General features: G+C 45.2%; 50 protein-coding genes, 1 tRNA gene and 2 pseudogenes (2 of these 53 running past the window's edge). 22 read left to right on the forward strand and 31 right to left on the reverse strand.

Features of this window, described 5'->3' with window-relative positions; genetic code table 11:
- Both HMPREF1139_RS07880 and HMPREF1139_RS07885 read right to left on the reverse strand, forming a co-directional pair.
- On the reverse strand, positions 1 to 705 hold the 5' portion of the coding sequence (locus tag HMPREF1139_RS07880) for a TorD/DmsD family molecular chaperone (RefSeq protein ID WP_009650919.1). 12 nt of this gene lie to the left of the window's left edge; the window shows 705 of its 717 coding nt (coding positions 1-705); the start codon lies at positions 703 to 705; its stop codon lies off the left edge, out of view.
- Positions 698 to 2,374, reverse strand: a complete 1,677-nt coding sequence (locus HMPREF1139_RS07885) for a 4Fe-4S dicluster domain-containing protein (protein WP_034966362.1) — start codon at positions 2,372 to 2,374, stop codon at positions 698 to 700. The genes HMPREF1139_RS07880 and HMPREF1139_RS07885 overlap by 8 nt, the downstream gene beginning before the upstream one ends.
- Positions 2,375 to 2,513: 139 nt before the next feature.
- On the opposite strand from HMPREF1139_RS07885, the gene selA reads away from it, so the two are divergent.
- The 3 genes from selA (at position 2,514) to HMPREF1139_RS07900 (ending at position 6,434) form a co-directional block, all read left to right on the forward strand.
- Positions 2,514 to 3,839, forward strand: coding sequence for an L-seryl-tRNA(Sec) selenium transferase (selA, locus tag HMPREF1139_RS07890; protein WP_009650925.1), 1,326 nt, complete (start codon positions 2,514 to 2,516; stop codon positions 3,837 to 3,839).
- Positions 3,836 to 5,653, forward strand: a complete 1,818-nt coding sequence (gene selB, locus HMPREF1139_RS07895; RefSeq protein ID WP_009650787.1) for a selenocysteine-specific translation elongation factor — start codon at positions 3,836 to 3,838, stop codon at positions 5,651 to 5,653. Before selA ends, selB begins: the two co-directional genes overlap by 4 nt.
- 61 nt (positions 5,654 to 5,714) lie before the next feature.
- Entirely contained in the window at positions 5,715 to 6,434 is a 720-nt protein-coding gene (locus HMPREF1139_RS07900) for a histidine kinase (protein ID WP_009650933.1), read from the forward strand.
- A 21-nt stretch (positions 6,435 to 6,455) separates the two neighbouring features.
- Here the strand turns inward: HMPREF1139_RS07900 and HMPREF1139_RS07905 are convergent, their stop codons facing one another.
- The 5 genes from HMPREF1139_RS07905 to gltX all read right to left on the reverse strand — a co-directional run bounded on the left by HMPREF1139_RS07905 (position 6,456) and on the right by gltX (position 11,638).
- On the reverse strand, positions 6,456 to 7,154 hold the full coding sequence (locus HMPREF1139_RS07905; RefSeq protein ID WP_009650865.1) for an MqnA/MqnD/SBP family protein: 699 nt from the start codon (positions 7,152 to 7,154) through the stop codon (positions 6,456 to 6,458).
- A gap of 15 nt (positions 7,155 to 7,169) precedes the next feature.
- Positions 7,170 to 7,721, reverse strand: a complete 552-nt coding sequence (locus HMPREF1139_RS07910; RefSeq protein ID WP_009650956.1) for an NAD(P)H-dependent oxidoreductase — start codon at positions 7,719 to 7,721, stop codon at positions 7,170 to 7,172.
- A gap of 660 nt (positions 7,722 to 8,381) precedes the next feature.
- Entirely contained in the window at positions 8,382 to 9,008 is a 627-nt protein-coding gene (gene upp / locus HMPREF1139_RS07915; protein WP_009650918.1) for a uracil phosphoribosyltransferase, read from the reverse strand.
- Positions 9,009 to 10,262: a malic enzyme-like NAD(P)-binding protein gene (locus HMPREF1139_RS07920; RefSeq protein ID WP_009650785.1), complete on the reverse strand. Its 1,254-nt coding sequence runs from the start codon at positions 10,260 to 10,262 to the stop codon at positions 9,009 to 9,011.
- Entirely contained in the window at positions 10,259 to 11,638 is a 1,380-nt protein-coding gene (gltX, locus tag HMPREF1139_RS07925; protein WP_009650855.1) for a glutamate--tRNA ligase, read from the reverse strand. The genes HMPREF1139_RS07920 and gltX overlap by 4 nt, the downstream gene beginning before the upstream one ends.
- 69 nt (positions 11,639 to 11,707) lie before the next feature.
- On the opposite strand from gltX, the gene HMPREF1139_RS07930 reads away from it, so the two are divergent.
- Positions 11,708 to 12,538, forward strand: a complete 831-nt coding sequence (locus tag HMPREF1139_RS07930; protein WP_009650961.1) for a peptidyl-prolyl cis-trans isomerase — start codon at positions 11,708 to 11,710, stop codon at positions 12,536 to 12,538.
- Positions 12,539 to 12,605: 67 nt separating this feature from the next.
- Here the strand turns inward: HMPREF1139_RS07930 and HMPREF1139_RS07935 are convergent, their stop codons facing one another.
- From HMPREF1139_RS07935 to HMPREF1139_RS11890, 7 genes and pseudogenes are all read right to left on the reverse strand, one after another.
- On the reverse strand, positions 12,606 to 13,937 hold the full coding sequence (locus tag HMPREF1139_RS07935; RefSeq protein WP_009650871.1) for an acetyl-CoA carboxylase biotin carboxylase subunit: 1,332 nt from the start codon (positions 13,935 to 13,937) through the stop codon (positions 12,606 to 12,608).
- Positions 13,937 to 14,395 (reverse strand): acetyl-CoA carboxylase biotin carboxyl carrier protein, encoded by a 459-nt coding sequence (accB, locus tag HMPREF1139_RS07940; protein ID WP_009650900.1) that lies wholly within the window; start codon positions 14,393 to 14,395, stop codon positions 13,937 to 13,939. Before accB ends, HMPREF1139_RS07935 begins: the two co-directional genes overlap by 1 nt.
- A gap of 64 nt (positions 14,396 to 14,459) precedes the next feature.
- Entirely contained in the window at positions 14,460 to 15,125 is a 666-nt protein-coding gene (locus HMPREF1139_RS07945; protein ID WP_034966386.1) for a molybdate ABC transporter permease subunit, read from the reverse strand.
- A gap of 40 nt (positions 15,126 to 15,165) precedes the next feature.
- On the reverse strand, positions 15,166 to 15,867 hold the full coding sequence (gene modA / locus HMPREF1139_RS07950) for a molybdate ABC transporter substrate-binding protein (RefSeq protein ID WP_009650806.1): 702 nt from the start codon (positions 15,865 to 15,867) through the stop codon (positions 15,166 to 15,168).
- A gap of 138 nt (positions 15,868 to 16,005) precedes the next feature.
- Positions 16,006 to 18,015 (reverse strand): autotransporter domain-containing protein, encoded by a 2,010-nt coding sequence (locus HMPREF1139_RS07955; RefSeq protein ID WP_332247896.1) that lies wholly within the window; start codon positions 18,013 to 18,015, stop codon positions 16,006 to 16,008.
- Positions 18,001 to 18,402: pseudogene (locus tag HMPREF1139_RS11990) on the reverse strand (S8 family serine peptidase); the annotation flags it as partial. The gene HMPREF1139_RS07955 and the pseudogene HMPREF1139_RS11990, both read right to left, overlap by 15 nt.
- 12 nt (positions 18,403 to 18,414) lie before the next feature.
- Positions 18,415 to 19,332 (reverse strand): S8 family serine peptidase, encoded by a 918-nt coding sequence (locus HMPREF1139_RS11890; protein ID WP_232209614.1) that lies wholly within the window; start codon positions 19,330 to 19,332, stop codon positions 18,415 to 18,417.
- A 233-nt stretch (positions 19,333 to 19,565) separates the two neighbouring features.
- On the opposite strand from HMPREF1139_RS11890, the gene dcd reads away from it, so the two are divergent.
- The 8 genes from dcd to HMPREF1139_RS07995 all read left to right on the forward strand — a co-directional run bounded on the left by dcd (position 19,566) and on the right by HMPREF1139_RS07995 (position 27,611).
- Positions 19,566 to 20,126, forward strand: coding sequence for a dCTP deaminase (gene dcd, locus HMPREF1139_RS07960; RefSeq protein WP_009650856.1), 561 nt, complete (start codon positions 19,566 to 19,568; stop codon positions 20,124 to 20,126).
- 281 nt (positions 20,127 to 20,407) lie between these two features.
- On the forward strand, positions 20,408 to 21,394 hold the full coding sequence (gene pseB, locus HMPREF1139_RS07965) for a UDP-N-acetylglucosamine 4,6-dehydratase (inverting) (protein WP_009650907.1): 987 nt from the start codon (positions 20,408 to 20,410) through the stop codon (positions 21,392 to 21,394).
- The gene (pseC, locus tag HMPREF1139_RS07970) at positions 21,391 to 22,515 is read left to right on the forward strand and encodes a UDP-4-amino-4,6-dideoxy-N-acetyl-beta-L-altrosamine transaminase (RefSeq protein WP_009650964.1); all 1,125 of its coding nucleotides are present in this window, start codon (positions 21,391 to 21,393) and stop codon (positions 22,513 to 22,515) included. The genes pseB and pseC overlap by 4 nt, the downstream gene beginning before the upstream one ends.
- 52 nt (positions 22,516 to 22,567) lie before the next feature.
- Positions 22,568 to 23,248 carry a pseudaminic acid cytidylyltransferase gene (pseF, locus tag HMPREF1139_RS07975; protein ID WP_009650819.1) on the forward strand — a complete coding sequence of 227 codons (681 nt, stop codon included), beginning with the start codon at positions 22,568 to 22,570 and terminating at the stop codon, positions 23,246 to 23,248.
- The gene (pseG, locus tag HMPREF1139_RS07980; RefSeq protein ID WP_009650875.1) at positions 23,238 to 24,113 is read left to right on the forward strand and encodes a UDP-2,4-diacetamido-2,4,6-trideoxy-beta-L-altropyranose hydrolase; all 876 of its coding nucleotides are present in this window, start codon (positions 23,238 to 23,240) and stop codon (positions 24,111 to 24,113) included. Before pseF ends, pseG begins: the two co-directional genes overlap by 11 nt.
- Complete coding sequence (pseH, locus tag HMPREF1139_RS07985; RefSeq protein WP_009650842.1) at positions 24,098 to 24,574, forward strand: UDP-4-amino-4,6-dideoxy-N-acetyl-beta-L-altrosamine N-acetyltransferase; 477 nt, start codon at positions 24,098 to 24,100, stop codon at positions 24,572 to 24,574. Before pseG ends, pseH begins: the two co-directional genes overlap by 16 nt.
- Positions 24,571 to 25,599, forward strand: a complete 1,029-nt coding sequence (gene pseI, locus HMPREF1139_RS07990; protein ID WP_009650921.1) for a pseudaminic acid synthase — start codon at positions 24,571 to 24,573, stop codon at positions 25,597 to 25,599. Before pseH ends, pseI begins: the two co-directional genes overlap by 4 nt.
- Before the next feature lie 11 nt (positions 25,600 to 25,610).
- Positions 25,611 to 27,611: a motility associated factor glycosyltransferase family protein gene (locus HMPREF1139_RS07995; protein ID WP_009650885.1), complete on the forward strand. Its 2,001-nt coding sequence runs from the start codon at positions 25,611 to 25,613 to the stop codon at positions 27,609 to 27,611.
- A 41-nt stretch (positions 27,612 to 27,652) separates the two neighbouring features.
- Here HMPREF1139_RS07995 and HMPREF1139_RS08000 read toward each other — a convergent pair whose 3' ends face one another.
- From HMPREF1139_RS08000 to HMPREF1139_RS08015, 4 genes are all read right to left on the reverse strand, one after another.
- On the reverse strand, positions 27,653 to 28,765 hold the full coding sequence (locus HMPREF1139_RS08000) for a Fic family protein (protein ID WP_009650822.1): 1,113 nt from the start codon (positions 28,763 to 28,765) through the stop codon (positions 27,653 to 27,655).
- A 224-nt stretch (positions 28,766 to 28,989) separates the two neighbouring features.
- The gene (locus HMPREF1139_RS08005; protein WP_009650899.1) at positions 28,990 to 30,480 is read right to left on the reverse strand and encodes a flagellin B; all 1,491 of its coding nucleotides are present in this window, start codon (positions 30,478 to 30,480) and stop codon (positions 28,990 to 28,992) included.
- Positions 30,481 to 30,574: 94 nt separating this feature from the next.
- Positions 30,575 to 30,859, reverse strand: a complete 285-nt coding sequence (locus HMPREF1139_RS08010) for a type II toxin-antitoxin system RelE/ParE family toxin (RefSeq protein WP_169767368.1) — start codon at positions 30,857 to 30,859, stop codon at positions 30,575 to 30,577.
- Complete coding sequence (locus tag HMPREF1139_RS08015; RefSeq protein WP_009650837.1) at positions 30,846 to 31,094, reverse strand: hypothetical protein; 249 nt, start codon at positions 31,092 to 31,094, stop codon at positions 30,846 to 30,848. The genes HMPREF1139_RS08010 and HMPREF1139_RS08015 overlap by 14 nt, the downstream gene beginning before the upstream one ends.
- A gap of 108 nt (positions 31,095 to 31,202) precedes the next feature.
- Here HMPREF1139_RS08015 and topA point away from each other — a divergent pair, with 108 nt between their 5' ends.
- The 6 genes and pseudogenes from topA to HMPREF1139_RS08045 all read left to right on the forward strand — a co-directional run bounded on the left by topA (position 31,203) and on the right by HMPREF1139_RS08045 (position 38,534).
- Positions 31,203 to 33,314, forward strand: coding sequence for a type I DNA topoisomerase (gene topA, locus HMPREF1139_RS08020; RefSeq protein ID WP_009650966.1), 2,112 nt, complete (start codon positions 31,203 to 31,205; stop codon positions 33,312 to 33,314).
- On the forward strand, positions 33,315 to 33,839 hold the full coding sequence (locus HMPREF1139_RS08025) for a YfcE family phosphodiesterase (protein WP_009650778.1): 525 nt from the start codon (positions 33,315 to 33,317) through the stop codon (positions 33,837 to 33,839).
- Between the two features lie 286 nt (positions 33,840 to 34,125).
- Positions 34,126 to 34,974 (forward strand): annotated as a pseudogene (locus HMPREF1139_RS08030) (biotin synthase); the annotation flags it as partial.
- 282 nt (positions 34,975 to 35,256) lie between these two features.
- On the forward strand, positions 35,257 to 36,426 hold the full coding sequence (locus tag HMPREF1139_RS08035) for a cation:proton antiporter (protein ID WP_009650930.1): 1,170 nt from the start codon (positions 35,257 to 35,259) through the stop codon (positions 36,424 to 36,426).
- 3 nt (positions 36,427 to 36,429) lie between these two features.
- Positions 36,430 to 37,707, forward strand: a complete 1,278-nt coding sequence (locus HMPREF1139_RS08040; RefSeq protein ID WP_009650825.1) for a citrate synthase — start codon at positions 36,430 to 36,432, stop codon at positions 37,705 to 37,707.
- Between the two features lie 14 nt (positions 37,708 to 37,721).
- Positions 37,722 to 38,534 carry a 3'(2'),5'-bisphosphate nucleotidase CysQ family protein gene (locus tag HMPREF1139_RS08045; RefSeq protein ID WP_009650889.1) on the forward strand — a complete coding sequence of 271 codons (813 nt, stop codon included), beginning with the start codon at positions 37,722 to 37,724 and terminating at the stop codon, positions 38,532 to 38,534.
- A gap of 26 nt (positions 38,535 to 38,560) precedes the next feature.
- Here HMPREF1139_RS08045 and HMPREF1139_RS08050 read toward each other — a convergent pair whose 3' ends face one another.
- The 8 genes from HMPREF1139_RS08050 to HMPREF1139_RS08085 all read right to left on the reverse strand — a co-directional run bounded on the left by HMPREF1139_RS08050 (position 38,561) and on the right by HMPREF1139_RS08085 (position 46,488).
- Positions 38,561 to 40,138: a Na+/H+ antiporter gene (locus HMPREF1139_RS08050; RefSeq protein WP_009650962.1), complete on the reverse strand. Its 1,578-nt coding sequence runs from the start codon at positions 40,136 to 40,138 to the stop codon at positions 38,561 to 38,563.
- 457 nt (positions 40,139 to 40,595) lie between these two features.
- Positions 40,596 to 42,167 (reverse strand): class I SAM-dependent methyltransferase, encoded by a 1,572-nt coding sequence (locus HMPREF1139_RS08055; protein WP_009650848.1) that lies wholly within the window; start codon positions 42,165 to 42,167, stop codon positions 40,596 to 40,598.
- 38 nt (positions 42,168 to 42,205) lie between these two features.
- Positions 42,206 to 42,703, reverse strand: coding sequence for a redoxin domain-containing protein (locus HMPREF1139_RS08060; RefSeq protein ID WP_009650898.1), 498 nt, complete (start codon positions 42,701 to 42,703; stop codon positions 42,206 to 42,208).
- A 264-nt stretch (positions 42,704 to 42,967) separates the two neighbouring features.
- Positions 42,968 to 43,633 (reverse strand): molybdate ABC transporter permease subunit, encoded by a 666-nt coding sequence (modB, locus tag HMPREF1139_RS08065; protein WP_009650869.1) that lies wholly within the window; start codon positions 43,631 to 43,633, stop codon positions 42,968 to 42,970.
- Between the two features lie 50 nt (positions 43,634 to 43,683).
- Positions 43,684 to 44,559 (reverse strand): sulfate/molybdate ABC transporter ATP-binding protein, encoded by an 876-nt coding sequence (locus HMPREF1139_RS08070; RefSeq protein WP_009650811.1) that lies wholly within the window; start codon positions 44,557 to 44,559, stop codon positions 43,684 to 43,686.
- Complete coding sequence (locus HMPREF1139_RS08075) at positions 44,552 to 44,950, reverse strand: TOBE domain-containing protein (protein WP_009650821.1); 399 nt, start codon at positions 44,948 to 44,950, stop codon at positions 44,552 to 44,554. Before HMPREF1139_RS08075 ends, HMPREF1139_RS08070 begins: the two co-directional genes overlap by 8 nt.
- Positions 44,947 to 45,702: a molybdate ABC transporter substrate-binding protein gene (modA, locus tag HMPREF1139_RS08080; protein WP_009650879.1), complete on the reverse strand. Its 756-nt coding sequence runs from the start codon at positions 45,700 to 45,702 to the stop codon at positions 44,947 to 44,949. Before modA (HMPREF1139_RS08080) ends, HMPREF1139_RS08075 begins: the two co-directional genes overlap by 4 nt.
- Positions 45,703 to 46,488, reverse strand: coding sequence for a TOBE domain-containing protein (locus tag HMPREF1139_RS08085; RefSeq protein ID WP_009650850.1), 786 nt, complete (start codon positions 46,486 to 46,488; stop codon positions 45,703 to 45,705).
- 159 nt (positions 46,489 to 46,647) lie between these two features.
- Between HMPREF1139_RS08085 and HMPREF1139_RS08090 the strand changes: the two genes are divergently transcribed.
- Genes HMPREF1139_RS08090 through HMPREF1139_RS08100 form a run of 3 tightly spaced genes read left to right on the forward strand, consistent with a single transcriptional unit; the run spans position 46,648 to position 50,399 of the window.
- A complete protein-coding gene (locus tag HMPREF1139_RS08090) occupies positions 46,648 to 47,349 on the forward strand; it encodes an MlaA family lipoprotein (protein WP_009650790.1) in 702 nt (233 codons plus the stop codon).
- Positions 47,350 to 47,351: 2 nt separating this feature from the next.
- Positions 47,352 to 47,948, forward strand: coding sequence for a Tgt2/MlaC family protein (locus HMPREF1139_RS08095; RefSeq protein WP_009650928.1), 597 nt, complete (start codon positions 47,352 to 47,354; stop codon positions 47,946 to 47,948).
- A gap of 6 nt (positions 47,949 to 47,954) precedes the next feature.
- Positions 47,955 to 50,399: an efflux RND transporter permease subunit gene (locus HMPREF1139_RS08100; protein WP_034966368.1), complete on the forward strand. Its 2,445-nt coding sequence runs from the start codon at positions 47,955 to 47,957 to the stop codon at positions 50,397 to 50,399.
- A 206-nt stretch (positions 50,400 to 50,605) separates the two neighbouring features.
- On the opposite strand, the gene HMPREF1139_RS08105 is transcribed toward HMPREF1139_RS08100, so the two are convergent.
- Positions 50,606 to 51,157, reverse strand: a complete 552-nt coding sequence (locus HMPREF1139_RS08105) for a BON domain-containing protein (protein WP_009650804.1) — start codon at positions 51,155 to 51,157, stop codon at positions 50,606 to 50,608.
- 166 nt (positions 51,158 to 51,323) lie between these two features.
- Between HMPREF1139_RS08105 and HMPREF1139_RS11570 the strand changes: the two genes are divergently transcribed.
- Positions 51,324 to 51,421 (forward strand) — tRNA-Sec (locus HMPREF1139_RS11570).
- A 61-nt stretch (positions 51,422 to 51,482) separates the two neighbouring features.
- Here the strand turns inward: HMPREF1139_RS11570 and HMPREF1139_RS08110 are convergent.
- From HMPREF1139_RS08110 to HMPREF1139_RS08125, 4 genes are all read right to left on the reverse strand, one after another.
- Positions 51,483 to 54,491 (reverse strand): TonB-dependent hemoglobin/transferrin/lactoferrin family receptor, encoded by a 3,009-nt coding sequence (locus HMPREF1139_RS08110; protein ID WP_009650936.1) that lies wholly within the window; start codon positions 54,489 to 54,491, stop codon positions 51,483 to 51,485.
- 184 nt (positions 54,492 to 54,675) lie between these two features.
- Positions 54,676 to 55,683, reverse strand: a complete 1,008-nt coding sequence (tsaD, locus tag HMPREF1139_RS08115) for a tRNA (adenosine(37)-N6)-threonylcarbamoyltransferase complex transferase subunit TsaD (protein ID WP_009650861.1) — start codon at positions 55,681 to 55,683, stop codon at positions 54,676 to 54,678.
- The gene (locus HMPREF1139_RS08120) at positions 55,680 to 56,993 is read right to left on the reverse strand and encodes a M99 family carboxypeptidase catalytic domain-containing protein (RefSeq protein WP_009650852.1); all 1,314 of its coding nucleotides are present in this window, start codon (positions 56,991 to 56,993) and stop codon (positions 55,680 to 55,682) included. Before HMPREF1139_RS08120 ends, tsaD begins: the two co-directional genes overlap by 4 nt.
- Before the next feature lie 6 nt (positions 56,994 to 56,999).
- Positions 57,000 to 57,671, reverse strand: partial view of a uracil-xanthine permease family protein gene (locus tag HMPREF1139_RS08125; RefSeq protein WP_009650931.1) — the 3' portion only. Its footprint extends 567 nt past the window's final position; the window shows 672 of its 1,239 coding nt (coding positions 568-1,239); its start codon lies beyond the right edge, outside the window; it ends in the stop codon at positions 57,000 to 57,002.

The following is a 57,671-nucleotide window of genomic DNA, read 5'->3' on the forward strand; positions in this document are numbered from 1 at the left end:
AAATTCGTCCCAGTGTATTTTAGATTTTGCAGTCGGCATTTTCGTTTGATATGGCTTGCGGTTAAGAGCCGCCTCGGCCGGACTTTGCACGCTTTTATCTCTTTGCGGGGCTTCGATAGCTAAAAGCGAGCGCTCAAGCGCAAAAAAGCTTTTCATCACCAAGGCTAGCGACCTGAAAAATTCCGCCCTCTCATGATCATAAAGCATATCGATAAACTCGTCTATAAAGCCGTTTATCAAGCTCTCAAAAAGCTCAGTACTAAAGCTTTGCTCATTTATCTCCTCTTTTGCTTCATCTCTTAAAAACGTAACCATCAAAAGAAACACAAATCCTACGAAATCCTCGCTACTTGTGCATTTTATCACGTCTCGACGGTAGCCGCTCTTCTTTAAAATTTCGATAGCACGCAGCCTAGCCGCGCCCTCGTCTCGCCCCTCTTCATAAAAGCTGATACCAAGAGGCACATTTATGTAGCTTAGGTCAAATAGCACTGAATTTTGCTCGGCTTTAAACGCCTTAAAGTCAAATTTTTTAAGCTCTGCAAAGGCGTTTGCACTCTCTTCGTTTAGCGGATTTGTCGCTAGCTCGTCAAGCTGAGCGCGCCAAAGGTTAAATTTATCCGCCGTCTCGTAGAAAAAAAAAGGCATAGCTAAAAATTCGTAATAATAAGACCTCGCCTTTAAAATTTCGACATTTTTACTCATAAATTTCTCCCCTTTGGGCGGCTGCGAGCTGAGCCCTTACCATTATCTTGGCTTTGCAGTCGGCACAGCAATAAAGCGTCTTTATCTTATCTGGCTGTGAGGCGAAGCGCGGCGCCATGATCGTGGCTATCTTTTCGACCGCTTTTTTGGTCGCAAACTCTTTACCGCACTCTATACATTTAAATAGCTCGTCTTTGGCAAGCTCATTGTAAGTGAAAAATTTTGGCTCCAGCTCGACCTTACCGACGTTTAGCTTGATCGTATCTTTTTCAGCGCAGCTAAGCTCGCAATATCCGCACGCCGTGCATACGCTAGGGTTGAATTTGATAGAATTTTCATTTTTATCGGCTATCAAGGCATTTACGTTACAAGCGCCCACACAGCTGACACAAAGCGTGCAGGTGTCTTGATTTATCGTGACGTAGCCATATCTTATCGGCTCGTCCGTATAAATCGCGCCTAAATTTTCATTACCGACTAAAAGCTCCAACCTCTTAGCAAAAATTTCACGCTTAGCAAGGGCGTATTCGCTGATGTGGTGCTCGCTGCCTTCGATAAATTCCACCTTCAAAAGCGCCTCTTTTAGCTCTCTTTCGTTTTTGGCGACGAAAACGGCGGTCTTTTTAAATTTCAGCTCGTAAATTTGATTTACGATATCAATCGCCATACTCGTGCCTTTTAGCCTGGCATTTGAGTAGAGGATAACGTTTGCACCGCTTTCTTGAAGCAGGGTCAAAAGATGCGTTTGGCTCAAAAATTTCTCGCCCTCTATCGCAAACGGCACTACATTGGCGGGTAAATTTACGTTTAAATTTTCAAGATCGCTTGCGCGCGGCACTATAAGCGCGATCTTGCCCTTATACATCCTGGCTACCTCGATAAACGCCGCTCTAGGCATGAGCGAATAATCGATCGAGCCGCTAGGACAAACGCTCACGCACTCGCCGCAGTTCACGCAGTCGATGTGCGAAAACACAAGATGCTTGGTCTCGTCCTCTTTTAGTATCGCTACGCTAGGGCAGACCTCGACGCATCTGCCGCAGATCTCCTCTCTGCGCTCATGATACTGGCAAATACTCGAATCATAAGTAATGAAGCTTTTGTAAGGATAGCTTGGCGAGTGAGCGTTCAAAAATTCTAAAATTTCATCATCGCTCATGTGTGCTATCTCGATACAACCGCTTTGTTTTAGCATGTATTCGCGGGCGTTTTGAGCGAGTAAAAAGTCACAGTCGATCTCAAATTCGCCCTCTTCGCGAGTGACGATGACGCTAAGCTCTCCGACCGCGCCGTAGACGAATTTCACTTCGATATGAGAGAGCTCGATCACTTTGTAGCCGTTATCTTTTAAAATTTGAGCTAAATTTTCGCGTCCGCCGTTACTTACTACGACTACGTTTTTACCGACCTTTTTCTCGTAGTCGATGTCTTTTGCCAGGTCAAAACAGGTCGCGCGCGCTTCATAGAGCATGAGAGTGGTTTTTGCCTTTTCAAGGACGCCGTCACTTGAATTTTTAAGATAAAAATCGATCTCAGGCGCGACAATATCCGCGCTCAATCTTGGCGAATTCGACACTAAAAAATGAGCGTTTTCATCGGTGGTCACTTCGATCTGCTCGTTTAGCATCACGGCCTCGCCGCTAGGGTTGTAAAAGCCAAATTCCTTCATCTTTGCAGCCTTGATTTTTAAAATTTTCACATACTACTATTAATGAGTTTAAAGCTCAGTTAAGTTAAAATTTTAAATTTTAAAAGTAAGTAAAAATGTGATACAATTGCGCCAGTAACAAAAATTACTTGGAGAAAACATGAGCTTTCAAAACCTCCCGCAAATAGATAAAATTTTAAACCTTGAGCGTTTCAAAGACGCCATAAAACCAGTGCTTGGCGAAATTTCACGAGATATTTTAAAAGAGCAAAGAGAGCTTTTAAAGCTCGGGCAAAATTCGCTAAGCAAAGAGTCGATAATAGAAAAGATCGCGCAAAAATACGAGCAGTATAAGGCCGGCGAGCTAGCACCGCTGATAAACGCGACTGGTGTGAGCATCCATACAAATCTTGGCAGGAGCGTGATAGACGAGCGAATTTATGAGCGGGCAAAAGAGATAATATGCTCATATTCAAACCTCGAATACAATCTGCTTTCAGGCTCTCGCGGCAACCGCTACGACTACTCGGCCGGGCTGCTTTCCACGCTTTTTGGCAGCGAAGACGCCCTCATAGTAAATAACAACGCAAGCGCCGTATTTTTGGTCCTAAATACCTTTGCGCGAGGAGGCGAGACGATAGTCAGCCGCGGCGAGCTGGTCGAGATCGGCGGTAGCTTTCGCGTTCCGGAGGTCATGAGCGCATCAGGAACCAGCCTAAAAGAGATCGGCACGACGAACAAAACGCGCCTTAGCGACTACGAAAGCGCGATAAACGAAAATACAAAAATGCTTTTAAAGGTGCATCGCTCGAATTTTGACATCGTGGGCTTTAGCGAGGATGTGGGTATCGGCGAAATTTCAAATTTAGCCAAAAGCAAAGGCTTACTTGATTACTACGACCTTGGTAGCGGTCACATCGGCGATCTACCATATAATCTAGACAAAGACGAGCCTAGCGTGAGTAAAATTTTACAAAGCGGCTCAAGCCTCATTAGCTTTAGCGGCGATAAGCTCTTTGGCTCGGTGCAATGCGGCATAATCCTTGGCAAAAAGGAGCTCATAGCAAAGCTTCGCAAAAATCAGCTTTTAAGGATGCTGCGTGTCGATAAAGTCATCATCTCGCTACTTTGCGAGAGCATAAAGGCCTACATAAACAAAGAATTTTCTCTCATCACGACGCTAAATCAGCTGCATAAAAGCGTAGATGAGCTTAAAATTTTAGCCAGCGAGATAAATCAAAATTTAGCCCGCCCGCTTGAAATTTTAGACACGCAGACCTTCGTAGGCGGCGGAACGATGCCAAACAAGCGCATACCAAGCATCGCACTGGCATTAAAAGGCGACGCGCAGACAAACGAGCGAAATTTCAGAGCCAAAAAGGTCATCGGCCGCATAGAAAATGATAAATTTTTACTAGATCTTCGCTGCGTGCTACAAAAAGACGTAGCCAAACTCACAAAGGTCATAAACGAGGTGACGAAATGAGCGTGATAATCGGCACCGCCGGGCATATAGACCACGGCAAAACAGCTTTGATCAAGGCGTTAAACGGCTTTGAGGGCGACGTGATGGCGCAAGAAAAAGAGCGTGGCATCACGATAGATCTTAGCTTCTCAAACCTAAAAAGAGGTGATGAAAATATCGCTTTCATCGATGTACCGGGGCACGAAAGCCTCGTTAAAACGATGATCAGCGGCGCATTTGGCTTTGACGCGTGCCTTTTGGTGGTCGCGGCAAACGAAGGCATAATGCCTCAAACCAAAGAACACATCAATATCCTAAGCCTACTTGGCGTAAATTCCATTATAGTAGCCATAACAAAAAGCGATCTGGTAGGCGCGCAGGAGCTAGCCCAAAGAGAGCGCGAGATCAGAGACTACATCGCAAAATTTCCAAATTTACAGATCCTAAACGTCTTTGCGACCAGCATAAAAGACGAGCAAAGCATCGCGGAGCTAAAAAACTATCTTTTTAACATAAAGCCTAAGAAGCGCGATATAGACGGCGTTTTTCGCTATTACATAGACCGAGTTTTTAGCCTAAAGGGCATAGGCTCGGTGGTGACTGGTAGCGTGATAGAGGGCAGCGTGCGTAAAAACGAAAAGCTCTTTGACTGCGACCTTGGCAAAGAAGTGAGCGTGCGAAGTGTGCAGATGCACGACAGCTTCGTAGAAAGCGCCAGTGCCAGTAACCGCGTGGCGCTAAATTTAACAGGCGTGGAGCTAAGCGAACTAAAAAAAGGTCAGCTACTTAGCAAAAAGGGCTTTTTCAGGGGTTTTAACGAAGCCGATGCGGTCGTTTTTGCAGACCTCATGCACAACCAAAACGTGACATTTTGCGTAGGAAGCAAGCAGTGTGCGGCAAAAACGCTAGTTTTAAGCAAAGAAAGCGATAGCCTTTTTGTTACGTTCAAATTTGAAAAAGAGATGTTTTTAAAATTTAACGAGCCTTTCGTGCTCATCTCAAATGGTCGCGTCATAGGCGGCGGACGCGTGCTAAATCCAATAATTGAGCCGATGAAAAAGCAGATCAAAATAGCATTTTTAAACGCTCTTAACAAAAGCGACTTTAAAAGCGCCTTTACGATGCTAAAGGATATCCATAAAAACGGCTTTGGCATCATAGGCTCGTATCAGCGCTTCGGCCTTACGCATGAAGAGGCGCTTGGCGTAGCAAAGAGCCTAAACAACGTCTTTGTCGATAAAAAAGCACTAAATATCTACGACATAAACGCTATCTCTCGTATAAAAAGCTTTGTGAAATTCATACTCGAGAAAAACAAATTCGCCATATTTTCAGCCTCCTCGGTCGCATTAAAACTTGGCTGGGCGAGTGAAAATTTAGCCCAAAAGGCTATAGACGAGCTGCAAGATGAAGGTGCCATCGTCAAAAACGAGGGCGTTTATACCAAAAGCGGAGTAAATTTCAACGAGCTGAAGATACGCTTGGAGGATGAAATTTATAAAATTTTAGACGCCGCAAAGCTTGCTCCGGAAGCTCCTTACAACATCTATGACCAGCTCGAGATAGACCGCATCAGCGGCGATAATGCGCTAAAAAAGCTTACCGCCGCCGGTCGCGTCGTAAGGCTGGCGCACAATCTCTTCATCACGGCAAAATCGCTTGAAGATGCGATGAATAGGCTGCGAGAGCTGATCAAAAAAGATGGTTTCGCAAACGTGCAAAACGCCAAAGACGCTCTAAATTTAAGCCGAAAATACGTCATAGCCTATCTTGAGAACCTCGACCGCGCAAGCGACATAGCAAAAGACGGGCAAAACCGAATTTTTAAGGGCTGATTTAACTGTCATTTTATATTTTTTATATATAATCGCAAAAAATTTTTAAAAAGGTAAATCAATGAAAAAAATCGTATTAACGAGTATGATCGCGGCTAGCGCACTATTTGCCGCAACAGATGCGCAAATTTTAGGCTTTTACAAGCAGATCGTCCCCCAAGGCGTAAATGTCGAAATTTCATCTCGCCACAAACTAAGCGACCACCAAGAATACGAAGCCGTAGTCTTGACGCTAAATAACGGTAGCATTAGTCAAGACGAGATAATCTTCACGAAAGGCGATTTGCTCTTACCTGACATCCTCGATCTTAAAACCGGCAAAAGCTATAAAGGTGAGCTTCAAGAACAAATGATGATCACCAAGCTATCAGCCATCTATAAAAACGAGGATGCGGCCAATATCATAAGGCTTGGCAACGATAGCAAAAAGGCCACGAGAGTGATGTTTAGCGATCCGGAGTGCCCTTACTGCCGTGAGGAGCTAAAAAATATCGAAAAAACGCTACAAAATGAGAATCTAAAGATCATCTTGACACCTGTGCACGACAAAAGCGCACTTGAAAAGAGCTACCTCATCTACAAAGACCTAAAATCGGTCAAGTCAGACAGCGACAAGGTCAAAGTACTAAGGAAATATTTCGCAGAGAATTTTAAAGTACCAGAGCATAGCGTCACTGACGAGCAAGTCGCTCAAATGGACAACCTAAGACGCAAATACCTCTTAGCCGGCCTTAGAAGCGTTCCTTTCTTCGTCGACGAAACGATACTTACTAAAAAATAACCCCAAAAGGCGAGCTTAAATCTAAATTTTGCTCGCCTCTTTAAATTCGGGCTTAAATTTCAGCCTTCTGGCACGATTTAAAAATACAAAAAGCGCCTTTTTCTCCTTGGCAGTGAGCTTATAGCTGATAAATTTCAGATACCATTTGATCTCTTGCGGGCGGATCTGGCGCGATCTTGAGTAGCTTTGCAGGATATAGCCCGGGATCTTTACGTTTTGACGTAAGAAATTTCGGGCCAATCTTTTATAAATTTCGCCGTTTTTTCGGTAGCAAAACCTGGCAAAAACAAATGGTAGATTCGTTTTTGCATGCCAGATTTCACCCATATCGTGAAATCTATCCGCGCCTTCGTTTATATAAGCCTTTAACGCCCTGTCGCCTATGACGACCTCGCCTTTTAGCCCTAAAACTCGGCTTAGCATATTTGAGCTGGCACTTGCGCTATCAAGCTTTGGCACGCTATTTTTACGCACCAGCACGCTTTTTACCTGTCGTTTGGCGACGATGCCAAGATCAAGCTTCTTATAGATGCCTCGCCTGCTCTCGACGCTGGATATCACCGCAGCGTCGATGCGCCCCTTTCTTAGGTCGCGATTTAGCTTGCTTGGCACTCCTTTTTTAAACTCGATCGCCTTTTTGACATAGCTAGTAAGCGCAGAGCGCTTTAAAAATATATGGAAAGGGAGCAAATTTAGATAGTCTATCTTACCAAATATCATATCTCGCTCACTCGCTTAAATTTGATATTCATCCTCTTCCAGCTCGTTTCTAAGCAGCTTCACATATCTTTGTACGTGGGCCTTGATATCAGCCTCCGTAGCGCCTAAAGCACCGCCGGCTGCGAAGATGCGGTTGAAAGTCATGCCGCAGTAATACGCTCCAAGCTGCAAAGGAAGCAAAATTTCACCCAGCGTGAATTTGACCGAGCCTTTTTTGGAGTATTCGGACTCTTGAGCGCCGATGCTTATGGCTATTTGAAGCTCTTTGCCATCAAGCTTGCTGTTGCCGTTATCGTTTATGAACTTGCCCCTTAAAACCTCGTCCATATAGGCCTTTAGCATAGGCGGGACGGAAAACCAAAACATCGGGAACTGAAACACTATCCTGTCTGCACCGATCAGTAGATCTTGCTCGGCTTTTACGTCAAATGCGCGCGTATCACTGCCATAAATCGCCTCCAAATGGCGCACGCTCACATCAGGCACACCCTTTGCCGCCTCGAACAAAGCGCGATTGACACGCGAATCCTCGAAATACGGGTGCGACATTATCAAGGTAGTCTTCATACCTGCTCCTTTGATTGTAGATTTTAAAAATTTCTCTCAAAATTATACTCAAACTTGCTTAAAATTTTAATGCTTCTTAAGCGATCTTTAGCCTATTTCATCGCTATATAGCCAAAATTAAATTTTGATAAAATAGTACAGGATGAGACCCTGATATACGAGCTTTTAAAGCATAGAGGCAAGGATATGGCGCATAAAATTTTGCTAAGCGAGAATGAAGCCAAAAAGCAAGCTGATAAGATAATGTCCAGGGTGCAGGCATTGATGAGCCAAAGTGCGGTGTAAGGATTTGGCTCTGTTATAATAAATCATTGACACTTGCTTCGCAAACCCTGTTCGCTCCGCAAGGCGCCGAACATATAGCACGATTTACGCGGTCAGCTGTCGCTTCCGTGTAAATCGGCGGCGATAGCGTCGCTTCACAAGATTTGACTTCGCTTTAAAATCTAAAAATCAATGAGATATTGTAACAGAGCCAAAGATTTATTTGAAATTCAAGCGTGACAAATAACAGTAGCGATCTTGGGCGATGGCTACTGTTTACTTCAATCCTATCTCGTGGACGTTTACAGCTTTTAAAGAAGCAGTTGTTAAGCGTATAAGCTCGAAGTCACAGCAAAAATGGTGTCGTTTCGTGAGATCTGCTTTGGTTTTGTAAATTTACAGCGTATTAAACACCCTATCGCCTGCGTCGCCAAGTCCCGGCACGATATAGTTTTTCTCGTTTAGTCGCTCGTCGATCGCAGCGGTATAGACCTCGACGTCAGGGTAAATTTCGCTAAAACGCCTAAGCCCCTCGGGAGCGGCGATGATGGAGATAAATTTGATCTGCTTAACGCCGTTTTCGCGTAGAAATTTGACCGCATCTATCGCCGTGCCGCCGGTAGCAAACATCGGATCGATGATGATGGCAAGGCGGCTTTTAGCGTCCTTTGGCAGCTTCGCGTAGAAAAACTCCGCCTGCGCGGTTTTTTCATTTCGCTGAAAGCCAAGAAACCCCACGCTCGCATCAGGAATGATCGTAAAAACGCTATCGAGCATCCCAAGCGCGGCGCGCAGGATCGGGCAGATCATGACCTTGGTCGAGAGCTTTCGCGCCTTCGTCGTAGCCACGGGGGTCTGCACGCTGATCTCGCGCAGATCTAGATCCCGTGTGGCCTCGAAGATCATCAGGTGGCTTATCTCATCAACGAGCATGCGAAACTGAAACGGCTGCGTGTTTTTATCCCTTAAAATGGCGAGTTTGTGTTCGATCAAGGGGTGCGAGATGAGCCTGACGTTTTTCATTTAAAATCCTTTTGCGAGTTTTGCCGTGTAAGCCGCGATGTCAAAGTCCTTTACGCGCGCGACGCCGTCCTCGATCGCAGCCTTTGCGACTGCCGGGGCGACTGCGGTTAGCACGCGCTTGTCAAAGGGCTTAGGGATTATGTAGTCTTTGCCAAATTTTAGCTCGCTCACGCCAGAAGCCTTTAAAACCTCCTCCGGCACGCTCTCTTTGGCTAAATTTGCCAGCGCGCGCGCCGCCGCCATTTTCATATTTTCGGTGATCTTTTTTGCGCGCACATCAAGCGCCCCACGGAATATAAACGGAAAACCAAGCACGTTATTTACTTGATTTGGATAGTCGCTCCTGCCAGTGCCCATCATCACGTCGCTTCGCACGGCGACCACGTCTTCGGGGAAGATCTCAGGCACAGGGTTGGCAAGCGCGAAAATAATAGGCTCAGGATTCATCGTTAGCACCATTTCTTTTGTTAGCACGCCCGGTTTTGACAAGCCTAAAAACATATCCGCCCCTTTCATTGCGTCTGCCAACGTCCTGTCGGCGGTTTTGACGGCGAATTCGACCTTTTCGGGCGTTAGGTCGGTGCGCCCGTCATGGATGACGCCTTTGCTATCGATCATCACGATATTTTTTGCGCCAAGCGCCTTATACATCTTCGCACACGCGATGCCGGCAGCCCCCGAGCCGCTTACGACGATTTTTATTTTAGCGATGTCCTTGCCTGAAATTTCAAGCGCATTGATGAGCCCCGCACTCGTTATCATCGCCGTTCCGTGCTGATCGTCGTGCATGACGGGGATATCGACCGCATCTTGTAGCTTTTTTTCGATCTCAAAGCACTTTGGAGCGCGGATATCCTCTAAATTTATGCCGCCAAAGGTTGGCGCAAGGGCTTTGCAAATTTCAACGATCTTGTCCGCGTCGTGCTCGTCTAGCTCGATGTCAAAGGCATCGACGTTTGCAAATTTTTTAAACAGCACCGCCTTGCCCTCCATTACGGGCTTGCCCGCTACCGCGCCGATGTCGCCAAGCCCCAGCACAGCCGTGCCGTCAGTGATAACGGCGACTAAATTCGCCTTGTTCGTGTATTTGTAGGCTAGCTCGGTGTCTTTGTTTATCTCTCTACAAGGCTCAGCCACGCCCGGTGTGTAGGCCATGGATAGGTCTTTTGCACTCTCGCACGGGGTCTTGACCTTTATCTCGATCTTGCCGCCGATGTGGTAGTTTAGCGCCTCTTCTTTTGTCACGTGTGTCATTTTCTCTCCTTTAAAATATTTTGAATTCTTTGTTTGATCTCTTTGCTACCAAGTACTTCAAGCACTTCAAATATGCTCGGGCTCACGCTGCTGCCGGTCAGTGCCACGCGCAAAGCCTGCGCTAAGTCTTTTAGTTTTAGTCCGTTTTGCTCTAAAAATTCGTTCGTGATCTTTTCATAGCCCGCCGCGTCTAAATTTAGCGTCAAAATTTCAGCAAATTTAGCCAAAATTTCAAGGCTAGCCGGCGTGATAAATTTAGCATACGCTTTCTCGTCGTATGCGGCAGGTGCGTCGATGATCGCCTTTGCACTTTGGCTCATCTCGACTAAGGTTTTGGAACGCTCGCGAAGCGAATTTAGCAGTAGCTCACCCTTAGGCAACGCTCTAAAATCCACGCCAAATTCCTTCATCTCATCAGCCAGCCTCTCATACGGCAAGGTCTTGATGTAGTGAGCGTTGAGCCAGTCGAGCTTTTGGGCGCTGTAGGTGCTTGATGATTTGTTTATGTCGTGCGGATCGAAGTATTTTAGCATATCCTCTATGCTAAAAATCTCATCGTCGCCGTGACTCCAACCAAGCCGCACGAGGAAATTTAAAAGCGCCTCGGGCAAATAGCCCATGCGTTTATACTCCATCACGTCAGTCGCGCCGTGGCGTTTGCTAAGTTTCTTGCCGTCCTCGCCGTTTATCATCGCGACGTGGAAAAATTCCGGCTGCTTAAAGCCAAGCGCGTCATAAAGCACGATCTGCTTTGGCGTGTTTGAGAGGTGATCGTCGCCGCGGATCACGTGCGTGACACCCATGAGCGCATCATCGACCACGACCGTGAAGTTATACGTCGGTGTGCCGTCGCTGCGAGCGATGATGAAATCATCAAGTATGTCCTCGACCTTAAATTTGACCTCGCCTTTGATACCGTCACGTATCAAAATTTCGCCGCTTAGCGGGGCTTTTATGCGGATCACGGGGTCTATGCCCTCTGGCGGCGTACCGGTGAAGTCACGATAGCGGTTGTCGTATTTTGGTCGCTCTTTGCGCGCTTCTTGCTCTTTGCGTAGCTCGTCAAGCTCTTCTTTACTCATATAGCATTTGTAGGCTTTGCCCTCGGCTAGTAGCTTTGCGACGTATTCTTTATAAATTTCAAAGCGGCGCGACTGGTACGTGACCTCGCCGTCATGATCAAGCTTACACCACGCAAAGGCTTCTTTTATCGCTTGCGTGGCTTCTTCTGAGTTTCGTTTCAGGTCGGTGTCCTCGATACGAAGCAGGAATTTTCCGCCGTTTGCTCTGGCGTAGAGATAGTTGTAAAGTGCTGTTCTAAGACCGCCGATATGTAAATACCCCGTAGGAGATGGGGCGAATCTGGTGACTAACATTTCGTGCCTTGATTTTATGTTATAATGGCTCAAATTATATTTACAAATTACTTAAATAAAGGTTTTATTATGACAAAAAAGCTCTTTTTCGCCGCTAGTGTGTGCGCCGCTTTAAATTTATTTTCAGCCCAAATGGTAAACGGGATCGCCGCTATCGTCGAAAACGAACCGATCACACTTTATGAAGTCTATCAGCTAAAAGAACAGCTAAAAACAGATGAGTCGCAGGCGCTGAATTTACTGATCAGAGACCGTCTGGAGCAAGCTCAGATCAAAAATTTAGGCATAAGCGTGACGCCATTTGAAGTAAATGAGCGCATAGACGCGATAGCAAAGCAAAACGGCATGACGAGCACTCAGTTTAGAAGCTCCGTAGAGTCGCAGGGAACGAGCTTTACGGACTTTAAAAACGAAGTCGAAAAAAAGATGCTTCAAGAAAAGCTATATAGAAATATCGCATCAGAAGCCGGTAAAAACGTGACTGACGAGCGTGCAAAGGCGTATTACGAGGCGAACAAAGAGCAGTTTAATATCTTTAACAGTGCCGAGATCGTGCTGTTTAGAGCCGCCAGCATGCAAGAGCTAGAAAATCAAAAAGGCAAACTAAGCCCGTTAAAAGGCGTCCAGGCGCAAAATTTAACACTCGAGTATCAAAGCGCGAACCCGCAGCTAGCCTCGATCATAGCAAACACCGCGATCGGAGACTTCACGCAAATTTTCAAGACACAAGAGGGCTTTGACATGTTTTATGTCAAAAACAAGATCGGCTCATATACGCCAAGCTTTGATCAGATTAAAGACGAGATAATAAACAGCCTTTATCAAAACGAGCAGCAAAAAACCATGCAAGATTATTTCGATAAGCTACGCGCAAAAGCGAAAGTGCAAATTTTAAGATAAATCGTAGCTAACGTAAATTTCGCCCGCTTTGGCTAAATTTCAGCCAGAGCGGGTCTAAATGTAAATTCTAGTGCCTTGATAGGTAGTTCGTATCGTAGTTATTGTTTATGAAGTCGGGATTTTCCATCATCGCGATGTGAAAATCACGCGTGGTTTTGATGCCTTGGATGATGAGCTGATCTAATGCGACTTTCATTTTGTGGATCGCTCTGTTTCTATCCTCGTCCCAGACGACTAGCTTTCCTATCATGCTGTCATAAAACGGCGGTATAGAGTAGTCTTGATAGATATGGCTGTCCATTCGCACGTTGCGGCCGCCAGGACAGACGTATTTTGTGATCTTGCCGGGGCTTGGCACGAAGGTATTTGGATCCTCTGCAGTGATGCGGCACTCTATCGAGTGTCCTTTTAGCTTTATGCTGCTTTGAGCTGGTAGCTTCTCACCTTGCGCGACTCTTATCATCCACTCGATGATGTCAAGTCCGCTCACCATCTCACTCACGCAGTGTTCGACTTGTAAGCGAGTGTTCATCTCGATGAAGTAAAAGTCTAAATTTTTATCGACTAAAAACTCAAACGTCCCCGCTCCCTCATAGCCGATCGCTTTTGCCGCCTTTATGGCCGTTTCATGAAGCCTTTTTCGCGTCTTTTCATCAAGCAATATCGCAGGGCTCTCTTCTATGAGCTTTTGATGCCTGCGCTGCATCGAGCAGTCGCGCTCGCCGATGTGAAGGACGTTTCCGTGGCTGTCGCCTATGATCTGCACCTCGATGTGACGCGGGTTTAGGATGTATTTTTCCATATACATCGTGCCGTCGCCAAATGCGCTCATCGCCTCGCTCTCGGCCGACCAAAAAGCCTTTTCAAGATCGACTTCTTTCTCGACTACGCGCATGCCTCGACCGCCACCGCCTGCAGCTGCTTTTAAAATGACCGGATAGCCGATCTTTTTAGCTAAATCCTTGGCGACTTTGATGTCTGCTATCGCACCGTCAGAGCCCGGGATCACCGGCACACCGGCACGCTGCATCATTTGCTTGGCCTTGCTTTTATCGCTCATCAAAGCCATAGCCTCTACGCTTGGCCCTATAAATTTCAGCTTGTGATGAGAGCAAATTTCGACGAAATTTTGATTTTCACTCAAAAAGCCGTATCCCGGAAATATCGCGTCCGCTTCGCTTATCTCGGCTGCACTGATGATGGCCGGGATATTTAGATAGCTGTCGCTTGAGCGGGGATTGCCTATGCAGATCGAAGCGTCGGCATATCTAACGTAAAGTGCGTCGGCATCGGCTGTCGAATGCACCACGATGGCTTCTTTGCCCATCTCCTTTATCGTTCGCAAAGCTCGAAGAGCGATCTCTCCGCGGTTTGCGATTAAAATTCGCTTTAGCTCCATTAAATTTTCTCCACACCAAATAGCGGCAATCCAAATTCCACCGGCTGTCCGTCGGCCACGAGGGCCTCGGTGATCTGACAGTCGAATTCAGCCTCTATCTCATTCATTATTTTCATAGCTTCGATTATACCAATAACATCGCCCTTCCTGACTCTTTGTCCTACTTTAACAAACGGTGCTGCACCAGGGCTTGGAGCCATGTAAAATGTGCCTACCATAGGCGATTTGATGCTATCTTTTGGAGATTGGCTCGGTTTTGATTCGGTGCTTAAGACGACATTTACCGGAGTCGGAGCGGCGGGCGTAGGGGCTTGCACTACTGGCGCAGGAGCGGGCAGCTCGCAGCAGTCGGCGAATTTCTCAAGCTCTATTTCAAAATCGCCCTCTTTGATGCGAATTTTATTCATCGTCATGCTATCAAAGATCTGCATCAGCTCCTTAATATCTTCTTTTTTCATTTAGTTCTCCTAAAATTTTATAAGTAGTTTGGCGTATTGTAGCAAAATTTAGTGAAATTAAAACTTACTTCGCCGCTTTAGCCCCGTCTAAAAAGTTTATAAATCCAAACATAACAACGCTCAAAACGACCAAAATCAGGCTCAAGATCAAGGCTCTTTCATTTTGTCCGTCATAAACGGCGTTGAATATCGCAAGCGAAACGGTGTCTGTTTTGCCAACGATGTTGCCGCCTAGCATGAGTGTGATGCCGACCTCACCAAGCGCCCTTGCGACGGACAATATAAGAGCCGAAAGCACGCTTTTAAAGATTAGCGGCAGCATTATGAAAATGGCTATTTCAAAGCGGCTCTTGCCAAGGCTAAGACCAGCCTCGATGAGACTTTTTGGGAAGCTTTCGAGCACGCTTTGAACGGGCTTTACCAAAAGCGGCAAGCCCGCTAAAAACGCCGCTATGACAAGAGCATTGAAGCTAAATACGATATTTAGCCCAAGAGCCTTTCCTATAAAGCTGTTTCGCCCCAAAAGATAAAGTAGCAAAAAACCCGTCGCAATGGGCGGAAATACGAGCGGGAACATTACAATGGCCTCTAAAATCGCCTTAAATTTCCCTTTATAAAACGCGAGGAAATAAGCTATCGGCAAGCCGATGAAGATAAAAAGCAAAAACGCCACAAATAGCGTCTTTGCACTAAGAAAAAGAGGATGTATCAGCCAGTTTAGATCAACGATCTGCAAAATTTCCCTTTCAAATGCTAGGCGCACTTTTGATCTATTTTAGCCCGAATTTAGCAAAGATCTCTTTTGAACGAGGTGTTTTTAGCTCGTCCAAAAATTTAGCGCAATTAGCATTTTTATCGCAGCTAGCAAGCTTTGCCGCGCTGATGAAAACGGGGCTATAAAGGCTCTCGTCGATGTAGATGACCGAGCCAAATTCGCCCTTTCTAGCCTCCGCCTCGGTCGAGTTGATAAAGCCAGCATCAACTTCGCCGTTTAGCACGTATGTAACGACTTGCGGCACGCCGGCGACGGCTAAAATTTTAGGCGCGAGCTCACTTTCAAGCTTTGCGTTTTTCAAAAATTCCACCGTGCGGATGCCGTAAATCGCCTTTTTAGCGTCAGGCATCGCGATCTTGGCTAAATTTTTAAGCTCACTCGCGTCCTTTATCTGCTTGCCCTTTGGCGTGACGAGCACGAGACCTGCCTTGCCGATGCGCTCGTAGCCTTTGATGTCAAGGTCGGTTTTCTTTAAAAACGCCTCGTCGCCCACGATGAGCGCCATGTCGCTTTGCTTTGCCTGAGCCGTGATCTGGGCTAAATTTGCAAACGCGCCCTCGACATTCACGCCATCTTTTTTGAGATTTTCGATGACCGCGGTCACAGGCTTTTTAAAACCGCCACCAGCGCCGATTAGAAGGCTATCCGCACCAAAAACAAATACCGCTGCCAGCGATAAAAACAATAACTTTTTCATTGTCCCTCCTAAATAGAATTTGGCTTTAATGGTATAAAATATATTATTATATATTGATAAATTTAGGGATAAAATGCGCTGCTAGCAACATAAAAACAAAATTTCCAAAGCTCAAACGAGCCTTGGAAATTTTAAAATTTAAAACGACCAGCTAAATTTAGCGTTGATGCCGTTTGACTTGACGTCGCTTCCGAATGCTCCGACGTAAGATAGCCTTAAATAGGCATTTTTAAATATATTTGCCTCTACGCCAGCATCTACCGTCGTTAGATCTTTTAGTTCCTCGCCTTCTAGATCTATGCTGCCGTTGCTGCCTAGGCTGACAGTCGTGCTGGGAGCTTTTTGACCAAATAGCCTATTATAGGCTATATTTGCATTTGCATTAAATATGCCAAACGCATAGCTCGGGTTTATGCCGATAGTCGCTATGCCGATGTCTCTGCTGTCTTTGCTCGTGCTCATCGTATAAACGCCGATTTGTTGCTGGCTTGATTTTGTTTTTGCATTTATATAGCTAGCTCCTAAATACGGCGTGAGGCTGAAATCCCCGACGCTTATGCCGTTATAGCCGATGTCAGCGTATAGCGTAGCGAGGATCTCTTTATTTTTGACATTGCCGTTTGAGACGTATTGGACGATGCTCGAAGTGCTCTCTTTGTGGCGGTTGCCCTTTGTGTATGTAGCACCGGCGTTTATCCTAAAATCGCCCAGATCAGTTTGGCTATAAACGCCAAAGCTTGAATTTAGCGTTTTATAATCTTTTTGTCCGTCTGATTTGGTGGTCGTTCTGGTAAGCGCTAACACACCGCCAAGCCTCGTGCGATCGCTCAGTGCTCCGTCAGCTCCAAACACCTGAGCGAAAGTTCGAGACTTGATGTCGGTGCTGTCGTATTTGAAGTTATGAGCCATCGTAGCAGTCCAGAAATTTAGCCCGCTCTCTTTTTGATCGACGTTCGTAGCGGCCAAATTCGCTTTGTGATTAGAGATGATGTTTCTTAGCAAGATGGCGTTTAGCACGGATGTGTTTTGTGCGGCGAAATTCGCATCGTTTGCAAGCGTTTTAAAGGTATCTCTGGCTTGTTGCGGAGTAGCGATGAGTAAATTTCTATATAAATCGCTCGTTTTAAGCCTGCTAGTGGCTGCGGATCTAAAGCCAGCACCGGCATTTGAAGCGGGCAACACAGCCGAATCCCCTATAAATTTAGCTATCCTGTTTTGATTTGCCGAGCTTACAAAGTCGATCATCGTTTTATCATTTTTCTTGACGGATATCTTTAGCTTGCTGGCGCTAAATTCCTCCTTCGTAAGATCAAAAAATGCATACTCTTGGGCGAAATTTGCATTTTCATATCCGTTAAAGACACCCTGAGCGCTATAGCCTTTTTTAACCAACGAAGAGTTCATCATCTCTACCAGATCGTCGGCACTTGGACTGATGCCTACTAGCGAGCCTTTGTTAAAGGTGATATCTACGTTCGAGCTGCCCGGCCTTGAAAGTAAAAACGCACCGCCGCTGTTTATAGTGGCTTTTACAACATCGGTCGTGCTGTCTTTTGTATTTTCGTACCAGCCGTTGCTTGAAGGAGTGTAGTAGGTCCTGCTTTTTAAAATTTCAAGTGCGCCGCCATTTTCTACGATAATTTTACTATTTTTCAAGGATTGATTCAGGGCTGAAATTTTACCGCCATATATCGTGGTCGTTCCCGTAAATGAGTTGTCTCCGACCAAAGTCAGCGTGTCCAGTCCTCTTTTTACCAGTGAGCCCTCGTATCCCTCAGCCGCTCTTAAAGCTCTTGCTTTCTCTCTGGCTGCTTCCATGGTTAGCTCCGCTTTTTCTTCGGCGCTTAAATTTGCCTTTGATTCAAGCACGGCTTTTCTAGCTGCCCAAGTAGCCGCGTCGTTATCATCTTCTGTCTTTCTAAATTTTATCGCAGTATCGGAGATGTTATTTGACCAGATATCATCAATGTTCATCGTTACGTCGAATTTTCCTAGGAATTGCCCCGGACCAAACATAGCCTTGCCAAGATCAAGTATGCCCCAGCCCCAAACCTCACTAGGCACGCCAGCTCCTTGGCTGCCCCAGCGTTCAAGAGGTTTGCCTTCAAGTCCTGGTCTAAGAGTGTATTGTCTAGCTGTGGTTAGCATAACATCACGTGCTTGGGATACGCTAAGATATGGATAACGCTGGAAGATAATACCTAATGCGCCTGAGACGTGTGGGGCGGCTGAGCTTGTTCCACCGCCACTTTCGTAGATCGAATTGCCGTAGTTATCAGGATGGACGACATCGACGTTTGCCGCGTATATCGACTCAGATGGAGCTGCGATAGTCCACCACTTTGAGTGCCCTGCTTGGTTAAATTCTTGAATGTCCGCGAATGGCTTATCATCATTTATGTATTGATTTTTGTCGTTTGGATAGCCCACATCGCCCGTTTGTCCTGTCACGTTTATCCAGTATTTCTCAGCGTCTGGGCGGGAATACGGCAACATCGCACGCGTGAAGCTTTCTTGCATCAAGCTTCTGTTTCCAGCCGTGAAAACCTAAATAATCTGCCTTTTCGTCGCTACTTCGTAAGCCGCGTCTAAAAAGGTCTTTTGCCCGCCGCTAACAAACTGATAATACGCCTGCTTAGCTGTGTCTAAATTTTTAAGATAGATGTGATCGCCCGGCTCATTCGTCTCCACCGCACCATTTACTTCGTTGTAATAGACATCATACTCAGGCACATATCGCCAGTCCCAGTTAGGCGAGTATCCGCGCGCGCCTTTGTAGGACGAATTTACGCGTCTATTCGAGCCCCAGCTATTGTTTATGACCTTCAAGCCTTTATCGGCCATAGCGGTGTAGGCAGCTAGGAAGTAGTTGTAGTCTTGACTTGGTCCGTAAGTCATGTTGTCGTTGCCACCGGTATTTGCGGAGTATAAATTTGACCCAAATGCTATGCCGTGCGTACCGATGCCGTTTCTGCTTGAAGCCATTATCGCGCCTACATGCGTGCCGTGAGAGTCGTTTTGGATCCTGATGTACTCGCCACCGATGTCAAATTTTTCGCCTTTTTTAAATTTACCATTGTCTGTTTTATCAAAATTTTGATATGGCGTCGCATAGCTCGTGCAAGGATAGAGTATCGTGGTCGGCTTATTTTTATCGATTGGCCCATTGCCGTAGGCTGCGTCAGGGTAGCGCATGCCGTCTGCGTAGTAAGTGCCGCTAGTCCTCACGCCCTTTATCCTGCCGTCATTTAGGTCTGGGTGGCTAAGTAGCATACCTGAGTCCATGACGCCTATGTTTATGCCCTTGCCGTCAAAGCCCATGGCGTAGGCGGTCGAGGTGTTCATCGAGGTTAAGCCCCAGTCCTTTTTATACTCCGCGCTCTCCCAGCTGCTGGTGTTGCCCGCGACGCCTGCTTCTGTGTAGGCGTTTGCACTCATAGCTGAAAGCAAAATACAGGTCAGCACCGATATTGTCGGTAAATTCGAATGCTTTTTGACACACGAATTTACAATTTTAGATTATATGTGGTTATGCATCCATTGTCCTTTCGTTACAAAAATTTTAGAATTGCATTATTTTATAATACTTAAAGTTAAAAATTAATTATAAAAAATAAGGAAATCTGGTAGACATATCAAGAATTTATGCTTAAATTTAAATTATGCTATAATCGCTTAAATTTAATTAAGGATAAAAAATGGGATTAAAAAGCGACAGGTGGATACGCGAAAAGAGTTTGAACGAGCAGATGATCGTGCCCTTTTGCGAGGAGCAAGTCGGGCGCGGGGTCGTGAGCTACGGCGTGAGCAGCTACGGATACGACATCCGCGTGGGAAACGAGTTTAAAATTTTCACAAACGTTGGCGGGACGGTCGTCGATCCAAAGAATTTCGACGAGAGAAATGTAGTCGATTTCGTCGGAGACGTGTGCATCGTGCCGCCAAATTCCTTCGCTCTCGCACGCACGGTGGAGTATTTTAATATGCCTGATAATGTGCTCGCCATCTGCCTTGGCAAAAGCACTTACGCGCGCTGCGGTATCATCGTAAATGTAACGCCGTTTGAGCCCGGATTTAAGGGGCATATCACGATCGAGATCTCAAATACGACGCCGCTACCGGCTAAAATTTATGCAAACGAGGGTATCGCGCAGGTGCTATTTATCGAGGGTGACGAGCCTTGCGAGGTGACGTATGCCGACAAAAAAGGCAAATATCAAGCACAAGAGGGAATAACACTACCGAGGATATTAAAGTAAAATTTTAAAATTAAAAGGTTCCGTTAAAATTATAGTATTGATGCGCTTGGTGAAGCTAACTCGCAAAGCATAGTCATAAATTTATAATTTTAAAATTTGGCATTAAATTTGCATTGTGAAATTTTAATAAGATAAATTTAAAGTAAGGCGAAGTATTTCGAGATGGATTTAAATGTTGCGATGAAATTTTCGAGGGAGATAAGACACGCAGTCTATCGACCAAGAAAATTTCAAGCTCATTTAAAGACGCTCGAAAGACAAGCCGTTTCAAAGGACAAAAGATGTTTGATGGTAAAAATATTTTAATTACCGGCGGCACCGGCAGTTTTGGCAAAAAATACACCGAAATTTTGCTCTCCAAATTTAAGCCAAACAGGCTCATCATCTACTCTCGCGACGAGCTCAAACAATACGAAATGGCGCAGGTTTTTAATGACAAAGCGATGCGTTATTTCATTGGCGACGTGCGCGACGCAGATCGCTTGAAAACGGCAATGAACGGCGTTGATTACGTTATTCACGCAGCAGCGATGAAGCATGTGCCTATCGCCGAATACAACCCGATGGAGTGCATAAAAACCAATATAAATGGTGCGCAAAATGTCATCGACGCGGCTTTGGCGTGCGGCGTGAGCAAGGTCATCGCACTTTCAACTGACAAAGCGTGCAATCCGGTAAATTTATACGGCGCGACGAAGCTTGCCAGCGATAAGCTCTTCGTCGCGGCAAACAACATCACGGGCAGCAAGAAAACACGTTTTAGCGTCGTTCGCTACGGCAACGTCGTGGGCTCGCGAGGCTCAGTCGTGCCGCTGTTTAAAAAGCTCATAGCCCAGGGCGCGCAGGAGCTGCCGATCACGCACGAAAAGATGACGCGATTTTGGATCACGTTAGAGCAAGGCGTAAATTTCGTGCTGAAAAACTTCGAGCGTATGCGCGGAGGCGAAATTTTCATCCCTAAAATTCCATCGATGACGATGCTTGATCTCGCCCGTGCGCTCGCGCCAAATTTAGGCGTGAAGATCATCGGTATCCGTCCGGGAGAGAAGATGCACGAGGTGATGGTCGGCAAGGACGACGCGCACCTCACATATGAATTCGCCGATCACTACGTCATCAGCCCCTCTATCCAGTTTCAGACCGCACAGGACTTCTCGCAAAATATGCTCGGTGAAAAGGGCACGCTCGTGGCGGACGACTTCGAGTACAGCTCAAATACAAATAAAATTTGGCTTGACCGCGAGGGGCTTTTGGAGATGATAAAATGATACCTTACAGCAGACAAAGTATCAACGAGAGCGACATCGTAGCGGTCGTTTCCGCGCTAAAAGACGACATTTTAACGGGTGGGGAGAAGGTAGGCGAATTTGAACGAGCGATCGCTGAATACGTCGGGGTAAAGCACGTTGTAGCGATGAATTCGGCGACCTCGGCACTGCACGCGGCGTATCTGGCTCTTGGCGTGCGTGAGGGTGATGAAGTCATCACCACACCGATCACGTTTGCAGCGACGGCAAATGCGGCTTTGATGGCGGGAGCGGAGGTTAAATTTTGCGACGTCAAAGCGGACGGCAACATCGACGAGAGCAAGATCCCCGCACTCATCACGCCGCGCACAAAGGTCATCACGGCAGTCGATTTTGGTGGCAATCCAGCAAACATAGAGCAAATTTTAAAGCTCGCCAGAGAGAGAAATTTAAAGGTCATTGACGACGCCTCACATGCGCTTGGCAGCTCTCTTAACGGTGCGAAAGTGGGCGCGCAGGCTGACATTAGCATTTTTAGCTTTCACCCCGTTAAGCCTCTTACAACGCTTGAAGGCGGCGCAGTTGCGACAAACGACGATGAGCTGGCGAATTTAGCCCGCCTTTACCGCAGCCACGGCATCACGAAAAAACGCCTCTGGAACAGCGATATGAGCGTGCTAGGATACAACTATCGCCTAAGCGACGTCGCCTGCGCGCTGGGGCTAAATCAGCTAAAACGCCTAGACGCGATGATAGCTCGCCGGGGCGAAATAGCCGCGTTTTACGACGAAAAATTTGCCAAAAACCCGTATTTTAGCACCATCAAAATTCCAAACGATATGGTAAGCTCGCGCCACCTTTACGCGATTTTGCTCTTCTCGCAGCTTTGGTGCGCCAAAGAGGACATTTTCGCCGCACTGCACGAGCGAGGCATCGGCGTGCAGGTGCATTACAAGCCAACTTACAAATTTAGCTTTTACCGCGACCGCTACGGCGAGACCCTGCTACCAGGCGCGGAGGAGTTTTACAATGCCGAGCTTAGCATCCCGTGCCATCAGGGCATGAGTGATGCGGACGCGAAATTTGTCGCCGAAAATTTGCTGGAAATTTTGGCTAAATTTGACACTGGTTGCAGAGTATGAGGATACGAAATTTAGCGACTAGCGCGGCTTTGGGGCGCAAAAAGGACGATCGATGAAGCTTTGCGTCATCCCGGCTCGCGGCGGTAGCAAGCGTATCCCGCACAAAAATATCAAGGACTTTTGCGGCAAACCGCTGATCGCTTACAGTATCGAAGCGGCGGTAAATTCAGGCGTATTTGACGAAGTGATCGTCAGTACAGATGATGAAAATATTGCCAAATTAGCGCGGGAATTTGGCGCGAAAACGCCCTTTATGCGCGAGGCGAATTTAAGCGACGACTTCGCCACGACAAGCGACGTGATGAAAGACGCCGCACTCAAAACGAGCGAAAATTTTCAGACGATATGCTGCCTTTACGCGACCGCACCGCTTTTGACGAGTGAAATTTTACGTGAGGCGAGCGAGAAATTTGAGACCGAGCAGTGTGAGTTTTTATTTGCCGCGACGCAGTTTGATTTCCCTATTCAGCGCGCAGTGAAGCTTGACGCAAACGGCGCGGTGAGTATGTTTTACCCGCAGTTTGAGAGGACGCGCTCGCAGGACTTAGAGCGTGCGTATCACGACGCGGGGCAGTTTTACTTTGGCAAGCGTGCGGCGTGGCTGGCGAGCAAGGCAATATTTGCGCCGCATTCCAGGGCGTTTTTGCTGCCGCGAAATTTAGTCTGCGACATTGACACGATGGACGATTTTGAATTCGCCCAAAAACTTTACAAGATAAATCATGAAATTTGAAGAGCTCGTAAATCTAAAAATCCTCATCAGAGCCGACAGCTCCGCAGAGATCGGGCATGGACACATCAGACGCGATCTGGTGCTAGCCAAAAAATTTAAAGACGTAAGCTTTGCTTGTTTGCCGCTGGCGGGCGACCTCATAGGCGAGATACCCTACCCCGTTTTTACGCTGCAAAACGGTAGCATAGACAAGCTGATCGCGATCATAAACGAGCAAAATTTCGAGCTTGTTTTCATCGATCACTATGGCTTCACGCCAAAAGACGAAAAAGCGATAAAAGAGCGCACGAGCGCGAAGATCTGCTGCTTTGACGATACGTATGAGCCGCATTTTTGCGACTTCGTGCTAAATGTAAATTTATACGCCGACGCGAAAAAATATCAAAATTTGCTCCCCGCGCAGTGCGAAGTTTTTTGCGGAGAAAATTTTATACTCGTGAGGGATGAGTTTTACGCCGAGCGGGAGAAAAAGCGGGAGAAAATTTATGACTTTTGCATCGCATTTGGCGGCACGGATACGCTAAATTTAAGCCAAAAGGTAGTACTCGCGCTACTTCACAAAAATGCAAAATTTAAGCTCGCCATCATCACGACAAATGCAAATGAAAATCTAAAAGATCTGAAAATACTAGCCAAAATTTATCCGAATTTATCGCTTTTCATTGACTCAAACGAGGTCGCAAAGCTGATGAATGAAAGCCGCGAGCTCATCATCCAAGCAAGCTCGCTGGTAAATGAAGCCATAGTTTTGCGCGCTAAATTTAAAGCCGTCAAGACCGCGCAAAATCAAGACGAAATGGCGCAGTGGCTGGGCGAAAACGGTTATGAAATTTTTGACGCGAGTAAAATATGTGCGAACTTATAAATTTCACGCAGCTAAGCCCCGACGAAGCCGAAATGATCCTCGCGTGGCGCAACGACAAGCGAGTGGCGAAATTTATGAAAACGAAATTTATCAGCCGCGAGAGCCATTTTAAATTTTTACAAAATTTAAAAGATGGTGGCGACAAGCGATATTTTTTAGTAAAAGACGGCGGATACGTCGGTGTGATCGACTTTACGAACATTACGGATGAAAGCTGTGAGTTCGGACTTTACGCAAATCCCGAGCTTAAAGGGGTCGGTAAAATTTTGATGTCAGCCGTTTTAAAATACGCTTTTGAGATTTTGGGCGTCGAAGAGCTGCGAGCATGTGCATATAAGGGTAACGCCGCCGCGCTCGGGCTTTATGAAAAATTTAAGCTTTTGCCCTGCGGCGAAGATGAAGAATTTTTATACCTAAAAATCACGCAAAATAGCTATAATACCGCAAAAGGCAACTCATGAAAATATCAAATTTCGACACCGCAAAAAAGGTCTTCATCATAGCCGAGCTCTCGGCAAACCATAGCGGCAGCCTGCAAACCGCGCTTGCGACGATAAAGGCAGCGGCGCGGGCGGGCGCAGACGCGATAAAACTGCAAACTTATACGCCAGATAGCCTCACGCTAAACTGCGCAAAAGAGGATTTTATGGTGCATGGCGGGCTTTGGGACGGGCGAAATTTATATGAGCTCTACGCGGAGGCTCTCACGCCCTACGAGTGGCACGAGCAGCTTTTTGAAGCGGCGCGGGCAGAGGGGCTTATCTGCTTTTCTAGCCCATTTTGCGCGGCGGATGCGGACTTTTTAGAGCGGTTTGACCCGCCAGCCTACAAGATAGCAAGCTTTGAGGCAAACGATCCGAATTTCATCGCGCATGTGGCTAAAAAGGGCAAACCGGTCATCATCTCAACGGGCATCGCCACGCTTAAAGAGATAGAGCGCGCGGTAAAAATTTGCCGTGAAAATGGCAACGATCAGATCGCGCTTTTAAAATGCACGTCAAGTTACCCCGCCCCGCTAAATGAGATGAATTTGCGCACGATCACGGATATGAAAGAGCGATTTGGCGTAGAGGTGGGCTTTTCAGACCATACGCTTGGTTCACTCGCCCCTGTCGTCGCCGTGAGTCTTGGTGCGCGTATCGTGGAGAAGCACTTTATCCTTGATAAAAGCGTGCGAAGCGTCGATGAGGCGTTTAGTCTCGACGAGGCGGAATTCGCTCAAATGGTAAAAGCGGTGCGCGACGCGGAGGCGCTTTTGGGCGAGACGAGCTACGAGCTTAGCGAAAAATCGATAAAAAATAGAAATTTCGCTCGCTCGCTTTATGCTAGTGCGGACATAAAAAAAGGTGAAATTTTCAGCGAAAATAACGTAAAATCAGTGCGCCCGGGCTTTGGGCTGGAACCAAAATTTATGCCCCGGCTACTTGGCAAAACGGCAAAACGAGACATCGAATTTGGCGAACGGATAACGAAAAAGGATCTATAAAAGGATACAAAATGGATAAAAAGCAGGACGAAGCAAAGCAAACAAAGGCTTCACAAGATATAATCAATCCTATATTTAAGAAAAATCTTCAAGCGCTCTTTCAGCAAGATGAAATTTTAGCCGCTCGTTTATTTAGCATGCAAGAGCAGGAAAAATACGAAGTTTTCATAAGTAGCAAAGACATCATCGATATAAACATCATCGATAAAAAAACACTAAAATACATCTACGACAATCCCGCAAAAGATATCTACGATATGCTAGATACGCTAGAAAAAGAGTATAAGCGCTATCCGATAATGTATTTTTACGGGCTTGGAAACGGGGTGCTTTACAAGGCTTTGTTATACAATCAAACTCACAAGAAGATCGTTGTAGTCGAGCCGGAGCTTGAGATAATTTATATAGTTTTAAATATGATAGATCTATCTGAGGAGCTAGCGAGCGAGCGTCTTTTGTTGTTTTACTCGAAATTCAGTACATATACGCAGTTTTACTATATGATTTCAAATGAGGAATTTAGCGTATATGCCAAAATCTACGACCTCCATATCCACACGATCTTTTACGATCAGTTTGCGCAGGACTATCAAAGAGTGAATAAAGACTTTACAAGGGCGATATCTCAAGTAGTCGTAAGCCAAGGAAACAGCATAGATGACAACCTGCAAGGGATAGAGCAAAATATAAAAAATTTACCCGATATGATCACTGGATATTCGTATACAAAGCTCATCAAAAAACGCTATAAGCTCATGGATACGGCCATAATAGTCTCGACAGGGCCAAGCCTAGATAAACAGCTAGCTACACTCAAGAAATTCGTTCCATACGCTACTATCATAAGCCTAGACGCATCATATCCGATACTGGCAAAACACGGCATCGTGCCAGACTATGTCACCTCGATAGAGCGTGTCGAAGCTACGTCAAGCTTTTTTAAGAAGCGCTACGGGAAATTTGATAAAGATATCTACTTTATCGTGGCATCACTGACGCATAGACAAACCATAGAAAACATCAAGCCAAGAAGACTGGTGCTGACTATGCGGCCGCAGCAAAGCGAGCTTATATTTAAGCTAGATGACTACGGATACCTCGGTATAGGCCACTCCACTGCAAATCAAGCCTATCAACTAGCCTATGTCCTAGGACATAAAAATATAGTGCTCATCGGCCAAGACCTAGCCTTCGCTCCCGATGGCTCTAGCCATGCTAAGGGTCACGCGTTCGCCCAGGCGGACGAATACCTTTACGTTCCCGCGTACGGCGGCGAGGGGGAGGTCCGCACGACCTACGTTTGGGATAAATTTAAAAACCAATTTGAAAACGATATAGAAGAGTCTAGCAAAGAGGGAGTCATCACCTATAACTGCACCGAGGGCGGTGCTAGGATCGCAGGAGCGACAGAAAAGCCGTTTTTAGAGACGATGAACGAGCTTTGCAAAGATAAAAAAATAAAAAATCTCCCAAATATCAACATAGTAAATGAAAAAATGGCCAATAAAAATCTACTCAAAGCCTATGATTTCATCTATAAAAAATTGCAGGCCCAAGAGACCGTCAAATCAAAGATCGAGCAAGGATTTTTAAGCGTCGTAAAGGATATCGATGCGATGCTAGAGCTACGTGATGAGGACAAGGTAAATGAAAAAATGTTTGGCAAGCTTGTCAAAATTTCAAACAAAATAGACAAAGTCAAAAATTTTGTCTCATCAAAAAGATTTCAAAAGTATATCGAAAATATCTTGACTATATCGGTATATTTTCAAGAGCTTGAGCTAGCTAAAATTTCCGTCGCGCCAAGCGATACGACTATGCAAAAAGTCAATAAACTGCTTGAGTGGATCGAAATGCATAAATACTGGCTGTTTTCAGCCGCAGGAGGCATAAACGCCGAGATAGAAACGACGAAAAAAGCCTCTAAAAATTTAGTAAAAGAGCTAAAAAAACGTGGCATCATGCCTGGATACTCACTGCCAAAGCTAAAAGATAAATTTCAATTTCGCTAGGAGTAAAATTTAAAGGCGAGCTTAGAGTTTGCCTTTAAATTTTAAACTCTTACGATTTTTAATAGCGGCTCAAACGAATACATCGCAGAGCGGCTGCCTGATGCCTCTTGCAATACATTTAAAAGTCCATTTTTTTCGAGCTCTTTTGTTATCTTTGCTGCGGCTTGTTTTGGTATGCCGCTTTTGTTCGTAAAGGCGCTGTTTTTAAATATCGGGGTCGTGAAAATAAAATCTAGCGTATGGACTACAAATTTATGATTTAAAATTTCGCCAAATTTGCCCTTCATCTCCTCGTATAAATTTTTTATCTCTAAGGCTTTGTCTAGATTTTTCCTAGCCTGCTCGCTTATAGCATCAAGGAAAAATACGCACCAGCCAGTCCAGTCATCATTTTCGCTCACATTTCTCATTGCGTCGATATATCTATCTTTGTGCTCTTCAAAGTATTCGCTTATGTAAAAATGCGGCGCATTAAGTAGTCCACTTTGCCAAAGCATAAGAGTTATCAGCATCCTGCCTATCCTGCCGTTTCCATCCTTAAAGGGATGCAAGGACTCAAACTCAACATGTGCCAAGGCTACTTTTATCAGCTCTATTTCATCATTGTTATTTATATACATGGCTAAATTTCTCATCCCGCTTTGAGTCATCTGTGGATTTATCGGTACAAAGAGTATCTTATTTTTATGTGCTAGATAGTTTTGCTCGCTTTTGTATTCGCCCGGTGTCTTTGTAGCGCCTCTACCAAGACTTAAAAGCATTTGATGAGTTTGTCTTATCAAAAACTCATCTATCTTGTATCCGTCATTTATCATTTTCTGAGCCGTTTTTAAGGCTCTTTTGTATAATACGGTCTCAATTACATCGGCTCTTGTTTCTGGGTCATCGCTATTTTCATCAAAATTTGCCTCATATTGCAGTATCTCATCTAGCGTGCTTATCGTCCCTTCCATCCTTGATGATAAGACCGCTTCTTTATTTATCAAAGGAGCTAAGAAAATTTCACTATTTTGCATATTTAGTATCATCTGATCGTATCTGGCTAGCACCTCAGTAGCTTTTATGATATGTGGCATTAAAATTTTATAGTCTAAATTTTGCGGTGGGAATTTATCATAGTGATATTTGACGGCCTCACTCATATCAAATTTCATTTTGTTTCCTTTGTTTGTCAAATTTTATCAACAAAATTTTTTGTATATCAAAATTTGCAAATTATTATACACAAAAATTTTTATATATAAATTTTAATAGATAAAACAAGAAAAATTTCATAGAAATAAAAAAGGCTAAGGCGGCTTTCGCCGACCTTAGCCCTGAGTCTAACACCTTTGCGTAAGGGGCGGAAAGCCCGCCTGCCCGCAATGCACTAACTAAATTATTGAAGTAGTTTCAATACGTTTTGTTGAACGCTGTTTGCTTGGCTCATAGCATAAGCACCTGATTGAGCTAGGATATTATGCTTAGAGAAAGTAGCTGACTCGCTAGCGAAGTCAACGTCACGGATTTGGCTCTCAGCAGATTTAACGTTTACTTGAGTAACAGTTATGTTATTTACTGTTGCTTGGAGCTGATTTTGAACAGAACCAAGGTCAGAGCGAACTAAGTCAAGTGTCTTTTGAGCTGACTCGGCTATACTCATAACAGCCATAGCACCGCGTAGTGTCATAACGCCTGCTGATTGAGCGACAGTTATGATCTTGCTCATTCTTTGGAAGCCCATAGCAGTAGCTAGTTTGCCTTCTATTTGACCACGAACATCTCTTAGAGATACTGATTGTTGAGAACCGCCATCTTTACTAAATGCATCATCAGCAAATTTACCAGCACCGCTAGTGCTTATCTTTATATCGCGTCCGTCAAGTCTAACTAGGTTTAGTCTACCTACAAAGCCACTTAAATGGGCCTTACCACCAAGACCACCACTTATCTTGTCACCTTTTACTTGTATAGCGCGACCGTCACGGCTGGTAAGAACCATTTTACCGCTTTCTGCATCTACTGAGGCTTCAACACCGGTTTGATCTTTTACAGAGTTGATAGCATTTACTAGAGCGCCGTTGCTGTCGTTTGCTTTTACTTCAAGATCGCCGATCTTTACGCCGTTTATTGTAAGGCTCTTAATTAAACCTCCAGATATAGCTTTTGAAGCTTTCCAAGTAACATCATAAGTAGCACGAACACCAGTTTTATCAGCTACTTTGTTGATATTTTCAGCCAAAGCACCGATACCTTTACCTATACCTGTTGATATAGTAGCAGCTGTAACACCTACATCATTTACACCATCTACGTTCAAGAATTTAAGATTTACAGCTCCCATAGCCGTCAAAAGCTTTGAGCTCTCAAATCTTGTTAGACCGATCTTGTCAGATGTAGTCGCACCGATACTTGCTTTAACTGTTTGGTTTGAGTAAGCACCGATTTGGAATTCTTTGTTAGAGAATGTTCCGTTTAGGAGTTGTTGTCCGTTGAAAGACGTAGTGTTACCGATGTTGTCTAGCTCCTCCATCAAGCGAACGATGTCAGCTTGAAGTGCTTGACGTGATTGGCTTGTTTGTCCGTCTTGGGCTGATTGAGTAGCTTTAACTTTGATAGTGTCAAGAATTTTAAGCTGCTCGTCCATAGCCTTGTCAGCTACTTGGATGATACCGATAGCGTCGTTACCATTTGCGATAGCTTGACCTAGCGCGCTTGCTTGTGAGCGGAGGCTATCAGCGATAGATAGACCAGATGCGTCATCAGCGGCTGTTTGGATACGAAGACCTGAAGAAAGTTTGTTTAAAGACTTTGATAGGTCAGTGTTGTTGCTAACTGCGTTAGCGTGTGTGTTGAGGGCGTTTACGTTAGTGTTAATACGAAAACTCATTTTAAATCCTTTTAGTTTTTAGTTACGACTTCTTGTCGCACAAAAACTATATCGGAAGCTTTCAAAAAAACTTTAGAGCTAAAAAGAAAAAATTTTAAAAATTTAATAGATTTTCTCTAAATATCGCCAGAAGGACTATTTTATCGTTTTGTTTATCTATAAAATAAGGAATAACATAGCCCTTAAAAATAAAATCTCTGATATCATCGTCATCAAAACTCCATGATTTTCTAAATTTATACGGCATAAAGTCAAGACGACTTAAATTTTCATACAAAGAGTCGGAAAAGCTATCTCTTGAGGCCTTACTTTTTGATCCTAAAAAATTTAAGATACGCTGCAAATGACTTTTGAAGTCGACACTTTCAATGATTTGTATCGTGCCAGCCTGCGCCAAGAGCTGTAAAACCGCTCATATCACCGCTACGATACTGCGCCAAAGTCTTTTTCATCTGTGCTTTTACATCATCAAGGGTCCTAGTATCTTCATATAGCTCTAATGATTCGTCCAAATTCGCCTCTTCTTTACTCACGGTGACCTTTGGATAAAGCTTTGCCATAGCAAGTACCGCTTCGAAAAATGTTTTATCGGCATTTTTTATAGTTAATGTCATATCTTTTCCTTTATATAAAACTAAGTGATTATATCAAAAGCTACCATTAATTATTGTAATATCAGATTTTTTTGTTACAATTACGCCAAAAATTTTAAAAGGCTACGGATGAAAGATCTAATCATTGTAGAGTCGCCTGCAAAAGCACGAACTATAAAAAATTTCCTAAGTAAAAACTACGATGTCATCGCATCTAAGGGGCACATAAGAGACCTGCCCAAAACCAGCTTTGGCATAAAGATCGAGGATGAGAAATTCACGCCAGAATACCGCGTGAGCCTGGATCATTCAAAGATAGTGAAAGAGATAAAAGAGCTCGCCAAGGGTGCAAACGAAATTTACCTCGCAACAGATGAGGATAGAGAGGGAGAGGCGATAGCATTTCACATCGCAAATGCCATCGGTAAAGAGGCCAGCACGCTGCCTCGCATAGTCTTTCACGAGATAACAAAGACCGCTATCGACAACGCCCTAAAACACCCGCGCAAGATCGATATGAACAGTGTAAATGCGCAGCAAGCGCGTAGATTGCTCGATCGTATCGTAGGCTACAAGCTAAGCCCTCTTTTAAATTTAAAGATACAAAAGGGCCTAAGCGCAGGACGCGTGCAAAGCGCTGCACTAAAGATCATCGTCGATCGTGAGCGCGAGATCAGAGCGTTTAAGCCGGTCGAGTATTACAGTATCGATACGAAATTTAAAACCGATCTTGACGCCGAGCTAGTAAAATTTGAAGGCAAAAAGATAGAAAAGCTCACTATTACAAACGCCGATCGCGCCAAATACATAGTAGACGCCCTAAAAAACGAGAAATTTAGCGTCCGCGAGATAGAGAGCAAGGATAGAAAGATCCAGCCAAGTCCGCCATTTATGACCTCTACGCTTCAGCAAAGCGCCTCAAACCGCCTGGGCTTTAGCCCTAAAAAGACGATGATGCTGGCTCAGACGCTTTATGAGGGCGTGCAGACGCACGAGGGCTTCATGGGCGCGATAACGTATATGAGAACGGACAGTCTAAATTTAGCCAAAGAGGCGGTCGAAGCCGCACGCGAGCTGATAAAAAACGAGTTTGGCAAAGACTATCTGCCGCCAAAAGCCGTGCACTACGCCACCAGCTCAAAAGGCGCGCAAGAGGCGCACGAAGCCATACGCCCGACAAATCTAAATTTCACGCCCGAGATCGCGGCGAAATTTTTACAAAAAGACGAGCTGCGCCTTTATACTTTGATATACAATAGATTTTTAGCATGTCAGATGAGCGCGTGCGTGAGCCAAACGCAAAATTTATTCGTCGTAAGCGATAAGGGCGAGTTTAAGATAAGCGGCAGAAAGGTGCTATTTGACGGCTTTTATCGCGTTTATGGTGATATGGATAAGGATAAAATTTTACCAAATCTAAACGTAGGCGATGAGATGAAGCTTGAAAGCATCAAAGAAAGCCAGCATTTCACAGAGCCGCCTGCTCGCTACTCGGAGGCGGGACTTGTCAAAAAGCTAGAGAGCCTTGGCATAGGGCGTCCTAGCACATACGCGCCGACCATCTCGCTACTGACCTCTCGCGAATACGTCAGAGTCGAGAAAAAGCAGCTCATACCAAATGACGTCGCCTTTAGCATGATAGGCGTTTTGGAGGAACACTTCAACGACATCGTAGATAGCGAATTCACCTCACATCTTGAAGAAAAGCTCGATCTCATCGCCGAGGACAAGGCCGACTGGCAAAAGGTGCTGAGCGAATTTTACTATCCTTTCATGGATAAAATTTCAGAGGGCAAAACGGGCATCAAAAGCCTAAAAGTCGCCACTCCGATCGGTGAGAAATGCCCTCAGTGTGGCGGCGAGCTGGTAAAAAGAAAGGGAAGATACGGCGAATTCATCGCATGTAGCAATTTCCCGAAGTGTAAATACTCACGCAACATCACAAGCGAAGCAAACAGCGATACAGGCGTACAAACGGCCGAGCCAAAAGCCAAAAAAGAGCTAGTAAAGCTAGACGTACCATGTCCAAAATGCGGCGGCGTCATTGTGGAAAGGTTTAGCAGACGCGGGAAATTTTACGGCTGCGCCAACTATCCAAAGTGCGACTTTATCAGCAACTACGAGCCGACCGAGCATAAATGTAGCGAATGCGGGTCGATGATGGTAAAAAAAGAGCTCAAAAAAGGGACGTTTTTAGAGTGCACGAAGTGCAAGCACAAAGTCCAGATAGGTGAGAACTGATTGAACGATCTTAAGCTCGGGCTGATCTCGGATAGTCATTTTAAGTCTGACATCGCGCGCGAGGCGATCGAAATTTTAAAGCGCGAGGGAGTGCAGATGCTGCTTCACGCCGGAGACATCGTGGAGCTTGATACGCTTTTAGCTATGCGCGAAAGCGGCCTGGAGTATCGCGCCGTACTTGGCAACAACGATGACGAGCTTGCAAAATTTAAAAGTGAATTCAAGCTTTTCGACGAGCCTTACGAGTTTAAATTTATGGATATCAAAATCGCCCTCATGCATCATCCTAAATTTCTAAATATCGATGCTAATGTCGTAGTTTTCGGTCATACGCATAGCTTTGGCGCGATCATGAAAGACGGCAGGCTTTTTGTAAATCCGGGTGAAATTTGCGGACGGAAATTCGGCAAATTCAGCTTCATGCTACTAGCCTACGACAATCAGGAATTTAGTGCCGTAAGGTTTAGCAGATCGCCAAATGAGAGCCAGTGGCGCAAAGAAACGATAAAGATAGAGAGTGTTTAAATTTTACGGACGAGAGAATTTTAGTATAGTGTTGATTTCTTAAACGAGCGCTTCGCTTCTGCTTTGCAGTTGCAAACGAAGTGAAGCAAAAATCTTGCTCGCTCTACAAAGCGCCAAATTGTAGCACGATTTTTTGCTTCGCAACTGCTTCTTTAAAAGCTGCGAACAAAGTGAAGTAGAGCAGACGACGGTCAGCTACCGCTTTCTTCGCGAAGCCGTATCAACGCTATGTTTTGACAAAGCCATATTCTTAACCTGGTAAAATTTAAGAAAATCAAGTAAAAAGGAAATTCCAATGAAAACCATAATGCTATGCGCCATATCATCTTTGAGTGCGGGCAACTGCTCGGAGGATTGCCATTACTGCACGCAAAGCGCTGGCACTAAGGCCGACATCAAGCGCTACAAACTAAAATCCCCCGAGCAGGTCGTAGACGAGGCCAAAAAGGCATACGCGAACCACGCACTTGGCTTTTGTCTGGTGACTAGCGGAGCGAGACTGGATGATCAAAAGACCGAGCAAGTCGCCCGCATCGCAAGAGCCGTCGGCAAAGAGGTGCCCCAGCTCATGATCATAGCTTGCAACGGTATGGCAAGCTATGAGCAGCTAAAAGAGCTCAAAAATGCCGGCGTTTTTAGCTACAACCACAACCTCGAGACCTCGCGGGATTTTTTCCCGAAAATCTGCACTACGCACAGCTGGGACGAGCGCTGGCAGACAAATTTAGACGCCAAGGCTGCGGGGCTACAGCTTTGCTGTGGCGGTATCTACGGCATCGGCGAGAGTGAGGCCGATCGCGCTAGCTTTCGCGCCAGTCTAAAAGAGCTAGATCCATTCTCCAGTCCGATAAATTTTTTCATCGCCAATCCCGCGCTCAAGATCGATACACCAAGGCTAAGCGTAGATGAGGCGCTAAAGATCATAGACGATACCGCGCTAGCTCTGCCAAATGCACGCATAATGATCGCGGGCGGGCGCGAGGCCGTGCTTGGCGAGCGTCAATACGAAATTTTTGATCACGGCGTAAGCGCGGTCGTGATAGGCGACTACCTCACGACAAAAGGCGAGGAAAGCTGCAAAGATATCGCTAAATTTAAGCAAATGGGCTTTGAATTTGCCAGCAAATGCCATTAGTATTTAACATGGCTATGCGAGCGACGGAGCATTAATCAAATCGTAACCAAGCTTTTATATAATCAAAAAATTTTAAAAAGGATGGCTCTGTTATAATAAATCATTGACACTTGCTTCGCAAACCCTGTTCGCTCCGCAAGGCGCCGAACATATAGCACGATTTACGCGGTCAGCTGTCGCTTCCGTGTAAATCGGCGGCGATAGCGTCGCTTCACAAGGTTTGGCTTCGCTTTTGAAAGCTGAAAATCAATGAAATATTGTAATAGAGCTAAAAGGATACATTTGCAAACCAACGTCGCAAGCGAGCTTAGCATACTTGTCACCCTAGCTTTCATCATTTTCGCATCGCCTTATATCTCTAGGATCTTGCGCGTGCAAGTAGCTCCGGTCGAGATAATGCTAGGCGCGCTCGCAGGCTACATCGGCGTCATCGGCGAAAACGAAATTTTCGGGCTCATTAGCGAGGTAGGCTTTTTCTTTTTGATGTTTTTAGCAGGCATGGAGATAGATCTAAGGATGCTGATAAACATCGACCGCAAAATTTTAAGACTAGGCTGCATCTATCTGGCGCTCATCTACCTGCTAGCAGCCGTGCTGACCTTTAGTTTAGATCTTAGCACGCTTTATATTATCATCATACCGATAATGGCTGTAGGCATGATATTTACGCTGTTTAAAGAGTATGGCAAGCAGCAAGAGTGGCTAAATTTAAGCATGCTGATCGCTACCATCGGAGAGCTCATAAGCATCATGCTCTTAACGTTTGCGGCGGCTTATTTGCAGTTTGGCGCTGGCGTGAAGCTGTGGCTTACTATCACCTATCTAGTCGCGTTTTTAGCACTTAGCGTGCTTGGCTTCAAGCTTTTAAACGTCATATTTTGGTGGTATCCAAGCCTTAAGGTCGTGCTGATGCCTCACTACGACAAGGACGAAAAGGATATCCGCCTCAGCATCGCAGTATTTTTCGCCATGGTCGCACTCATGATATATCTAAATTTAGAGGTGGCGTTTGGTGCGTTTATCGCAGGTATGTTCATCGCGACGTTTTTTGATCACAAAAAAGACCTGCCACACAAGCTAGCCAGCTTTGGCTTTGGCTTTTTGGTGCCGACCTTTTTCGTGCATATCGGCTCGACCTTCAAGCTTGCAAATTTATCCTCGCCTGACGTGCTCGAGCAAGCGGCGTTCATATTTGCCGCGATGCTTGGCTGCAGGCTCGTTGCGAGCGTGGTATTTTTAAATTTGCTTAAATTTAAAGGCATCGTGCTTTACGCACTTTCTCAGTCGATGCCGCTGACACTTCTCATCGCCGTTGCTACGATAGCACACAAAACGGGTGAGATAAGCGAAAATTCTTACACCTCTTTCATCCTAGCAAGCCTTATGCAAGCTATAATATCAACGATAGCAATCAAAATTTTAATGAGCCTTAAAAGCCAAACGAAAGGATAAACGATGCGCGAAACTGCGACACTCACGGACAACAGAACGGGCAAAAGCTACGAATTCCCGATATTAAAAGGCACGATGGGACCCGACGTCATCGACATCTCGACGTTTTTTAGCGACACGGGGATGTTCACCTTTGACCGCGGCTACACCTCGACTGCGATGTGTCGCTCCTCTATCACCTACATCGACGGGCTAAAAGGCGAGCTGATGTATCGGGGCTACGACATCGCCTATCTTGCCGAGAATAAGACCTTTTTGGACGTGGCGTATCTGCTTTTAAACCGCGAGCTACCAAACAAAGCCCAATACGACGCCTTTAAGCTCGAGCTTAAAAAGCGCAGCTTCATCCACGAGGGTATGATGAAAATTTTTGACGCCTTCCCTGATAAAGCGCACCCTATGGCGATCTTGCAGGCATCAGTCTCGGCACTCTCGGCTTTTTACTCAGATCACCTCAATATGGACAAGCCAGAAGAATACCGCGAGATGGCGATGCGAATCATTGCAAAGATCCCGACCATCGCCGCATTCAGCTATCGCTACTCGCGCGGACTGCCGATCATTTATCCAAATTTAGACCGCGGCTTTACCGAAAATTTCCTTTACATGATGCGCAGCTACCCTTACGAGCACGTCGATCTAAAGCCTATCGAAGTAAAGGCGCTTGACACCGTCTTCATGCTACACGCCGATCACGAGCAAAACGCCTCCACCACGACCGTGCGCACCGTGGGCTCGACGCACGCGCACCCGTATGCGTGCATCTCGGCTGGCATCGGCGCGCTTTGGGGCTGGGCACATGGAGGCGCCAACGAGGGCGTCATCCGCCAGCTAGAGGAGATCGGCTCGGTCGAAAATGTCGATCGCTACATCGCTCGCGCCAAGGACAAGAACGATCCGTTTAGGCTACTTGGCTTTGGGCATCGCGTGTATAAAAATTTCGACCCGCGCGCAAAGGTGCTAAAAAAGATGCGCGACCAGCTAGTTAGCGAGATCGGTATAAATTCGGGGCTCATAAAGATAGCCAACCGCATCGAGGAGATCGCCCTAAATGACGATTATTTTGTCAGTCGCAACCTCTACCCAAATGTCGATTTTCACTCGGGGCTCATTTTGAAGGCCCTTGGCATCCCAAACAATATGTTCGCTGTGATCTTCGTCATCGGCCGTACACCGGGCTGGATCAGCCAGTGGATCGAGCTAAAAGAGCAAGACAGCATCAAGATCGTGCGTCCGCGCCAGCTCTATGTCGGCGAGACCAACCGCACACCAAAATCATGAGAAGCGTTTAAATTTTGAAAAACACAGATGATCTACTAACCCTTGCCAAGGTCGCCGCACTGGCCGCCGGCGAGCAGATAAAAGAGCATTATGAGAATTTCACGCTCACGCTAAAGGCCGACCGCTCACCACTCACTAGCGCCGATCTGGCCGCAAACGAGGCTATCATCAAGATCCTAAGCCAAAGCGGTCTGCCCGTTTGCTCGGAGGAGAAGATTTTAGAGCCTAAAAGTTGCGAAAATTTAGAGCGGTTCTGGCTAGTAGACCCGCTTGACGGCACGAAAGAATTCATCGCTAAAAACGGAGAATTTTGCGTTTGCATCGCCTTGATAGAAAACGAACGCCCTACCCTTGGCGTGATATTTATCCCTCACACGAACGAGCTCTTTTACGCAAGCGAGGGCGGAGCTTTTAAAGAAATTTTGGACGCGAAGGGTAAAATTTTAGCCAAAATAAACCTACACCAAAGCAGGCAAAACGGCAAAAATTTCATCTTGCTAAGCCACAGGAGCAAAAGCCTCAAGGCAAAATCTATCGCCGCAAAACTCAGTCTAAATCACGCTAAAATAGGCTCTGCGATAAAATTTTGCCGTCTGGCGGAGGGAAGTGGCGGCGTTTATGCGAGATTTAGCCCCAGCTGCCTTTGGGACAATGCCGCGGGCGACGCGATAGTCTGCTTTAGCGGCGGGACAGTCGTGGACGCTAGCACGCATCTGCCGCCAAGATACGACATAAAAACGCTCTCCAGTCCTCACTTCATAGCTCTAAGCCGCGAAAATTTAGGCCTTTTAGAGCCTATCTTAGACCTTTGTGAGGATAAAATTTAGGCAGATCGGCTGACTGCCAATTTCGATCACTCGTGCTTGTCTGAAAGCCGCCATTTCTCCTCTTCAAGGTCGATCTGATATAAAAATCTGCGTATGAGCTCCTCGTCGATACGCGGGTCTTTGTTTAGCTGCGCTAGCACGCGGCGCTGCTCGTTTAGGATAGCAAAATACCTCTCTTTTGCGTCCGCAGTGATACCGCAGCTATCGGCTGATAGCCTAAAGTCCCAAACTTTTTTTAGGCTTTGCAGCAAAAAGCTCTCATCATTTTCAAAGTGGCTTTGCATGAAATTTAGCGACGAGTGCGCTAATGTCTTTCGTATCAGTGTCTCCGCCTGCGTGTGCTGCATGTAGTCATCACCGCCAGGGATCTTTACATTTTGTATCAACAATGGCAGCGTGAGCCCCTGCACAACGAGCGTCATCATTATCACCACAAAGGTGATGAAAAGGATGAGATCGCGGTGCGGAAACGCCTCACTGCCCGCCATTATCGGGATAGATAGCGCAGACGCGAGAGATACGACACCGCGCATACCAGCCCAGCCGATCACTAGTGGCGCGCCTTTACCGGGGTATTTGTCATCGGCGACCGTGATGAAATTTCTCATCAGCATCGTTACCGCTACACCTGCATAAGAAGCCATGATACGCGCTACAACGATCACGGCGGTGATGAGCAAGCCATATCCTGTGGCTGTCATCAGCGAGACGCCCTCTCTTTGCAACCCTTCTAAAATTTGCGGCAGATCAAGCCCGATGAGAGCAAACACGAGACCGTTTAAGATAAAGATGAAATTTCGCCACACCGGCACGGCATGAGTGCGCGTGGCAGCGTCGAACATCTCGTTTCGCCTGGCGGAGAGATAAAGCCCTCCGGCGACCACCGCGAGCACGCCCGAGGCGTGGATCTCCTCAGCCAAAATATACATCGCATAAGGTGTCATGAGCGTTAGGATCGTATCCATATTTGCATCAAAAGGCAAAATTTTATGCAGCCTGCAGACGATAAACGCCACCGCAAGTCCCGCTCCCACGCCGCCTGCGATCATCCAGACAAAACTACCCGCCGCCTCGTACCAGACAAACTGCCACGTCGTCACGGCGACTGCGGCAAAGCGAAAGATGATGAGCGAGGAGGCATCATTTAGCAGACTCTCACCCTCAAGTATCGCCGAGACGCGCTTTGGCACTTTGACAAATTTTAAAATCGCAGCTGCACTCACGGCATCAGGCGGCGAGACGATGGCGCCCAGCAAAAAGCCAAGTGCGAGCGAAAAGCCCGGTATCAGCCAGTTTGCGACGAGTGCAACGGCGGCAGCGGTGATGAAAACCACGACGAAAGCAAAGCCGCCGATCATGCGTCGCCATTTATAAAGCTCTTTATACGAGACCGCCCATGCGGCTTCGTAAAGAAGCGGGGGCAAAAATACGATGAAAATGAGCTGGGGGTCGATACGGATGTGGGGTAAATTTGGCACGAAACTGATCGCCAGCCCACCAAGTACTAAAAGTATCGGATAGGCGATTTTTAGGCGGTTTGCGAGCATTATTAGAGTTACGATCAGCGCGAGCAGTCCAAGAAATAGCAAGAATTTTTCGGTCATTTTTGATCCTAAATTTAAATGTGCGAGTATAACAAAATGAGGCTTACGGGCGGTTTATCTTACGGCTCGGCTACGCGAAGTCAAAATTTGTAGGATTTTTAAATTTGGCTCTGTTATAATATTTCATTGATTTTTAGCTCTTAAAGCGAAGTCAAACCTTGCGAAACGACGCTATCGCCGCCGCTCTAGTTACATTTGCGAGCATGGCGAAGCAAAAAATCAGTGAAGCTGTAAAGCTCGTGCTATATGTTCGGCGCCTTGCGGAGTGAGCAAGGTTTTTGCTTCACTTTGTTCGCAACTGCAAAGCAGAAGCGAACATCAATATTTTAATAAACAGAGCCAATTTATTTATCTTAGCGTAGTCAAAACTTCGCTACGAACAAGGTAAGTGGTAGCTGACCGCGCGTCTGCTTGTAGTTGCAAAGTAAAAATCGTGCTACAGCTCCTGTGATAAACATCAAATCTCCTCAAAAAGAAACAGCGCACTAAACAGCTTTGCGGTCTCTTTTACGAGCCTGAGGGCGTATTTGTTTATCTTTTCGCCTTTGATCTCCTTGTCATTGTCGTAAATTCTCATCTTATTTTTATTTATATACGCCGCAAACATCGCCCCTATCTGCTCGATAGAATTTTTACCGTCAAATTCAAGCCCGATGAGATAGTCCGTATTTTTGATATTTTCATTGAAATTTAGCTCGCTGGCAAAGGCGATATCGGGCTTTTCGTGATTTAAAAAATACCTCAAATAATCCACCACATAAGGCTTTAGTCTCGATCTGCCCGGCTCATACTCGATATTTTTAAATTCCTTCACGGCCAGTGCGGTATTATCGTTTGCAGAGAGTAGTTTTACAAACGCCAGATAGACATTTAGCTTCTGCCCTGGCAAAAGCTCTAAAATTTGAGATAAATTTATACTGGCAGGATACATTTTGTGAAAGACTTCGCACAGCCAGTCGATGTTTTCCGGCATATATTTATCGTCAGCATTTAGCCAAGAGCCATCCTCTTTTTTAAAATTTATCATGATATGAAGCTTATTCAGATCACTTGGTCCGATCTGCTTATCGGCGACCTTGGCGTAAGCGTCCTTGTGCACGATGAGGCTTTGTCTAAACGCTCTGTTTGTAAGAAAGTCCAAAAGCTGCTCGGACTCTACTCTGTCTTTAAATTTCTCGTTTTTATATGTATCGACATCGCTAGCGCCAAGATCAGGCCTAAATATATCGGACAAATCGCTCTCGCAAAGATAGGCGAGCCCGTTTTTATCAAGGTCGCCAGCAAAATCCTTAAAATAAAAAGGATCGTTTACATGCTCGAGGTATTCGTGCAGGATATAGTGATCCTCTTGCGTTTTGATGATATCTAGCCAGTTTAAAAGCGCCAAAGCCGGCATTTGTTTTTCTATGCTGCCGCTTTGCACCTTATCTTGCAGGTGTTTCTCGTAAATTTTAAGCGCCTCTTTGGCGGCTCTTAGTCTGCCCTGCGCACTTTGCTCGTGCTTGGACGCTAAAAGCATCAAATCGCGCAAGATGTCCTTGACCTTCCAGCCGGGATAGGTGTTATAAGAGATGAAAGCCACGCCGTTTTGGCTTAAATTTTCTTTTACAACGCGCAGGATCGCCTCTTTGACAAAGTCTGGCACCCAGCTATAAACGCCGTGAGCGATGATGTAGTCAAATTTCTGCACTCCCACATCAGCTGCACTAAATTCGCAGATATCTTTTTGCACGAGGGTTAAATTTTTTATACCGATCTCGCTCAGAATTTCGCATCCGCGCCTTATTTGCTCTTCGCTTAGATCGACACCGACTAGCTTTGCGTTTGGATTATGCAGGGCAAACGGTATGAGATTGCCACCAAAGCTGCAGCCTATCTCTAATATCCTGGCGTTTTGACTGGATGCGGGCTCGATGCCAAGTAGCGCCGCACACGCCTCCAGCCTCAGAGGCGAGCACTGCGGGAAGGCTTTAGAGGTGTAGGTCAGCTCGTCGTATGATCTTTTTATATCATTTTGTATGTCGCCCATCTTCGTCCTTTAAATTTACTTTGGTTGGCAAATTTAGACTAAAACGCCCTGTTTTTTATGAGCTCTAGCGCATTTTTGGCGTCGTCTTGCGGCTTTAGCACCAAATCTGCGCGCACGATCTTGCCGCCTTTTATGATGAGAGTCTGGCGAAAATAAAATTTCTTGCCGTCCCCGCTTGAAAACACGGGAAGCTCCAGCGCACGCTCAAGGGCGAAATCAGCGTCGTTTAAGAACATGAATTGCGCGCCGGTGTCCTCTTTGAATTTTATCTGCTCCGCAAGATCTTGCGTCCCGATAGCTACGACCATAAAGCCAAGCTCGTTAAATTCGCTCATCAGTCTTTTGTATTCGCCCGCTTGCACGGTGCAGCCGGTCATGCCCTCGGTGTTTTTGAGCTGTTCGCTTAAAAATTTGCCGCTCTCGCCCATCTTAGGATACAAAAACACGACGCAATCATGCGTCCTGGCAAACGCCGAAAAGTCGAAATCCTCGCCCTTTAGACCCTTTAAATGTATGCTCGTAGGAATTTTGATCATATCGATCCTTGTAAAATTTTAATGAAATCTTAAGCGCATTATAACATTTAAAATATTGGTTTTTGTCTAGCATAGTCAAGGTCTTATGAAGCGACACTATTTTGCTTCGCAACTGCAAGCAGACGCCGCCGATTTTCAGCGAAACGAAGTGAGCGCTAAAATCGTGCTACACGTTCGTCACTTTGTGGAGCGAATAAGATTTGCGAAGCGCTTATAATAAGGCATAAACAACAAAATTTTGAAATTTCATCCGATAAATTTAGCTTACTTGCTCTTGGTATTGAAAAAATATACCAAAAACAACACGCCAAAGCTGATAGCAAGCATCAAGGCGGCATATACGTGCGCCTTGGTATAATCAAGCATCTCGACCGCCTCGAATATCGCGATACTAGCGACCTTCGTCTCACCGGCGACGCTTCCGCCTATCATCAACACGACGCCAAATTCTCCCATCGTATGCGCGAAACTAACGACGATCGCTGTTAATAAGCTTGGCTTGATATTTGGCAAGATCACGCGAAAAAGTGTCTCGAATTTACCCTTACCAAGCGAATAACTAGCCTCGAACAAGCTCTTACTGAGGCTATTTAGTCCCGCGTATATAGGCTGAAACATGAAAGGAAGCGAATATATGCAACTTGCCACGACCAGCCCCGTGAAGTTGAAAACAAGCCTGACGTCAAAAACGCTCTCAAAAAATTTACCGATAGGCGAATAGGGTGAAAGAAATATGAGCAGATAAAAGCCTAAAACGCTAGGCGGTAGCACGAGTGGCAAAGAGATGACAGCCTCGATGACTGGCTTGCCCCAAAAATCCCTGCGCGACATCGCATAAGCCAAAGCAAGCGCTACGAAAAATAGTATGGCGCTTGAAACCAAAGAGAGCTTTAAAGATAGATAAAACGGCGAGAAATCTATATCAAACATGGCTTGCTCTCATCGTTTGCGGGTAAATCCCATTTAAATTTACGTCCGATCTAGCGTGCATTTTCGCCCTCTATCTTTTGCAAATTTACATTAAAGGCCTTTGCACTCACGGTGACGATATCGCCCGCCTTTAGCCCGGCCGCTTCGTCGCAGCTTAGCACTATCTCGCAAAGCTGCTGGCCCACGAGCACGAGCGCTACAAATATCGCGTCGCAGCGTTTTATCTCTAAAATTTTGCCGTTAAATGCAAATTTTTGAGAGCCGGACTGCTTTAAAAACACCTCCGCAGGGCTCGCCGCGGTGCTTACCTTACCGCCATCAAGCACGAAAACTTTCGAGCAAAGCTTATAGATCTCGCCCACATCGTGACTGACGAGCACTACGCTCATCTTGAATTCGGCGTGAAGCGCTTGCAAATAATCTTGCAGCTTACCTCTCATGTCGTTATCAAGAGCACTTAGCGGCTCGTCAAGCAGTAAAATTTCAGGCCGTCTCATCAGCGCACGAGCGAGCGCGACACGCTGTTTTTGACCGCCGGATAGCTTTGAGATACGCGCGTCTTTTAGGCTACCTAACTCGCACATGGCTAAAAGCTTATCCGCAAGCTGCTTGTCTTTGTTTGCAAAGAGTAAATTTTCAAGCACGTTCATATTTTCAAACAGGGCGTAATCCTGAAACAAAAACCCGATATTTCGCTTTTGTGCCGGTAAATTTACGTTTTCGTCGAAAAAGACTCGCTCGCCGACCTTGATGCGTCCGCTATCTGGCGTTTCAAAGCCGGCCAGCAAGCGCAAGATGGTCGTTTTGCCGCCACCGCTCTTACCGTAAAGCGCGACGAATTCACCGCGATTTATCTGTAAATTCGCATCGAGGACGAATCTCCCGCTAGCGCCGCTGAGCTCTTTTTTGCACGAAATTTCAATCATCGATGCCGCTTATGTGGACGCAGGTCGATTTGACATAGGCAAAGACGCTGTCGCCCTCGTTTAAATTCAGCTCATTGCAAGAAAGGCTGGAGATTATGCTCTCAAACTCGAACTGAGCGAATTTCAGATGAATAACACTTAAAATTTCGCCCTTTGAAATTTTAAGTATTTTGCATGGAAGTTCATTGCGTATCGAGCAGTTTTGAAGCTTTGAAGTAGCGATTATCACATCGGAGCTTTTGAAATTTAGCCTGACGTTAAGACCCTCGCGCAAATGGCTGTGATCGCCAAGGGCTAGCATATAGATGACGGCATCGGTGCCTGAAATTTGAAATTTATAGCAACCGACGCCATCACGCTCAAGTATCTGTAAAATTTGCGCTTTTATCATTTAGCCGGGACGTTGTAGCCAAATTTTTTGAAAATTTCCCTACCTTTATCACCCAAAACGAAGTCGTAAAATGCCTTTGCTTCCGCGTTATTTTCGGCGCGTTTAGTTATCACGATACCTTGATCGATCGGAGTGTAGAGCTTTGGATCTACAAATGCGTAGTTCACGCCCTCTTTGTATTTTGACATTTTCTCGTCAAACAGCGCACTAGCCGCGATAAATCCGACATCAGCAGCGCTTAGAGCCTGAGAGAGGGTCTCTGAAATTTTTTGTGCATAGACGATATGTTTTTCGACTTTATCGAACAATTTCGCGTTTTTGAGCGCTTCGATACTTGCCTTGCCGTAAGGTGCGGTCTCAGGATTTGCTATCGAGATGGATTTTAGCCCCACGACTACGTTTAGTCCTTTTTTGAAGTCGATATTTCTGATAGAAAACATCGCAAGCGCGCCTTGTGCATAAACTACCGGCTTGGTCGCTGCAAATCCGCTGTCATATACCTTTTGAGTAAAGCCCATATCAGCAGCCATGAAAATATCAGCAGGCGCGCCATTTTGTATCTGCGTAGTGAGGCCGCCGCTCGCGCCAAGTGTCACATTTACCTTTGTTTGCGGGCTGACTTTGGCAAATTCGCTGATGAGCTCAGGGAAAGCGTATGTCGTATTTGCAGCCGCATAGACTGTTATATCCCCCGCAAATGCGCTGATAGCAAACGTTATACTCGCAACTATTGAAGAAAGAAATTTTTTCATTTACACTCCTATTATGATTTGTGATGATTTTACTACCGCCGTCAGCTCGTCGCCGACGCCTATTTGCATGTCCATAGCGCTATCTTTTGTGATTATAGCGGTCAGGGTCTGTTCGTCGCTTAGCTTCATCGTTATCTCGGCGCTAACCGCCCCTATTTTGGCCTCTATGACCTTGCCTTTTAGCTGATTTCGCGTGCTGAGATTAAGCTTCTCGTCGCCTTTTACCAGGATGACAGCCGGGGCTTTGAATATAAAGACGACCTTTTTGCCGACCTTTAGGGCTAAATTTTTCTCGCTTTCGACCGTGATAGTCGCGCTTAGAGTGCTGCCGTTGCTAAGGCGAGCGATGACTTCGGTATTCACCGCGCCTGAGTTTATATGCGTTATCTCGCAGCATAGCTGGTTGCGAGCGCTTAAATTCATACTCATGCGCTGTAAATTCACGATATCTATATCGTTAAAATCGACCTTCTCGCAGATCCTTTGTAAAAAATCTTTCTGCGCTTCAAGTATCGCATCGTAAATTTCGATCATCTTTTCGCCGTATTCGCTTAGCTCCGAGCCGCTATTTTTCTTGTTTCCGTCCGCGCGAACTATGAGAGGCTTGTGGCTTTTGTTGTTAAGAGTATCGAGACTGTCCCACGCATTTTTATACGAGATGCCTACAAAATCGGCCGCCTTGGTTATACTTTTTGTCTTTTTTACCGCTTTAAGAAGCTGTATATGCTTTGCTAAAACTTGTGTATCTTCGCTCAAAAACAGCTCTAAATTTACGTCCGCTTTCACCTTTTTCCTTTCTATATAATAATTTAATTTCGTAAGTATAGCTCATGCTATATATTAATTTACTTAAAATTTCAAATAAAGTGTTTTAATTCTTTTAAAGTTTCAAAAGGATAAAATCTAGACTAATTTTTAAAATTTTAGGCTATTATAGGACATTTTATGAGAATTTTGCTGGCTATTTTCTTTAGCACGCTACTAGCTTTTGCAAACCCTAGCACAAACGAAGCGGACGAATTCGATGTGGAATTTGACGCTAAAGCCAACACTTTTGACCCGCTAAGCGGCTACAACCGCGTGATGACGAATGTGAACGATTTTATATATTCAAACATGCTCACTCCTGCCGCCAAGGGCTACGCCTACGTAGTTCCAGAGCCCGCGCGCACCGCGATCTCAAACTTTTTTGACAATCTCATGTTCCCTATCCGCTTCGTAAATAACGTGTTGCAGCTTAAATTTCAAAATGCAGGCGAGGAGACGCTGAGATTTCTTGCAAATACGATAATCGGCTTTGGCGGACTGACCGACGGCGCAAAATACTACGGACTAAAAGAGTATGACGAGGATCTGGGGCAGACATTAGGATACTGGGGCGTAGGTAACGGCTTTCATATCGTTTGGCCGATATTAGGACCTTCAAATTTAAGAGATACTGCGGGCATGGTGGGAGATTATTTCGCAAATCCTATCAGCTATGTAAAGCCAAGAGAGCTATCCATCGGCATAGGCGCGTTTAAATACCTAAACGACTTCTCGCACGATCCGACGGCATACGATAAGCTAAAAAAAGATGCGGTCGATCTTTATCCGTTTCTACGCGACGGCTACGAGCAAAGACGCAACCATCTAATCAAGGAATGAATATGAAAATTTTAAAAATTTTACTTGCCGCAGCGCTATTTGCGTGTAGCCTTTGGGCGGTCTCTGAAAACGAGATCAAGCAAGAGGTGACTAAGCGCACGGACGAAGCCATCAAGGTGCTAAAAGATGCAAATTTAGACAACGCGACAAAGAGCAAGGCGCTGTTTGCGATATTCGATCCATTATTTGACTTTAAACAAATGGCTAAAATCAGCCTTGGCAAGCGCTACAACAGCCTAAGTGCCAGCGAGCAAAAGCAGTTTGACGAGGCTTTCGAGCAAAAGCTAAAAAGTTCATACATCGATAAGCTACTTAGCTACACCAATCAAGAAATAATCATAAAAGACGCGAGCAAACCTCAGCCAAATCGCTACTGGCTAAATTCCGAGCTCATAAGCGAGGGCAAGCCTTATGAGTTTGTCTATAAATTTTACGACGCGAAGGAGCGCGGCTGGCTGATATACGATCTTGACATCATAGGCGTGAGCATCATCCAGACATACCGCAGTCAGTTCGCCGACTTGCTTGACAACACCGACTTTGCGACGCTGATAGCAAAGCTAAATCAAACGACCCTACCAAATCAAGGCGACAAATAGCCCTTGATGCGCGCTATCTTTAAATTTATCCTGACCTTTGACAAGCTCATCATCGCGCTTGTCTTGGCACTAAGTGCGCTATTTGGCTACTTTAGCACGAAGCTTAGCATAGACGCCTCGGCGGAAACGCTCCTGCTGGAACACGACCCGGACCTTGAGGCCTGGCGCGAAATTTCAAAACGCTACATCTCACCGACCTATCTTGTGGTGACCTACACGCCCAAAAATGGCGATCTGTTAGCTAACGAGAGCCTTGATCTCATCAAAAATTTAAGCGACGAACTAGCCAAAAACGATATGGTGCAAAACGTCCTTTCTATCCTGAACGTCCCGCTCCTTGAGAGCGTAGATGGCGGGCTGACGGGCATTTTCAAACATACTCCTACGCTGATGGATGCGGATATAAACAAAAGCAAGGCAAGGGAGGAATTCGCTCGTAGCCCGCTTTATAGCGGCAACCTCGTCAGTAAGGACCTAAAAACCACAGCCATCGTGCTAAATTTAAAGGGTGACGAGAAATTTAACGAGCTTTTAAACGAGCGAAACGAGCTTAGCCTAAAAGAGCAAAACGGCACCATAAGCGTAGCCGAAAATGTGAAATTTGAGGAGGTGAAGGCCGAGTTCAAGCGCTACCGAGACGAGCTAAGGATCAAGGAGCATGAAAATTTAGAGCGCATAAAAGCCAGCATCGCGAAATTCAACAGCCAAAACAGCTTATTCCTGGGCGGCGCAAATATGATAGCCGATGATATGATAAGCTTTGTCAAAAGCGATCTTTACATTTACGGTATCAGTGTTTTGCTACTACTTGGCTTTAGCTTGTGGCTATTTTTCAGGCAGATACGCTGGATAGTACTGCCGATATTCATCTGCGCGGTGAGCGTAGTTTTTACGACCGGGATATTTGGGCTCTTTGGCTGGGAGGTAACGGTGATCAGCTCAAACTACATCGCCCTGCAGCTCATCATCACCATCTCCACGGTCATCCACCTCATCGTAAGCTACCGAGAATTTTACATAAAGCACCCAAAATACAGTCAAAAGCAGCTCGTCTATCTCACGATGTGCGATAAATTCAGCCCATCTTTTTGGGCGATATTTACGACGATCATCGGCTTTAGCTCGCTAGTGACCGCTGACATCAAGCCCGTCATAATGCTAGGCGTGATGATGAGCTCGGGTATCGCGGTATCGCTTGTGCTCGCGTTTTTATTGTTTGGCTCGATAGTTGTGAATTTAAGTAAAATTCCGCCTGTGAGGACGTTTGAAAACAAATTCCACTTTACCAAGCAATGCGCCGCTATCGCCATAAATTCGCGTAAATTTGTCTACGGCGTCTGCGTTTTGGTCGTAGTTTTCGGGCTTTATGGTATCAGCAAACTAAAGGTCGAAAACAGCTTCATCGGCTACTTCAAAGAAGACACGCAGATCCGCCAAGGCATGCAGATCATAGACACCAAGCTAGGTGGCACGATCCCGGTAGACATCATCGTGACCTTTAAGGATAGCGCGCGGGCAAAAGACGATGGCGGGCAAAAGGACGAATTTGAAAGTGAATTCGACGCGGATGCAAACGACGCTAAGTATTGGTTTAATAGCTACCACATGCGTGTAGCGGAGAAGGTCCACGACCATCTAAAAAAGCAAAATTTCATCGGCAACGTAAGCTCGCTGGGCACTCTCATCAAAGTCATGAAAGAGCTAAACAACGGCGAAGTCGATGATTTCCTACTCGCGGCGATGTATGAGAAACTGCCGCAAAACTACAAAAATATACTCCTGACCCCTTACGTGAGCGTAGAAAACAACCAGCTACGATTTAGCATGCGCATCATCGACAGCGATAAAAATTTACGCCGCAACGAGTTTTTAAAAGAGCTCAAAGCCGGCGTAGAGGAGATCAGTAAAAACGACGATGTAAAGGTCGAAACGGTCGGCATGATGGTGCTTTACAACAACATGCTTCAAAATTTGCTAAGCTCGCAGGTCGATACTTTCGGGCTGACCGTGCTCATGCTATTTGTCGTATTTTGCTTTATATTTAAAAGTATCAAGCTAGCCACGATCGCCATCGTCTCAAACATCATCCCGCTTTGCACGCTATTTGGCGTGATGGGCGTCTTTGGCATACCGCTTGATGTCATGAGTATCACGATCGCAGCCATCAGTATCGGCATCGGCGTCGATGACATCATCCACTACATACACCGCTTCCGCGAGGAGCGCCTCACAAAAGGCGTAGTAGAGAGCATAAAAGCCAGCCACGCTAGCATCGGATACGCGATGTATTACACCTCGTTCACGATATTTTTGGGCTTTAGCGTGATGATAACGAGCAACTTCATACCGACTATTTATTTTGGACTTTTGACCGATCTGGTAATGGTATTCATGCTGCTTGGCGCACTCATAATACTGCCAAGCCTCATCATAAGCTTTGTGAAAAAGTGAAATAAAATTTGGCTCTGTTATAAGCCTTAAACTAACGCTTCGCAAATCTTATTCGCTCCGCAAGGCGCCGAACATATAGCACGATTTTTGCGGTCAGTCTTACGACTTCCCTAAAAATCGGCGGCGATAGCGTCGTTTCATAAGATTTGGCTACGCTCAAACATTTAAAATTTTAAAAATCAACTTTATTATAACAAAGCCAAATTTCATTTCATTATCTTTAAAAACGAATAAACATCAGCTACGCCGTCGATGTGCTTAGCGTACCATATAGCGTGCTTTTCTTGCTCGATGCTATCCACGACTCCGCTAAATACGACATCGCAGCCCACGATACTGACCCTGACATTCGTGCCCTCGACGATGCTGTCTTTAAATAAATTTTGCTTCAAATCGGTTAAAATTTTAAGGCTATCGCAGGGATAGTCCTGCTTTTTTATCTGCAAATACGTATAAATTTTGCGCACACCGTCCGTATCTTTGGCGAGTTCTACGAGCTTATCTTGCATACTCATATCATCTACGAGCCCGATGAGATAGACATCACCGTAAAAGCACTCGATCTCGATGTCAAGGTTGCTAAGCCCTTTTGAAAAGAAAATTTTGCTTCGTAGTTTGCTCTGGATAAATTTATCTCGCGTGATAGAGTAGATGCCGCGCTGATCGCGCGAGATCGAGTAGGCGTCGTAGACGTTAAGCGGTGCGGTAGCCGGGGTGAGCAGAGCCGAGCAGCCAGAGAGTGACAATATCAAAACCATAGCGACAACGGCCCTTAAAATGGTAAGATCCTTATGAATTTTGCTCGAATTATAGCATTTTTAAGCCATGCTTTGGGCTCGGGGCGGCTATTTTTATTAAAATTTTAAATTTAATAAAAATTTGAAGTAAAATTTACATAAAATTTGTTAAAATACGCTCACTTGCGGAGGATAAAGTGATCTGGTGGCGCTCACGGACTTCAAATCCGATGGCGGGGCGGTTGACCGTCTTGCGGGGAGTTCGATTCTCTCATCCTCTCGCCAAAATTTCGACTAATACATTAAATTTATAAAGTAGACTAGCCAAAGCTAGCCTACTCATATTTTAAAATTTGATCTCCCATGTAAATTTGAAGTTTCTGCCAGGAGCGTAAAATCTTTTGATACCAGCACCAGTATTTTGATCTATTAGATTTGTCGTTCCAAAACCACGTATCGATCTTGCACTATCCCAAGTCATATATTTTTGATCAGTTATATTGTAAAGCCCAAAACTAAATGCAAAATTTTTAGCCGGTCTTGCATAGGCTATCAGGTCAAAAACGGTGTAGTTTCCGCTCCTCCATGCCATCTTGCTATCTGTTACAGGTTTACCTTTTATCATTTTGCCGGGGACTAAATTACCACTATCAGGGTCTATGTGCTCCATTTGATCCTTCCAATACATATTGTAGGTATCTTCTGCCTTTTTTTCTCCGACATCCGTTATATAAAAGTCTATACCATATTTATCACCCGGTGTTGAGTAGCCTAGCGTATACACAGAGGTCGTAGGCTGAATAGCATTCATAGGGATACTTCCGTCCATTCTACCCTTTTGATGAGTAAATTTATATCCTATCCTAAAGCCCTCAAGCGACGAAAAAGCATCTCCTAATTCTACACGAGAGCTTATCTCAAAACCATTAACTTTAGCGCTATCTCTATTTATATTTTGCCAAAAAGGATACTGTAAAGCACTTCCAACCTCAACGGCTTTCATCCTTAAAAATACCAAATCTATAAAATTTTCATAATCCGTTTTAAAAACATTAAATGATATAAAACTTTGATTTTTATAAAAAGTGAGTGCAGCCTCTTTGGTCTTAGCTATCTCAGCCTTTAAATTTGTATTTGGTGCAATAGAAAAGCTAGGATGCTTAAACGTCATATACATCTCATCTGATGTAGGCGCACGAAAGCCCTTTGAGTATTTAACTTGAAATCTCATAAACGATAATGGATCTAAATTTAATCCAAAGATATAAGAATCACTTTTAAATTCCTTATTCTGCAACAATATATCCAAATTTTGTCTAATATTTTCATTCATACAATCTGTATTATATCCGCAAGTAGCCCCCGGACCGTAAGCATTACCAGGAAGAGGAACAAAGATACCGGCAATCAATCCTTTTGGTACTGGAACGCTCGTATCATATTTTGGGACATGCTTTACTTTGTCATATCTATAATTTAAATCAAATCCCAGCCAATCAGTAAGCTTTAGATTGTCTCCAACAAAAAATGCCGTTGTTTTAGTCTCAACAGGGATGAGATATGTCTGCTTTGCATTAGTATTACTTTTTGAGCTATAAGCTCTAGGGTACCAATCTGGATGCAAAACGTAACCATTTGCATCAGCATTGGGGTTGCTCGGATCAAACTTATATCCATAAAATTTATCCGCCCACCATTTTTCATTTGCCCCCTTAAAGCCATCTTGATCTACCATACTTTTTTTAGTTTTTTCAAAAAGTGCACCATATTTTACAGAATGTTCCATGCCTAAAAGTTCGAATTCTTTTTCAAAATTTATATCAAATTGTTTCGTATCTGTATTGAGATCCCTATCGTGATATTGATCTTCTACATAACCGGCCGATTTTGGTCTCGCGATTCTTAAATCTTCTATATCTCCATTTGGGTCTAACTCTCTTTTTACTCGTCCATATTTTGTGCCATCTGGTGCGGTCAATATCTCTATGTCTCTATCTACATAATCGTGATGATATTGTCCAAAGCCATCTTCATATACTCTAGAAACTCTAAATTTTTTAGTGCAATCTACTTTTGAGCAGTTTAAAAACATATAATTGACTTCACCACCATTATCTTGCCAAACTACCTTATTGCCATTACTATCCTTAAAAACTCTACTATCAGATAGCCATTCATTGGTATCAGATTCGGGCGTAAGCTCTTTGCCATTTTTATCTACTATCTTATACACTCCTGCATCTTTATCATATACCATATTTAGTCCTGATGGGTTTCTTACGTTATTGCACCCGTCATTATTGCAGTATTCGTCCGTCCTTGCTTTATTTTTTATCTTTTGAGTTGAGTAAGAAATTTTAAAACTATCCCAAAACGGGGTCTCTACAAAATTTTCATAAGCGACTTGGATATTTTTCCTAGTGGATTTATCATTAGTAAGTCTCTCGCCTAACGCAGTATCTTGCAAAGAGTAGCTATATGAACGAAGTGCATACGATAGGTCCTCTCCATTTGATTTAAGAGTGGAGTCATCATGCATAACGCTAAACCTATGCTCATCGCTCGGCTGAAAACCAACCTTTACCATAGTACTTTTTCTTTGTATATTATAAGGATCGGCTTTCTCGCGAGTTCTACCTACATGAGTCCTATCCTCGTCACCATTGTAAATATCGTAAAAATAGTTTTTTGTCTCGTGTCCATCTCTTAATGTATTTACAATCAATATATCAAACCATTTGAGCCTAGCAGCGGCTGTAATAGACCTAAAATTTTGACTATCTCTACTTTGGTAACCATTTTTAAAACCAAAATACCAGTTCTTATCTATCAGATAATCCCTAGCATCCTTTGTCTCAAACATCACAGAGCCACCAAGTGCACCTGAGCCAGTTTTCATAGAGTCGGCTCCTTTTGTTATGGTAGCCATTTTGACGTTTTCCATCTCTACGCTATTGCGAGTATTATTAAAATTTCCGTATCCCTCAAAAAGCTCCTTAAATCCAGTAGATGATAATGTCTCGGCCTGGCGCAAACCATCTATCATGATAGCTACACGATTTTCATCTACGCCGCGTATAGCATATCCACTATTACCAAATCTTCCCCCTTCTACTACCGTTACGCCTGTTTCGTACTTTACCAAATCTTTACTATCGCTTACTTGTTGCCTTTCAAGCGTCTCAGCACTTTTCTTAGTCTCCCCGACCTTTTTGGTCTTCACATCGTCATCAGGCGTCGTGCCGATAACTTCGATACTATCTAGCTTTACATCCTTTTCGTCTGCTGCGAATAACCCTCCTGTGTTTAGAATCAGTAAAGCAATCAAAGACAACTTTAATCTGTTGCCACTCATAAAAACTCCTTGAATTTATTAAAAATTTTGATTACACGATATATAGCAATTTATATAATCTTTATCAATTTTTGAGCGTATTTTAAAATGAAAATTATTAAAACTTTATTAAAAATAAAAAAAATTGATTAGTTTTGGATAAATAAATTATTATAAATTACGAAAGGATCGGTAGTATCGATGATCAAAATTTCACACGCGGGTTGATGTTTAGCTCGTTATGCTTCACAAACTCGCCTTTTAGGTATTTCTCGCGGCCCGCGCGTGCTATCATCGCGGCATTATCGGAGCAAAATTCAAGCGGAGCTAAAAGTAGCTCGCAGCCGCTTTCAAGACATAGCCGCTCTATACGAGAGCGTAAATTCAGGTTCGCACTCGCTCCGCCCACGATACCAAAACGCTTGAATGAACGCTCTTTGAAAATTTTAGCCAGCTTATCCATGATGTGCGCGCAAGCTGCATTTTCAAAGGCATAACAGATGTCCGCCATATCGTCGTTTGAGAGCCTTTTATCCGATGTATCGCAGCCTAGCCTTTCTATCTCGAGTCTCACTTGGTTTTTAAGCCCGGAAAAACTATACTCCAGCCGTTTATCGTGCAAAAGCGGGATCGTAAATTTAAACCTCTGCTTGTCTTTGCATTGCCGCGCTAAATTTTGCACCGCCGCGCCGCCAGGGTAGCCAAGCTGTATCATCTTAGCCACCTTATCAAAGCTCTCGCCAAAGCTATCGTCGCTAGTGCCGGCAAGTAGTGAAATTTTACCCGCCGTATCGATGTCAAGCACCATCGTGTGTCCGCCGCTTACCAACAAGACGCCAAGTGGAAATCTCGCCTCGCAGTCCAAAAACAGCGAATAGATATGCCCCACCAGATGATTTACGGCGATGAGCGGCACATTTAGCGCCACACTAAGCGCCTTTGCCATACTCACGCCTCCTATCAGGCTCACGCTAAGCCCGGGCTCGTTCGTAACGGCGATAGCCTTTATGTCTTTAAATTTTGGCTTTATCTCTTCAAGCAGTGCCGGCAGCGCCCTGGTATGAAGCCTCGCGGCAAGCTCGGGCACGACACCGCCAAAGGGGCTGTGCTCGCTTTCTTGAGAGATCTTTTTGTGATAAAGTAGCTTTAAATTTTTGATATCGAAAAGCGCGACCGAGCTATCGTCGCAGCTACTTTCTATGCCAAGTATCATTTAAACTCCACCAAGATCATGCCGGCAAATTTATCGGCGCCGCCATCGTTTCGGTAAAATTCCACTCGGTAGACCCTGTTATCTTTATCGACAGCGTAAGAGCCGCTCATTTGCTTTTTAGCTATCTCCTCGCCCGCTTCGTCGCCGCTCTTGTCGCTGTATCCGATGATATTTACGCGCACGCCCGGGATCTTTAAAATTTTAAAGCTGTTTTTGAGCGAAATTTTATCCCCGCTTTTGGCTGAAATTTGCTTACCGTCAGCGACCAGTGCGATATCTTTTAAAACTGGCGCATACTCGAAATACTGCGGGTTTAGCTTTGTTACGAAGCGGTTTCCATACTGCACCTTGTAGCCGTTACCGTCTTTTAAAACGGCGATGAGAGGGTTTGACGAGCTATATTTTAGCTCGCCTTTTTTGAGCGGGATGAAATTTAGACTGCCTTTTAGATTGTGGATATTCAGCACGAAAGCATCGTCAAAAAGGCTCAAGCGGATCTCTTTTTCTATCGCTTTTTTCACCTCTTTTACGTTCAGCGCGAAAGGGCGAGTGAATTCTATCCCCGCTACGCGCATGTATTCCTCGATAGCCAGCAGATGATAGTAGGTGCGCTGCTCGGCGTTTAAATTTTTACTCGCTTCGTTTGCAAATGCCGACTTGCCCTGTGTCACGGCGTAATATGTGAGGCTCTTTAACATCTCTTTATCACCAAGTGCGGTGTGTGTGTTTTTGATGTGATAAGCATGCTTGGCGTCAAGCAAATGAGCGTTTATGACGTCTCTCACCCTAGCCGCTACGCCCTCTAAATTTTCATATCTGGCGCCTTTTAGGCTGCTTTGATCGATTATGCAGGTGTTGCCCCATTTATCAGGATTTTCGTCCTTATTTATAAACGTATCGCGGTAATAGCCGCTGCCATCGTGTAAATTTAAGATGATAGATACGTTTTTGTCCGTTATCACGTCTTTGATGCGCATTACCGCGTCATAGTCGGGATCGCCCCTGTCGATGTGCGCAAATTTACGGTTCATGTCGCCTTTGGTGCCGCGGCTTCGCTGGATGATGCTTGGGAAATTTAGATTTGGCACGACCCAAAGGCTGCCTTTTGTGATGTTGTAGTCCGTCGCCACGATAGAAGCGGCGAGAAATCCTCCCGGCTCATCGCCTTGTATGCCGCCTATCAAAAGCATCGTATTATCGCTTGGCACGCCCTTTTTGATGAGCACGTATTCTAAATTTTTACCTTGTAAAAAGGCGCAAAACAGCGCCAAAACAGCCAAAATTTTTAAAATTTTCACCCTATCCCCCATTTACGGCTAGTAGCCCTCGTAATGCCTGCTCTTTGGCAAGAATAAATTTAACACTATGCCAGTGATCGCGCCAAGTCCGATACCAGTAAAGCTCACCACGCCAAAATCAAGCACCATACCGCCTATGGCAAAGACAAAGATGAGCGCGACGATGATCATATTTCTAGGATCGGCCAGATCGACTTTGTTTTTTATCAACGTCTCCATGCCTACGCTTGCGATTATGCCAAAAAGTAGCAACATGATACCGCCGATGACTGGGGCCGGGATAGTAGAGAGCGCAGCTCCTAGCTTACCGACAAAGGCGAGCACGATAGCCGTTATCGATGTCCATGTCATGATCGCCGGATTATAGGCTTTCGTTATGCTGACAGCGCCCGTTACCTCCGAGTATGTCGTATTTGGCGGGCCTCCGAAAAAGGCAGCCAGCGATGTCGCCAGCCCGTCGCCAAGCAGCGTGTTTTTAAGCCCCGGGTTTTTGAGGAAATTTTCCTTCGTTACGTTTGAGATAGCTAGCATATCGCCGATATGCTCGATAGCAGGGGCGATCGCGATAGGTATCATGTAAAGGATCGCGTCCAGCTCGAAGCTTGGGGCGCTGAAATTTGGCAGCTTAAACCAAGCCGCCTCAATGATCGGGGCGAAATTTACCATACCGAAAAAATAAGCCGCCACATA

The sequence above is a fragment of the Campylobacter sp. FOBRC14 genome (genome assembly GCF_000287855.1).
GTDB classification, from domain to species: domain Bacteria; phylum Campylobacterota; class Campylobacteria; order Campylobacterales; family Campylobacteraceae; genus Campylobacter_A; species Campylobacter_A curvus.

Bases quoted from the DNA above. Each gene is read 5' to 3' on its own strand.
- HMPREF1139_RS07885 (WP_034966362.1), bottom strand. From the start codon at position 2,374: ATGAAGGAATTTGGCTTTTACAACCCTAGCGGCGAGGCCGTGATGCTA.
- selA (WP_009650925.1), top strand. From the start codon at position 2,514: ATGAGCTTTCAAAACCTCCCGCAAATAGATAAAATTTTAAACCTTGAG.
- selB (WP_009650787.1), top strand. From the start codon at position 3,836: ATGAGCGTGATAATCGGCACCGCCGGGCATATAGACCACGGCAAAACA.
- HMPREF1139_RS07900 (WP_009650933.1), top strand. From the start codon at position 5,715: ATGAAAAAAATCGTATTAACGAGTATGATCGCGGCTAGCGCACTATTT.
- HMPREF1139_RS07905 (WP_009650865.1), bottom strand. From the start codon at position 7,154: ATGATATTTGGTAAGATAGACTATCTAAATTTGCTCCCTTTCCATATA.
- HMPREF1139_RS07910 (WP_009650956.1), bottom strand. From the start codon at position 7,721: ATGAAGACTACCTTGATAATGTCGCACCCGTATTTCGAGGATTCGCGT.
- upp (WP_009650918.1), bottom strand. From the start codon at position 9,008: ATGAAAAACGTCAGGCTCATCTCGCACCCCTTGATCGAACACAAACTC.
- HMPREF1139_RS07920 (WP_009650785.1), bottom strand. From the start codon at position 10,262: ATGACACACGTGACAAAAGAAGAGGCGCTAAACTACCACATCGGCGGC.
- gltX (WP_009650855.1), bottom strand. From the start codon at position 11,638: ATGTTAGTCACCAGATTCGCCCCATCTCCTACGGGGTATTTACATATC.
- HMPREF1139_RS07930 (WP_009650961.1), top strand. From the start codon at position 11,708: ATGACAAAAAAGCTCTTTTTCGCCGCTAGTGTGTGCGCCGCTTTAAAT.
- HMPREF1139_RS07935 (WP_009650871.1), bottom strand. From the start codon at position 13,937: ATGGAGCTAAAGCGAATTTTAATCGCAAACCGCGGAGAGATCGCTCTT.
- accB (WP_009650900.1), bottom strand. From the start codon at position 14,395: ATGAAAAAAGAAGATATTAAGGAGCTGATGCAGATCTTTGATAGCATG.
- modA (WP_009650806.1), bottom strand. From the start codon at position 15,867: ATGAAAAAGTTATTGTTTTTATCGCTGGCAGCGGTATTTGTTTTTGGT.
- HMPREF1139_RS07955 (WP_332247896.1), bottom strand. From the start codon at position 18,015: ATGCTAACCACAGCTAGACAATACACTCTTAGACCAGGACTTGAAGGC.
- dcd (WP_009650856.1), top strand. From the start codon at position 19,566: ATGGGATTAAAAAGCGACAGGTGGATACGCGAAAAGAGTTTGAACGAG.
- pseB (WP_009650907.1), top strand. From the start codon at position 20,408: ATGTTTGATGGTAAAAATATTTTAATTACCGGCGGCACCGGCAGTTTT.
- pseC (WP_009650964.1), top strand. From the start codon at position 21,391: ATGATACCTTACAGCAGACAAAGTATCAACGAGAGCGACATCGTAGCG.
- pseF (WP_009650819.1), top strand. From the start codon at position 22,568: ATGAAGCTTTGCGTCATCCCGGCTCGCGGCGGTAGCAAGCGTATCCCG.
- pseG (WP_009650875.1), top strand. From the start codon at position 23,238: ATGAAATTTGAAGAGCTCGTAAATCTAAAAATCCTCATCAGAGCCGAC.
- pseH (WP_009650842.1), top strand. From the start codon at position 24,098: ATGTGCGAACTTATAAATTTCACGCAGCTAAGCCCCGACGAAGCCGAA.
- pseI (WP_009650921.1), top strand. From the start codon at position 24,571: ATGAAAATATCAAATTTCGACACCGCAAAAAAGGTCTTCATCATAGCC.
- HMPREF1139_RS07995 (WP_009650885.1), top strand. From the start codon at position 25,611: ATGGATAAAAAGCAGGACGAAGCAAAGCAAACAAAGGCTTCACAAGAT.
- HMPREF1139_RS08000 (WP_009650822.1), bottom strand. From the start codon at position 28,765: ATGAAATTTGATATGAGTGAGGCCGTCAAATATCACTATGATAAATTC.
- HMPREF1139_RS08005 (WP_009650899.1), bottom strand. From the start codon at position 30,480: ATGAGTTTTCGTATTAACACTAACGTAAACGCCCTCAACACACACGCT.
- HMPREF1139_RS08015 (WP_009650837.1), bottom strand. From the start codon at position 31,094: ATGACATTAACTATAAAAAATGCCGATAAAACATTTTTCGAAGCGGTA.
- topA (WP_009650966.1), top strand. From the start codon at position 31,203: ATGAAAGATCTAATCATTGTAGAGTCGCCTGCAAAAGCACGAACTATA.
- HMPREF1139_RS08040 (WP_009650825.1), top strand. From the start codon at position 36,430: ATGCGCGAAACTGCGACACTCACGGACAACAGAACGGGCAAAAGCTAC.
- HMPREF1139_RS08050 (WP_009650962.1), bottom strand. From the start codon at position 40,138: ATGACCGAAAAATTCTTGCTATTTCTTGGACTGCTCGCGCTGATCGTA.
- HMPREF1139_RS08055 (WP_009650848.1), bottom strand. From the start codon at position 42,167: ATGGGCGACATACAAAATGATATAAAAAGATCATACGACGAGCTGACC.
- HMPREF1139_RS08060 (WP_009650898.1), bottom strand. From the start codon at position 42,703: ATGATCAAAATTCCTACGAGCATACATTTAAAGGGTCTAAAGGGCGAG.
- modB (WP_009650869.1), bottom strand. From the start codon at position 43,633: ATGTTTGATATAGATTTCTCGCCGTTTTATCTATCTTTAAAGCTCTCT.
- HMPREF1139_RS08070 (WP_009650811.1), bottom strand. From the start codon at position 44,559: ATGATTGAAATTTCGTGCAAAAAAGAGCTCAGCGGCGCTAGCGGGAGA.
- HMPREF1139_RS08075 (WP_009650821.1), bottom strand. From the start codon at position 44,950: ATGATAAAAGCGCAAATTTTACAGATACTTGAGCGTGATGGCGTCGGT.
- modA (WP_009650879.1), bottom strand. From the start codon at position 45,702: ATGAAAAAATTTCTTTCTTCAATAGTTGCGAGTATAACGTTTGCTATC.
- HMPREF1139_RS08090 (WP_009650790.1), top strand. From the start codon at position 46,648: ATGAGAATTTTGCTGGCTATTTTCTTTAGCACGCTACTAGCTTTTGCA.
- HMPREF1139_RS08095 (WP_009650928.1), top strand. From the start codon at position 47,352: ATGAAAATTTTAAAAATTTTACTTGCCGCAGCGCTATTTGCGTGTAGC.
- HMPREF1139_RS08100 (WP_034966368.1), top strand. From the start codon at position 47,955: ATGCGCGCTATCTTTAAATTTATCCTGACCTTTGACAAGCTCATCATC.
- HMPREF1139_RS08105 (WP_009650804.1), bottom strand. From the start codon at position 51,157: ATGGTTTTGATATTGTCACTCTCTGGCTGCTCGGCTCTGCTCACCCCG.
- HMPREF1139_RS08110 (WP_009650936.1), bottom strand. From the start codon at position 54,491: ATGAGTGGCAACAGATTAAAGTTGTCTTTGATTGCTTTACTGATTCTA.
- tsaD (WP_009650861.1), bottom strand. From the start codon at position 55,683: ATGATACTTGGCATAGAAAGTAGCTGCGACGATAGCTCGGTCGCGCTT.
- HMPREF1139_RS08120 (WP_009650852.1), bottom strand. From the start codon at position 56,993: ATGGGGGATAGGGTGAAAATTTTAAAAATTTTGGCTGTTTTGGCGCTG.